This window comes from bacterium (assembly GCA_040755755.1).
GTDB lineage: Bacteria > SZUA-182 > SZUA-182 > DTGQ01 > DTGQ01 > DTGQ01.
The window spans coordinates 57,672-115,342 of record JBFLZW010000072.1; the positions used below are offsets into that span (position 1 = coordinate 57,672).

Consider the following 57,671-nt stretch of genomic DNA (forward strand, 5'->3'; position numbering starts at 1 on the left):
ATTGGATTAACCAAAGCCACCTGCCCGGCTGCCGCTCTGGCCGCATGCGCGGCATCGGCAATTTCCGGCGGTCCTGCCCACTGCCAGGTGGCAGGTCCAAGCCGGACATCCGCCGAGGCGATGAAGAACAGGTAGACCGAAGTTTCGATCACATTCATCCCGATCAGTTTCTTGATCAGATTGGGTTTTACGATCAGCGCATACAGCCCGATGCAAAACAGGATGACGGTAACAATGTAATCGATTCTACTCAATACCGGTTCGATCCACATCCGACCATCTCCTCGTGTACGGCAGTTCCCGGTGATTTTTCCGATAGGCTTCATCCCGCCTCTCTTCCAGGAATGCGAAAAATAACCCGGTGAAGATACTGGCCACAGCCAGACCGACACCGATATTAATCCAAAAAAGAGTCCCTCCGCTGAGAAGCTCTCCCGGCATACCGGACGGATAGATACCAGCCGCCTTATTGGCCAGAAAACGATATCCCAGGAACATACCGGCCAATCCTGCGCCGATATACAGGAATATCCCCGCACTGACCCCCCACATCAATGAAGAAGCGGGGACCATCTTGCGGCCCTTTTTTCTCTGAAAAGCCAGAGTGAAGAGAATGCATGCGGCACTGATAATCACCCCGCCCTGAAATCCCCCTCCCGGAGTCAAATGCCCGTGAGTGATCAGGTAGATGCCGAACATGATAACAAAGGGGCACATTATCCGGCTGACCTGCTGAATGACAATGCCTGTATGGTATTCCTGTCGATCTTTCCTTCCCTGGTCATTCATGGGGGTTGTCACTCTCTCTCGTGCCGATGATGGAAAGTACGCCAATCAGGGCTGCAAATAAAACAGTTGTTTCAAAAAGGGTATCATACCCCCGGTAATCGAAAATAATGGCCGCGATAATATCCAGCGCACCCGTCTCCGCGCAGGCATGACGATTGTAGTGCAGGGCAACGGAATCGGCCTTTTCAACCACCTGAGCTTTGGTCAGGGAAGGATCAACGAAATCTGCATATCCGGGCAGATGAGGATCCCCGATGGGGTTAAACCTCATGATAACCAGTACCATGCTGAAGGCAAAAACCGTAAACAGTATGGCCGGAAGAAATTTCCTCACTTAATCCTCCCTCCTCTTTGTCCTGCAGAGGGCGGCGACGAACAAAATGCTGGAAATTCCAGCTCCCACGGCAGCTTCGGTCATGGCCACATCCACTGCCCTCAATATGCTGTAGGTTACGGTAATAGTAAAGCTGTAAGCACTGTAAATAATGACCGATTCCAGAAGGTCCCTGGACATGATGGCCGCAAGAGCAGTCGCCACCAGAAAGATCAGGATAATCACATGAGCCAGGATTACAGGATCCATATTTTTTTCTCTTTCCTTACTCAACCTTTCCGGTCCTTCAAAAGATTCACGGTGGTTCCCTTCACCCACGGCACCCCGGTCTTGTAGCAGAACCGCAGAATGGCATGCACCGCTATCGGGTTGGAAAACAACATGAAAACAAGAATCAGCAGGATTTTTAAACTCTCCAGGGGGTTGATGGTCAACCAATAGAGCCATACGCCGGTCAGGGAGAGGAGAAACCCCGGGCCATCACCCTTTCCGGCTGCATGGGCCCGGTTATACGGGTCAGGCATCCGGATGATACCGACCGTGGCTGCAACGAAAAAAAATACACCGCCGGTAATAAAGATTCCGGCTACAATCTGCAGCAATACCGTCACGTAGATCATCACTCACCCAGGTCCCGATGTTCCAGATATTTGATAAAAGCGATTGTGGTCACATAGATCAGCATGGCATAGAGCATGGCGATATCGAGGAACGAGCTTTTTTGAAAAATGGCCGCCAGAAAAACGAACGCCACTACGGCCTTGGTCCCCACTACATTGATGCCAATAATCCGGTCGGCAGTGGTCGGACCCAGCACAGCCCGGTAGAGGCAGAAAAAAATCGTGCAGGACAGGACCAAAATAGCCAGTTTCAATAAAAAGTCGAGCTCAATCACCTTTGTTTCCTCCGATAAATAGAGCGGATTTTCTCCACAAATCCCCCGCTCTCCAGTATCCCCTTCACTGCTTCCTGACTGATACAATGAACCCAGAAAATACTTCCTTTATCCGTTTTTTCCGCCTCAATAGTAATCGTACCGGGCGTAAGAGTAATCGAGTTGGCGTTCAGGGTAATCTCCCCATCCGTGTGCAGAGGAGTTTCAACCTGGACAATGCCCGGAGAGATCATCAATTGTCTGCGCAATACTCTCCTGGCCACATCGATTCCGGCCAGGAAAATATCGATCATCAGACGATTGCCGTACATGACCAGCCGAAACAGCGTTCCAAGGTCACGGTGCTTCGAGATTTGCCGGGAACTGAAAATACATTCCGGGTACAGGGAAACGATGAGCAGGGAAATGATCAATCCGACGATACTGTGTTCGAAAAGATTTATCAGACCTAATTTTGACCAGATGCCGTCATGGAGAGAAATAACCATCCAGAACAAAAAAAGACAGACTGCCGCCACCCCAAATTCATCCCTCTTTTTTCCCCTCAATAACCTTCTCAAAGCTTACTTACCACCACAGCACTTGTGTTAAAGCCACCACCATCCGTGAGGTGGCCATACTGTATCCCAACCCGCCACCTCGACTTTCAAAACAATCAGCACGTTAAAAATTTACCATACCGGCACTGGCTTTGTCAAAATTATTTTTAGTGAATTATCTCTGTCTTAAGTCTAAAAAATACAAGCCATTAATACCCTGTGGCTGGGAAAAACCCAGAATGAAAAACTCTCCTTACGCACCATTCATACATCATTCTTCGATACAAAATCTACTCAAACCGACTTTTTTTAGGAATAAAACTTGCATGCCCCCCAAAAGCCAGCATTCAACCGCTCATGATAAACTTGCTGCTCAAGGCATTATGAGCCGGGTAAGCCAAAAGCCCTGAAAAAGGCAAATGCAGCCCGGAACCGGTCAAATAACCATTAATGATCCTTTGCGGAGCGGCCTTGATAAACCACTCGTTCTGCTCGTAGACGACCGTATGCCGCCCGCCGGGAGAGAAGATATCGAACTCGCTCCCATTCAGTGGCGTGCGGAACAATACCGCCGCCGCCGATACGGAGCCGGTACCGCAGGAAAAGGTTTGCCGCTGAGATCCTCGCTCATAGGTCCTGATAAGGGCATTCCTGTCCTTTACCTCAAACACCATGGTGATATTCACTCCGCCTTTAATGCCGGTAATATCCCGCAAGGGACGACAGTAGTCCTCGAAATCCTTCTGGTTCATACGAACCCCGTTGAATGAAGCCGGAGTATCTATAACCAAATGGGGCTCCCCGGCCCGCACGAGGCCGAATACCGGTTTGCCCTGAAGCAGGAATCCGGGAATTTTTGTCAATTCCTGGGTGAGGAGAACTGCCGGGCCAATTTCCACCTTCCATTCCCCGTTAAGTTTAACGGCCATCTTCACCCCGCTTGCACTTTCAACCTTAATCCTGTTGCTGCTCATCTCCTCGCCAACCTTGGCAGCCGCATAAATCATGCCGTTTCCGCAAAAATCGGCCTCATGACCATCTCCACCCAGGACCCGCAGACGCACGTCAGCTATGGGGGAATCCTGGAGTACGAGCAGATCGTCAGCCAAGGGAGTTGTACAGAGGATTCTTGCCAGCCAGAAGAGATACTCCATCGGAAGACCTTCCATTCCTCGACAGTCGAGCAATACAAAGTGGTTCAGAAGCGTATGTCCCAGCTCCACCGGTATTTTCCCTGAGTTTAGCGATCGCCTCATCATAGTTTACCCTTCTCCGTTATTATATTTAACCAAATATATAATCAGCCTGTTCGGGATGCTGCTATCATCCCCGGCCTTCTCTCTCCCTCACCCCCAATCGGCATGTTCATTCTCCGGAAGCTACCAGATGGGGGAGGGGCGAGGATGGAACAAGTGTGCAGGGACTTGACGTGCCTTTACCGAATATTCTTAGAAATAAGGACAACGATGCATGGCCGACATTGATCTCTCAAAACTCAAGCTGGATAGATCCCCGGTAGCCGAACCTTCGGCCAAAGCCGCACGGCGTGGGTATCGTCGGCTTCTCGCCGTATTTATCCTTTTGGGTGCTGCTGCATTCGTTTTCAGAAAAGTGCTGGTCCCAACTCACCAGGTAGAAGTCACCACGGTTTCCCAGATATACCCCGCTCAAACCCTTACTGTTTTAAACGCCAGCGGCTATGTGGTTGCGCAGCGCAAAGCTGCTGTATCATCCAAGATCACTGGCCGGCTGGTATCACTGTCGGTTGAAGAGGGAAGCAGGGTCAGGGAGGGGCAGGTGATTGCCCGGCTTGAGGAAGCTGATGCTGTCTCGGCCCGGAATCAGGCAAAAGCCAATCTGAGGGCGGCGCGGTATAATCTCGAGCAGGCCAGGGCTGAACTTCGAGAAGCTGAACTGGTGTTAAACCGAAGCAGGCAGATGCTGAGCCGCGGCTTCCTGTCACAGGCAGACTACGATAGTGTCGAAGCCCGCTACCAGAAAACCTCGGCCGCGGTTACCGCAGCCGAGGCAGCGGTGGATGCTCAGGCAGCAGCCCTTGAGGGAGCCAGCATATCGGTTGACCACACCTTTATCCGGGCCCCCTTCGATGCTGTGGTGCTGACCAAAAACGCCGATGTCGGCGATGTCGTTACCCCTTTGGGGGCTGCGGCCAACATCAAGGCTGCCGTAGTCACCATCGCTGATATGAATTCCCTCCAGGTTGAGGTGGATATTTCCGAATCCAATCTGGAAAAGGTGAAAATAGGCCAGCCATGTGAGATCCAGCTCGACGCTCTGCCCCAGTTCCGTTTCAGCGGGGTCGTTCATATGATCGTACCGACCGTGGACCGGACCAAAGCGGCCATCATGGTCAAGGTACGGTTTTTGGATAAAGACAGCCGCATCCTGCCTGAGATGAGCGCCAGGGTTGCTTTCCTCTCACGTCCGCTGAGAAACGACGAGAAAACCCTGCGGCAGGTCGTAAGCTCGACCGCCATCGTGACCCGGCAGGGGAAAAGGGTGGTCTTTATGGTCAAAGGAGACCGGGTGATTGAAACCCCGGTTACGAGCGGCGACAGGTTCGGCGATATGGTTGAAGTGGTAGGCGGGGTGAAGGTTGGGGACAGGCTCGTGGTAAAGCCGCCGGACGAATTGCGGCACAGGGCCAGGGTAAGGGTTAATGAAACCTGAGCAGCCGATTGTCGAAATACGGAATCTGTCCAAATCATATCGCCGGGACAGCCAGAGGGTGTCGGTCCTTGAGGGCATAACGCTCGACATCGAGGCAGGGGAATTCCTCGCTCTGATGGGGCCTTCCGGCTCCGGGAAAAGCACCCTCCTGAACCTGGTCGCCGGCATCGATAAGCCGGACAGCGGAACTATCAGAGTGGGCGGTATTGATATATCGCTCCTTTCCGAAGCTCAACTGGCCCGGTGGCGGGCCGCTCATGTGGGTTTCATTTTTCAGTTTTACAACCTGATCCCTGTGCTCACGGCCTTTGAGAATATCGAATTGCCCCTGCTTCTGACCAGCCTTTCCCGGCAGGAACGGCGGGAGCATGTCGATGTGGCCCTTCATCTGGTCAATCTCCAGGACCGGCAGGATCACTACCCCGGCCAGCTCTCCGGAGGCGAGCAGCAGCGGGTGGCCATTGCCCGGGCCATTATCACCGATCCGACCATCGTGGTGGCGGATGAGCCGACAGGCGATCTGGACCGTATCTCTGCCGGGGATGTTCTCGACCTTATGGACCGTCTCAACCGGGAGCTGGGCAAAACCATCATCATGGTGACCCATGACCCGCGGGCAGCCGAAAAGGCCCGGATTATCAGGCACCTGGAAAAAGGGGTCCTGCAATGATGCTTCAACTCAAGCTGCTGTTCAAAAATGCCTTCCGCCATAAGGTCCGCACGTTTTTAACCATTCTCAGCATCACCATTGCCCTTCTGGCCTTCGGGCTCCTGCAAACGTTCATCAATGCCTGGTATGCCGGGCCGGAAACCTCTTCCGCCTGCCGGATGGTGACCAGAAACGCCATTTCCCTCACCTTTCCCCTTCCCCTTTCCTATAAAGATAAAATCCGCCAGATCGAGGGAGTGCGGGAATTGACCTACGGGAACTGGTTTGGCGGCATCTATATCGAAGAAAAAAACTTCTTTGCCAACTTCGCCATCGAGCCGCTGGGGTATCTTAAACTCTACGACTACGCGATACCGGACGGGCAAAGGGAAAAATTTCTGCGTGACCGCCGGGCGGCCCTCGCCGGGCGGGCGATCGTGGAGAGATTCGGCTGGAAGATCGGCGATATTATTACCCTGAAAGGAACGATCTATCCCGGCACCTGGGAATTTATGCTGGCCGGTGTCTATCGCCGGGGGAGTGTCGATATCGATGAATCCCAGTTTTTCTTCCATTGGGATTACCTCAATGAAGCGCTCAAGAAGTCCATGCCCCATCGGGCGGATCAGGTCGATTTCTATATTATTGGCGTGAGCAGGCCGGAAATGACCACAGAAGTGGCTCTGGCAGTGGATAAAACCTTCAAAAACTCTCTGGCCGAGACCCTGACCGAAACCGAACGGTCCTTCCAGCTCAGTTTTATCACCATGAGCGAGGCGATCATCAAGGCCATACAGCTTATCTCTTTTGTGGTAATCGGCATCATCATGGCTGTGGCTGTCAACACCATGACCATGTCGGTCAGGGAAAGGATCGGTGAGTATGCGGTCTTTAAAACTCTGGGTTTCGGTGGCCGCCAGATCGTCGCCTTGATCGTCGGAGAGTCTCTGATTATCACCATGACAGGCTGCATTATCGCTATTTTCCTTACCTTTCCGATGGTAAAAACCCTGGGCCGGACCCTTCGCAATTACCTGCCGATATTCAGGGTGGATCGAGAGGTCTTTTATTACTACCTGGCAGCCTCTTTTGTGGTCGGGATCGTGGCGGCCATTATCCCGGCATGGCGGGCGCTCAGGGTTCCCGTCGCCGAAGCTTTGCGGAGGATCGCCTAGATGGCCGGCATTCCCTTTTCCTACAGCGTTCGAAACCTCTGGACCCGCAGGCTGACTACCTTTCTTACTGCCCTTGGCATGGCGCTGGTGGTATTTGTTCTGGCTTCGAGTCGGATGCTGGCCGAGGGGCTGAAAAAAACCCTGGTCCAGACCGGATCCGCGGACAATGTGGTGGTTATCCGCAAGGGAGCGCCTACCGAGGTCCTCAGCGGTATTGCCCGTGAGCAGGCAGCCATAGTCGAGTCACAGCCCGAGATCGCGCTCGGCCCCCGGGGACAGCCCTTGCTGGCCAGGGAAGTGGTGGTCCTGATCAACCTTCAAAGGCGGGAGAGCGACAGACAGGCGAATGTAGTGATCAGGGGCATCGGCGAGCGCTCGATGCTCCTTCGGCCCAAGGTGAAACTGGCGCAAGGACGCCTGCCAAGGCCGGGGACATCGGATATTATCGTCGGACGGAATATCGCCAGAAGATTTCAGGGAAGCGGCATCGGGGAAACTCTCCGCTTCGGCCTGCGGGAGTGGACGGTAGTGGGTATATTCGATGCCGGAAATACCGGCTTTGGCTCGGAAATATGGGGTGATGTCGATCAGCTCATGCAGGCTTTCCGCCGTCCGGTCTATTCTTCGATCATCTTCAGGCTGAACAGAATTTCGCATTTTCAGCAACTGAAGGCAAATATCGAAACCAACCCGCGCCTGAGACTGGAGGTCAGGCGGGAAATCGAATATTATGCAGAGCAATCGAAATGGATGGCTAAATTCCTGCGTGTTCTGGGAACGACATTGACCGTGATCTTCTCGCTGGGAGCCGTTATCGGGGCCATAATCACCATGTATGCCGCCGTGGCCACCAGAACCCGCGAAATCGGGACCTTACGCGCTCTCGGCTTCCGGCGCACAGACATCCTCTCGGCCTTTCTCTTCGAGTCCCTGCTCCTCGGCTTTCTGGGCGGTGTGGCAGGCCTGTTTTTTGCCTCCTTCCTGCAATTTTTAACCATCTCGACCACGAACTTTCAAACCTTCTCGGAGCTGACCTTTTCCTTCTCCCTTTCCCCCAGGATAGCTTACCAGGCCCTGGCTTTCTCACTGATCATGGGCCTCGTGGGTGGAGTGCTCCCGGCCTTCAAGGCTTCACGCATGAATATCGTCGAGGCGCTTCGGGCAGGTTGAAAGGTAAATCGGTTAGTATTTGACATTATTTTAATGAACTAGTATATTATATAAAAAGCTATATTTCATTCCTGCTTTCGATTATGAAAGAAAGCCTCTCTAGCTACCACAAAGAAAAAGGAGAAAATGAGTGATACCAGGAAAAGTTATCAGAACAATGTCTGTTGTGTCACTGTTTCTTGCTGTGGTTTTGCTTGCCGTTATGGCTGACGGAATGGCCGGGGCCACGAATATCGTGGTTAATCCCGGCTTCGAGGACAGAACCCAGTGGGAGGATTGGCCAAGACCCTGGTGGGCTGAAAATGAAGGGAGAAACTGGTCACGTGAGAATACGGTATCTCATTCCGGCACATGGAGCTTCAAGGTCACCTATCCAACCGCACAGCCGCACAACCTGGCTGGTCAGGGGATCACGGTAACGGGGGGTGAGTTTTATCAGGTCGGTGCCTGGATCAAGACTCAGAACGTAACCGGCGATGGAGCTACCATACGGATTGAATGGCTTCGCCAGGATGGAGGATATTTAGGTGGAGAGTATGGGTTCCCACGGGTCAGCGGGACCAGGGACTGGCAATTCATCAGCCTTTCCCAGGTGCAGGCTCCGGCCACAGCCACACGGGCTATCATCTACCTTGAGCTGACTGATGGATCGGCCGGAACGGCCTGGTATGATGACGCTATTGTCGAAAAATGTATCAGGGCTGCTTTAAGCTCATTTATTCTGCGCCCCAACTATGCATACAAGATCCTGCCGGATGCTCCTTCTCCGGAAATCGAAGCCGAAGTTACTGTAAGCCTCGAAGACGGCGATTCATCCCTGGACCAGGTAAAAATCGTGGCCACCCTGAAGGATCAAAACGGGAGTACGGTCGTCCACAAGAATGTCGATCCTCTCCCTTCGAGTACCTTTACCGTCAGCCTGGATATGCCTGCAGGCGCACCGGCGGGAAATTATGATCTGGACATTGCGCTCTTTGCCAAAAGCGGCGGCCAATTGGCCCAAAATGCCTACTCGATGGATAAACTCTCCCAGGTCCAATTTGCCAGCCTCACCTCCTATATCGACAGTCATAACCGCTTCATCCTCAATGGAGAGCCCTTCTTCCCGATCGGCATCTATCTGGGAGTTGAGCCCCAGTGGGGGTATTCCCAGGCTGATGAAATAGCTGACAGCCCCTTCGACACCATCATAAATTACGCGATCAATGCCGGCAATACCAGTCAAATCACCGGCTACCTGGATTACCTGCACTCGAAGGGTCTCAAGCTCATTTACTCCCTCAAGGACGAGACTGACCTCACTATCATATCCCAGAAGGTGACTGCCTTCAAGGGTCATCCGGCAATCATAAGCTGGTATATGAATGATGAGAGGGGCCTGGAGTTTCTTCCTGAATTGGAAGCCGGCTACCAGAAGGTGCGGGAGCTTGACGAAAATCATCCGATCTGGTCAGTCCATTGGCAACAAACCTCTCTGGTCGGGGAAGCCCATACAACGGATATCCTGGGAGTTGATCCCTACCCCATACCTGCCAGCCCCATCACCCTGGTTTCAGATATGGCAGATTGGGCCAAAGATGCGGGCCGGGGATACCGCCCCCTCTGGCTGGTTCCGCAAATATTCGATCAGAGCAATTACGACCGCCCCGGAAGGCTCCCCACCCCGGAAGAGATGCGGGCCATGACGTATCTGGCCACCAATCATGGTGCCAGGGGGCTTGTCTATTATTCGTATTTCGACATCCGCTCCAAGCCCTACTATCAGACCCACTGGGCAGCGGTAAAAAAAATCGCCAGTGAGATCAAATCCCTGCGGCCGGTATTTCTCTCTCTTGAAAAGACCGGCGAAAACGATATTGTCTGCAGCAATACCAGCATTGACTGCAAGCTGATGAAAAATGGGAACAGCTATTATCTTTTTGCCGTCAATACCCTGCAACAGGATATCACCAGCGCCTCGTTCCAGATCAACCTGGCCTATAGACCGGCGATAATCAACACTGAATTCGAAGACGGCCGTCAGATCGAGGCCACAAACGGCAGGTTCACCGATGACTTTTCGCCGTATGAGGTCCATATCTATCAATTCGACAGGCCAACCCTGATCGAGCTGGGCAAATTCACTGCCACCCCTCAGTCGGACCGGATTATTATCACCTTCAGCACCCTGAGCGAAACCAATACCGCAGGGTTTAACCTCCTGCGCAGTGAGGAAGAAAACGGAGAATACGTTAGAATCAATCCCCACATCATCGAAGCACGGGGCGGAGTTACTCAAGGGTCGGATTACTCTTATGCCGATACCGCAGTCAGTCGCGGGATCACCTACTACTATAAACTGGAGGAAAAAGATACGGGAGGCGGGAGCGCCCTTTACGGCCCGGTTTCGGCTGCGCTCCCCGCAGACAGACCTTCCGGCGGGAGCTCTGGCTCGTGCTTTGTTCTGCTGCCCTATTTCTGGCCCCGACCACCGGCAGCATGGCCGTTTTCCTGGTTATCACCGCGCTCCTTCCCGCACCACCCGCACCCGCTCTGGTGGGGGAAACCCAGCGAGCACTGAAACGTTACGGAGTCCTCTTGAGATACCTTTCCCTCACCTGAGTCTCTAATACTACAACGAGACATGGAAGAATGATCCTCCCGCAGAGGCGCAGAGGCGCAGAGAATGACCAAAAATAATATCCTCTGCGCCTTCGCGTCTCTGCGGGAGAAATACCAACCCTTTTATTTTCTCACTTGCCACCTTTTTTTAACCTGGGGAACATCTGGGCCCTGGGTATATAGTTTGACAGAAATGTAATTATCCTCTATAATATAGAAATCTATCAAAGTGACAATTCTTTAAGGAGAGGATATCAATTATTTTCTATGGACTTCGCATCACTGAAAATACCAGAAGCGGTTCTGAAAGGGATTGAAGCTGTCGGCTTTACCGAATGCACTTCGATCCAGGAAGCAACGATTCCCCTGGCCCTGGAGGGAAGGGATATTGCCGGTCAGGCACAGACAGGGACCGGAAAAACCGCAGCCTTTTTGATTGTCCTGTTTACCCGCCTCCTGGAAGACCCGCCACCTCCTGACGGGTCCCCAAAGCATGCCCGCGCGCTCATCATTGCTCCCAGCCGGGAGCTGGTAGTCCAGATTCATAAAGACGCTATGGCCATAGGTCAATATACCGGACTGACCATGGCTCCCATCTTCGGAGGAATTGATTACCAGAAACAGGCGCAAACCCTTCGAAACGGTGTGGATATCATTATCGGTACTCCGGGCCGGTTGATCGACTACTACAATCAGAAAATGTTCAGCCTCAAACACATCAAGATCCTGGTCGTAGATGAGGCGGACCGGATGTTTGACATGGGATTTATCCGGGACATCCGGCATATTATGCGCAGGCTCCCCCCCTATGACCAGCGGCAGAGTATGCTGTTTTCAGCAACGCTGTCCACCAGGGTCATGGAATTGACTTATGAACATATGAACATGCCGGAAAAAATCGTGATCAATCCGGAGCAGATGACCGTAGACCGGGTCGAGCAATCCCTCTATCACGTGGGCAAAAACGAGCGCTTCAGCCTTCTGATGGGCATCCTGAAAACGGACGGCTGTGACCGGACCATGATCTTTTCCAATACGCGTCGCGAAGCCCAACAGATTACCGATTACCTGCGGGCCAATAATTACCAGGCCCAGGCAATCACCGGCGATCTTCCGCAAAAAAAACGGCTGCGCATCCTGGAGAGTTTCAAGCAGGGCCGCCTTCCCATTCTGGTAGCCACGGATGTCGCTTCCCGCGGAATCCATATTGACGATGTCACCCACGTCATTAACTACTGCATTCCGCAGGATCGGGAGGATTATGTCCACCGCATCGGACGCACAGCCAGGGCCGGAGCGGCCGGAAAGGCTATCAGCCTGGTCTGTGAGGACTGTGCCCTGTACCTGGAAAACATCGAGGAATTTATCAAGGGGAAAATTCCCGTGTACTGGGCCGAGGATGAGCTTTTGTTGAAATACCAGCGCCCGGCCAGGAAGAGAAGCCCATCACCCCAAAAAGGAGAGGGGCAAAGGCGCAGCGGCGACAGCAGGAAACACCATCCCAGAAAAAAAAGAGCATTTGCAGGCAGGTCAGGTTCAGGAAATGCTCAACTTGCCAGGGCTGCGGAGAATAAACCGGCAGAGGAAGAAAAGGCGGCGCATTCCAGCGCGGTTCCCGGCCAGAAGATTTCTAGCGGAGAGGTTCCGGCAAAAAAGAAGCGGCGACGCCGACGCCGAAAACGAACCCGAAGTGATCAGGCCCACAAGAAGCCGGAGGCAGGATCTTCTGAGGCCGAAGCCCCACAGGCACAGTCCCAGGAGACAGGCGGTTGAGAGTGGTCAGTGATCAGTGGTCAGTAGAAAAAGCATACTGAAGATCGATCCCTGACAACTTCAGACTGATAGCTTTTTTCTCAAAGAGCTGGCTACCTCGCAGGCACGGCTGGCCAGCTCCGGGCTGATCAGCCCCAGGGCCACAGCCCTGTCCAGTTTTTCCCGATCGACAATCTGGGGTACCAGCCCCGGCTTTTGAACTACATCGATATGCAGATCCAGGTAGCGGATGTGATCAGGATAGAACTCGATGGGGGTGTTGATATTCCAGTAGGTTCCCTTCAATGAGCCATCCTGAGCATAGTAGGAGTGCTGTAAAAACCAGGCGTTTTCCGTAACTTCCGTAATTCCATAATCCCCCTGTTCGATGGGAAGTCCAAGGCCATCATAGCAACCGTGAGCTTCGGAAAATTCTCTCCGCATGACCAGATGGCTGTTTTCCAGGGAGATGATTTTCCCTCCCCGAAGTGAAATTTCCTGCCCTTCCGGATGGACATGAATCAGGCCGATCAGCCCTTTCTGGCGGCTCAAGGGGCTGAGAACGATGGTTTCCCGCAGCCCTTCCTCCAGCTTCGCCTTGAGGAGAGGCATAGAGCGGATCGCCTCTTCCGCCAGTTCGACCCATAGCGAGGAAACAATTTTCAGCAGATGATGGTTCCGTACGGTTGGCGTTACCCGGTCCCGGAGGGTATCAAGGGCTGCTTTCGATGCTCCGGGAAATTCTATTTCCATTTCGAGCTCAGCCTCGATCGGACATTCCCCTGCCCGCTGCCCGAATCCGGCAGGCCGCACAGCCATATCGAGGAAGTGGCTTCTGAACAGCGAGATCAATTGCACAACCAGTTCCCTGTCTCCTGAAAGCAGCACGCCCTGGTGATCTTCGCGGTCACGGATCTTGATATCCCCGGGGGATTTTACTCCCGAAAATCCAAAGCGCTCCTGGATCTGCCGGGATGGCCGGGCGATTTTATACCCGTGGTCAAGGAGAAACCGGGTCAGGGCGGTGGAATAGAAGCCGCGGATTTTGACTGACGGTGCAGGCATTTTTTCTCCGTATCACCGGCTGATATAAGGGTTATGGCCAGAAGCCGACCCCTTCGATCCGGATCATGCCGCTCTCCTCCGCAGTCTTGGCTCCAAGGATTGTATTGACCAGCCACAGATTGGTTTCGATATGCGGGGTCATTTGAGGAATACGGTATTCGGTGGTCCCTTTGGCCAGTCCGGCAAAGAGGATCAACTGATCAGCCAGGTGCCGGTCCACCGAAGCTCCGGACCGAAGGTCCGCAAGGAGCATGCGGGCCACCTGGTCTGCGATCCACTCCGACCTTCTGCCGGGCTTGCCTGCCAGATCCGCCCCAAGAAGGCAGCCGGCCCGGGTGGATGCAGCCACAAAGAGGGCGGCTCCCTTCTGGACTGCCGAGGTGTCATCGATTATCTCGAACCGGGCTTCAAGACCGTTTTTGTGCAATATCTTCTGACAGGTTTCAGCCATGCGCTGGCTGACCTTCTGCTCCGCAAGGTGAGAGGAGAGGGAAATGCCCTGCACCTGCCGGATATCTCCCTGGACAGGCAGAGAAATACCCGAAAGGGACTGATCACAGGGAGCGGTGATAAGCTCGATCTTTCCCTGCCCCTGCGGTACATAGCCGGGTTGAAGGATTTTCAGCTCCGCCTTCAATCCCATGGTGGCCAGAAGGGGCAGGAGGGCATGCTGCATATGGTAGGCGCTGGGAGCGAAATCCTGAAACAGCCCGCCGGTGATCGTAAAGCTGTGGGGCTGGCGGGAGAAGACAGCCAGGGGCAGGATGCCGAAGGCCAGCATGGTGGTTGATCCGGCAGTGCCGATATCCCAGGAAAAGTCCCGGCGAAGGACTTTGGCCGGGCCGGGACGATAGAAAATTTCACCTGAGCCGACCTGTGCTCCCTCCACCCTGCCTCCCGTCATCTCGCAGCAGGCAAGAAGGGCCGTAAGATGCTGCGGGCGAAGCCCGGGTTTGTCCCTCCTGGCCCGGATATTGACCAGATGAAGGTCTTCTCCCAGCAGGGAGGCAAGGCTCACTGCAGAGCGCAGGATCGTTCCGCTTCCTGATTTTGTGGCCCCATCAAGTTCGATCATAGGTAATCTTTTCTCTCCGGCTAGCAGCTTTTCCTCAAGAGATCATTTTACCGTACCAGTATGCCGATCGACTCCCTCCTCAAGAAGTTCTACCCGCTCATAGAGTGTCTTACGGGAGTCAGGTTTACAAACCAGAATAACATTAAAGCCTATAGCTAACAATGCGTTACATATAGACTGCTTACAGTACAGATCATCCCCTCATATAGTTGCCCCCATATCGCTATATTTCCCACCACGATTTTGAATCCAGCGCTTGGCTGCCGCCTTCTCACAATCCTGTTTCTCACTCCCATCCGGGGGTAAAATGAACTCAGGAGCAAGCGCGCAATGCTGTCAAGGGGACGGCTTCGAGCGGGGATGTGTCCGAATGGCTGAAGACCGCCAGGGAGAAGCTGCGGCAGGGTTGCTGCAGGGGGGCGGTTCTTTTATTGATTATTCTTTCTGCTTTGTCATGAGGAATTGAAGGATAGTATGATTGAGCTGAGAGATTTCCTGCCTGACTTGTCCGATCTGTGTATCAAGTTTCTGTCCAACCTGTCCGATCTGTGCATCAAGTTTCTGTCCAAGATTATCTATTCTTTGATTTATTGCTCCGATTTCCTGCCGTAATTCTCCCCCCTGATTGTCAATTTTCTGGTTCATTTGATCTATCCGTTGAATCAATAAAGTGCTTACGGTATCAATTCGCTGGTTTAATTGATTACTTAAAGAGTCAATCTTGTTATTGAAGAATCTGGAATCCTCTTCCTGACGATGTTTAACTTCATCCATAATGGTATAAATATCATCCAGTACCGTTCTTTTTAATGCCTTTGCTGTGGTTTTTGCTGTTGCGGCGAATGGTTCTTTCATTTTGGATTCCCTTGACACTTGATTGGTTTTTCTCTTTGAGAGTCTATCCACCGTTGAATTTCCTCTTCCTCTATCGTGAATCTTAATATCTTGAATCTTAATGGCCTTCCGATCCTCTATGACGGCATCTCGTCGGTTTTGATCCTTCTTTTTATCCATAGAGGACTAACCATCAGTAATTCAGCCAGTTCCTTTGTCGTGTAAGACTCTTTTTCCATTACAATCTTACCTTATCGTTAGGCAGCAAATCTATTTTTTTCAAGTATTCTAATTGTATACTTAAATATCAAGAATGGTCAATGCTAAAAAATACTCGCTCATAGGTGATAGCCATTACCTCATGGTGATAGCACAAAGCAACAGTAGGGTGGGGCTCAAATGCCTCATTGCTGCTATGAGGGAAAAAGCAATCCTGGCATGATCGGGTATGCTCATCTCGATGCCTTCGAATGACATCGGCTGGGGTCCGCAGGTGATCATCCTGCTTCAGGGTCAGTCTCCACTGAACACAGGCCCAACCCAAGTGTACCACTGCACACCACGTGTCAGTGACTTCGTAAGACTGGACACGAAAGTCTCCCAGGCCCAAACGAGTCTTCAGGTAAAAGTTGTCGGTCTCACAGCCCCAACGTTTGGCATGCCACTGGAGCGGTTGAGAAAGCCCCAGGGACAGATCCGTACAGACAAAGTACGCCGGGTGTCGATCCCGGTAATGCCTCTTTGATACCTTGCCGATGAATATACTTTAAGGAGCGAGCAGATGCATACCAGATGTCAAATAGAACATAGACTGAAAAATCCTTGGGTAACAGTGACCTTAGCTCCCTGAGGATTTGACGAAGCAGACTGTTCTTGTTGACAAAGTGCAAATGATGCGCGGACGCACGGGTTCGGTTGAGACGGCGGATAGTTTCCTCTCGTAAGTAAAGCCGAATGGTGTACGTGAAAGCAAGTCCACCGATCCACAGGTTGCAGTCCAGATAGACAAAGCCGTTTTTGTACCGTGGCTTACCCTTGCCACTCTCAGTATGGTCATCGTGCCAATCCACAACCTCCAATTACTGGTATTGAAGATATTGCCTGGCAAAAACAAGAAGACATCTGATATTTTCTCCAGGCAACTCTCCCTAAAATGAAGCAATCAGCCGCGCGATGAGGGAAGCTCCCTGGTAATCGCGGTCGTTGTTCTTCAGGAGAAAGCCCTTGAGCATCGCGTCGGCATCGAGCCGGGAAGTAATCTGCCAGCCTGCTCCGGCTCCCAGTGAAAGTTTTTGCTTCTTTCCGAGATACAGGGGATCGGTCCGGAGATAATCGTTCTCATCGGCCCAGAGAAATTCCATTTGGGATTTCAGAGATGTCTGGTCGTTCAGGGAATACCGCCCGGAGATACCGGCTATCCATTCATCACCGTGCCGGTTTTTGTCTTCGGTTGTAAAGGCGGGTGCAGGCTCTTCCTCGATCGATTTGCTTTTTCCCCGCAGGATGCTTTGCAGGCTGGCCTGCGCATCCCAGCGGGTCTGGCTGTAATTCAGTCCAAACCCCAGCCGGAGGAAGTTCCCCTCCTGAAAAGAATCCTTTCCTCGTTTGGTATCTTTGGTGAAATAAGCATAATCAGCGAAGAGACGCGCCTGGTAACTGGTGAGGAAATTATAGTTCACCTGGGTGGTGAGATTAACGATATCCCCCGGATCATAGTCTCTGACCGTTTCGCAATAGTCGTACTTTCCCCGAAAGACGTAACCGAGCCCAAGCCCGGCTGCCCAGCTTGTCCACTCCTTAGCCAGGGAAACAGTCGGGTTGATGTTCAGACCCTCTCCAAAATTCGTGATTGAGACAATATCCGGGTTGCCGATGAAAACCAGTTCCTTTTCCTTCAGATCGGTCCGGCCGGTGGGGAGATTCAAATCCAGGCCGAGAAGAATATCGACGGGCAATTGGTCGGTGATGGGGTAGGCGAGGTTGAGCCTGGTATCGAGGGTATTGGTCATGTATATTTTTTCTCCCTGTGCGAGGTTGAATTGGGTCCTGGCGGCTCCGGCCAGGATACCGGCGGAAAATTTCTGAAAGTCAAGCTCGATCTTGACCGGGATAGAGAATTGATACCCTTTGGTCGCCTCTGCTGCCCGCTGCCAAGCATGGCTGTGGCCGCTGCCGGTAAACCAGTCGAAGAAAAAGCCCGACCGGGCTTTTATTTCGGCTGCCGAGCTCATCCCGGCACTTATGCTCAGGACAGCAGCCGTCAGCAATGTCGCTGACACTATGATTACTCGGTATCTGTTCACGGCTCATCGTCCTCCTTTGCCATGATATAGTCTAGGGGAATTCGGTGGGTGGAAATTCAACAGAAGCGGGGTGACCGGCTTGGCCGCCAATCTCACGCACTGTGTCACCTGATGGTCTTCCTTCCCGTTTTATCGCATCTTCCGGAGTCAATTGGTCGGTGAGTGAAGTCTGATCCTTGATTGAGTGCAGGAAAGAATCCCTGCTCCGCGAATTCGGAACCAGGCCAAGATCCTGCAACTCTCCAAGCGCCTCCCGTGCATGAGCGATCGAAGGATCTTCCCGTAATGCCCGCTGATAGAACCCGGCTGCTTTCCGGTAATCCCCTTCGTCACTGGCTGCAATCCCCGCGAACAGGTTGAGGGCGGCTTTTATACTCGTGGTCAATGGCTTTTGTAATCTTTTTTTCTCCTCCGGTGTAGGTTCAATCTTCAAATAACCGAGGATTTCAGAAACAAGCTCTTTCTCCAGATCGAATAATCTGGCTAAATCACCTTCGGTCACCGGCTGTTTCAGAACTTCAGCGGTCGGCACATCCAGCAAAAGGGCCTTGATCTGCAATGGATGAAGCTGGCCATTCTGAAGATCACCACCGATCAGGCGCTGCGCGCCGAGTAATTTTCCAACCCGGGGTGCTTCATCCATATTCACCAAGCCGGACTTCCCAAGCTCCATTTCGTCCACAAGCGCCTGGAGCTTGACCCTTTCCACGACCTGAAGGCTCTTGATTTGAGAAAGGTCAGTGATGAGCATCAGGGCCATTCCCTTTTGCACGGGGTCCAGTTCCGGTTTTCCGGTCTTGTTCTGAAAAGGGAAAATGGCAAGGGTATTCGGCGCACCCGGTGCTCCAAGCCCCTTTTCTTTTGCCAGGACCTGCCTGGCCCAGAGTCTGTCTTCCTGCGTAATCACCTGCCCGGCCCACAAGGATGAAGCAAAAACAGCCAAAAACAGGATACAGCATAAGCAGATGGTTAACCATATATCCATTTTGGTGGTTTCGTTCATTTCGACAGCCTCGCACTGAGATGCCAACAGCCTTGCACCGAACCGATGAAACATCCGCTCCAGGGAGAGCTCTTTTCATCTCGAGAATTGCCATTTTTGAACGAAACAGAACTTAGCGGTGGATCATAATCAGCTATGGGAGCTCCGCTCCCAAGGGCATAAACCGAACCATCGCTGCTGCCGACATAGATCAGCCCATTCCCTATGGCCGCAGAGGAAGAAATCCAGTCCCCGATTTTGGCCTTCCACAGCAGACTGCCGTCATACCTGATGGCATAGATATATCCGTCATTACTCCCCACGTAGATTGTGCCGTCGGCTCCTATGGTCGGGGAGGACCAGACCTTGCCTCCGGTTGGAAAGGGAGATCTCCATTTCAGGCTGCCATCAGGGTTGAGGGCATAAACCTTGCCATCATCGCTTCCCACATAGACGGTGCCATCAGCCCCTATGGCTGGTGATGAATCGACATCGCCGTTCGTCCGATAGCTCCACTTCACCCTGCTATTGGCGGCATCGGCGGGGTCGAGCGCATAGATCGTATTATTGCTGCTTCCGATATAGACCGTGCCATCAGTGCCAACTGCCGGGGAAGAATAAAATCCGCCCTCAGCCGCAAATTTCCATCTCAACCGGGTTTCGGGGCTATAGTCGATGCCTGATCTCAGCGCGTAGACTGCGCCGCCGGTACTTCCGACATAGATAGTGCTGCCGTCAGCCGAGATGGCCGGTGAAGAATAAATCTCGCCTGCTGCCTGATAGCTCCATCTCACACTGCCGTTCGAATCGAGGGCATATATCCAGCCCGATTCACCACCAATATAGATCACACCATCCGTGCCTATGGCCGGGGAGGAGAATACATCATCCATCGGCGGCATCTCCAGATCATCTGCCGGCGGAAAGGCCCATCGCCTGCTGCCATCTGGATATAAGGCATAGATCCTGCCGTCAAGGCTGCCCACGTAAATGGTGCCGTCTACCCCTATGGCCGGGGCGGAGCAGACCTCGCCTCCGGTTTGAAAACTCCACTTCAGGCTGCCATTCGAATTGATAGCATACACATTCTTATCATCGCTGCCGATATAGATCGTTCCGTCAGCACCGATGGCTGCTGAGGACTCAACCGCGCCTCCTGTTTTAAACAGCCATTTCAGGGTATTGGTTTGCGCTCCAACAAGAAAACCCTGCCCGGTGTGCTGGGCGTCAAACCCCCTGCATGGCCAGAGGGGGGGGGCAATATAGCCAAATGCATACAGTTTCCCCTCGCCTAGGATATAAACTGTTCCATCTTCGGCAATAGCCGGTGAGGAAACAGTATATCCTTCATTAACAAAGTCTGCGACTCGATAGCTCCATTTCAGGCTGCCATTGGGATCGAGGGCATAGATTTTGCCATCCCTGCCGCTTCCCAAATAGATCATGCCGTCAGCACCTATGGCTGGAGAGGAATTAGATTTGCCAGCCGGGTAGCTCCATTTCAGGCTGCCGTTGGGATCGATAGCGTAGAAATTATTGCCACCTCCGACATAGACTGTCCCGTTGGATGCAATAGCTGGTGAGTAGTAACTGTAGTCCTCTGTTTGAAAACTCCATTTCAGACTTCCATCAGCATTAAAGGCATCTACTTCGTAACTGCTGCTGACATAAATAGTACCGTCAGCACCAATAGCAGGCGAAGAATAATCGGAATTCTCGCCACTTGGCCGATCATTCCACCATATCAATATGGCTTCAGGGTCGAGGACACCGGGATTGAGAGCATAGATATAACCATCGGAGCTTTCGAGATAGAGATTGCCATTAACTCCAATGGCCGGAGAAGAAGTAAATCCTGTTTCCTGAAAGTTCTGGAAATACCAATCCAAGGTGTTGCCAGCCGGACTGATAGCCCGGACATAACCATCTTCACTGGCAACATAGATTGTACCATCAGAAGCTATAGCCGGAGTGGACAAGACAGTATACACCGCTACCTGATTGTTCCATTTTACTCTGCTCTCAGGGGTAGCGGCATATGGATCGAGAGCATAAAGCACACCTTCTTCAAATACCATATTTCCCTCGTTTATGATACCAATGCCAGTCACATATACCGTGCCGTCAGCCCCTATTGTTGGGGAGGAATAGATATAGCCATCGATCTGATGCATCCACTTCAGACCGCCGCAGGGCGTAATGGCATATATCTTGTTGATGTCCACAACATATACCGTGCCATCAGCCCCGATGACCGGAGAAGAACAGATACCTATGCTCTGGAGCTGATAGGTCCATTTCAGGGTATCGGTTTGTGCACCGCGGTATGGGCTTTGACCGGTGTGCTGTGCATCGTGTCCCACGCATGGCCAGGCACTGTCGGCTAATCCACTGCCCTGCACGTCAGAGCTTACCGCTACCAGTACCCCCAGAAAAAGCAAGCTTACCGAGTATACAAGACCCCTGCGACGTAACCAAGAAACCTTCTTCATGACAGCATCCTCATCAGAATTGACCTGTTGTTCCCAGGCACTGGTTAATCCAAAAAGCACCTGGAGTACAAGCCCTCTTCTCGTTCGTAGGTTCCCCTCATCCCTGCCAGAGATAAAGGGAAATAGTTCATCAGCTCATACCCACAAATAATAACGGAACATTATCTGAAGAATGAAACGAAGGCCTTCCCTAGAGTGGTTTTTATGATCGACGAATGGTAAGAGATAATCTCGTCGATCTGCATCAGCAGCTTTAACCTTTTAGATAACAATTTGAAAAGCCATCGATTACTTCCTGTATTTCGCACCCCGGATGCAGTATTCCAGACTTTGTTGATGCGTTAAAATAATGCATTAATTTAATAAAAAGTACAGAATATCGAATATTATATATTACCGATATTACTATCCCGGCGGTAACTTGTCAAGCATGAATACAATCATTTCTGTGGCGGTGCCTTGATTGTTTCCTTTTTGATCAGGCTCAACTTTCCGTTTTTAAGCTGGAAGATACTCTTTTGATACACACCTTCCTGATCAGTTGCCACTTGTTTTTCCGACTCGACGAGTTTCAAGACGCCGTTGACGAAATTATAATGATTTGCCTGGTAAATCATCCCCCCGTGTCCGCCCCGCTCGTAGGTGGAGAGACGATGTTTGCCTGAGTCAACAGTGAAAACCGGATAATTGCCGAGATAATCAAACTCCTGCTTTGAAGGGACATAAAGCCAATAGTCTGCGTAGGTATTGGCGGTACCGAGGCTGGTAGCAAAGAGGAGATCGTTATAACCGTCGAAGTTGATATCAGCGGTGCCGATAAAGACTTCGTCGTTCTTCCCTACAGGAGTCATATCATGAACTGCCAGAACCTGTGTCCAGCCAGGTTTATCGTCCCTGGATACCTGGAGTGACTCGACCACTCGCCGGTCATCCGGCAAATTTTTGAGTTTGAAGCGAACAGCAAAGGGATCCAGCCTCTGTGCGATCTTGAACCTGCAAGGGTCGCAGCTTACAGTCAGCAGGTTTTCAGAGGGCGGGGCAACAGTGTTTTTTTCCCCACAGGCTTGAAAGGAACCGATACAAAGCAGGAAGCATATCAGAGCGCACAGCGGTTTACCTACTGCCTGACTGATGCGCATCATCATGGGGCTACCTCACTGAGAAAGAATTTGGCCCTGGCAAGTTTCGCCTTACGGTCCTCCAAACCAATATAACCACCGTTGACTGCTTTTGTCACTGCCATAATATCATCTCTATCCGCCAGTGAATTCAGATTATTTTTCACCCAGAACCAGCAGGAAACGTCCACGGCGGTATAGGGATCTGCGGCAAGCAGCTTGGCGTTGTCATCCGTTGTGTAATCAATACCCCTTGCGTCGCCATACTTTTTATAATTGAAACGACCCGTGAGCTGGATCAGTCCGCGGCCTTTAAACCGCTTTCCATCTCCCGGCTGAGTGTTCCCGAGGTCAAGCCGGCCTTCGTAAGCTTCACCGCTTGCGACTTCCTCACTATATCTGAGGTCCCCGCTTTCATGTGCGATCTGTGCAAGAAAGTGCGCCCTGCGCAATGGTGTGGTAATTTGGCTTTCAATCATTTTCAGGTTCAGCGCATTGTAATATCTGGCGATATTAACAGAGGTTGCACGAATCACGATCCCTCTGAGCTTCGCTTCGGAAAAATGAGACGGCATGCCTTTCCGCAGATGCCGCAGCGTCGTACCGTCTGGCTCTATGCGTCCATCTGGCTTGGCCATGCGTACAACGCGGCGCTGAAACTCTTCAATCGCATTAATCGTGTGGCTGCCGATCAGCCCATCCTCGACAAGGGGACGTAAGGGGATAAGTTTATCGATATTCAGATTAAGAATAATCTGAACTGTCTTGACGTCGTCTTTATTGTTGACGCCATTTCGTCCGACTGATTTGGATATGCACATGATCACTCCTTTCGAACCTCATGTAGTTCATGACCTGAGCGGATACCCTGCATAAATCAAGGTATTCCCTTCTCCTGGAAATTATACCTGATTAGTGCTTTCACTACAAGGATATATCTTGCTTATTTGTCATCTTCATTACTCGACCAGCCATGCAGCCCGTGAACCAACGGCGTGTTTATCGCCTGCCTGCCCTGAAACTAACGCTTATGGTGATGGTTGAGAAAGGAGGCAGGTTTGATTGCAAAACCCACACCTGCGATTTTTCCCCTGCCGTGTCGAACGAAACCTCGACTGCCAGAAGGTGCCTGTCTGCTTGTGTGCACTTGCCGTCAAATCCGGCAGGGCTGGCCATGATTTCATAGGATTCCAACCCATCGGGAAAGAAGAAGATCAGGATACCGCTCTGGTGATGAGCAAGGGGGTTCAGAAGCACCGTGAGCCTTTCATCCGCTCTCAATCCATGCATGGTACGATCATACCTCAGCCCGGCTAGTTCGATGGCCCCTTGAGTAAAATGGATATGACTTGCAAGGAGAAAGGGAGTTTTTCGGTCCTTTCGGATGCCAAGGAGCCTGCAACCATGAGGAGGGATGGTCGGAAGACTCAATCCCTGCTCGAACCGGCCACGGTAGGTTTCCTGCCAGAAGTCGCAGGCATGGTAGAGATGACCGGGGCCGGTTGCCAGTCCCAGATGGCCAAGGTCAAGCTCCAGTGTCTCCTCCGTTTCTTTCCAGTTGAACAGGCCGACCACGTGCCAGCAATCGAAGCCGGTTTTCACCGCAAGGTCAAGCAGCCGGGGCGGTCTCAGCGGTCCGCTGTGCGGTCCGAAGAGATCGCGGGGCAGTGCAGCCTGTCCGTACGGAGGGATAAGCCGGGAGAGGATATTCCGCCTGCCCTCATCGGTGATAATATCAGCCATCCTGTCTCCCAGTGACAGCAGCCCGCCTGACAGAGCAGCGGCAGTGCATAAGGACAGCACCTCATCAGAAGTCAGATGCGGATCATTGACGCGCATGATCAGAGAATCAGGGTCATTGATCCACAATCCCCGGAAGATAAAGGAGCGGATCATACTGTTTCGGATTGCATTCCCGGCTGCCGGTGCGCTTCGCTCCGGGTTTTCCCAGCCGGTACTCACGTCCGGGCCGATGCGCATGGCCTCGACCAGACCGGCTGATGGTGCAAGCGGCGCACCGCAGGCGATAATGAAAGTATCATCACCCGCTGCCCGGCGGATGATTGAAAGGCCCTGGCGAAAAGCCCCGGCCCTGGTTGCCGTGGGATCGGAAAACCGGCCAGGCAGGGCAGCGCTGGAGAGAAAGTCCAGCTTGAGCAGGCGAAAGCCAAAGTCGCGCGTCACGGTTTCGATCAGGCTGCAGAGCCAGTCCCGCACTTGCGGGTGCGTGGGATCGAGGCCATAGAGCTGGTCATCCCAATTGCGGCCAGCCGAAACTGGGCAGCCATTCCGGTCGCGGATCAGCCAGTGCGGGTGCTGGCGAAAAAGGTCCGATTTTTCCTGCACCAGAAAAGGGGCCAGCCACAGGCCGGGCCACAGGCCCGCCTCGCGAATCTTTCCGGCCAGATATTTCAATCCGCCGGGGAATTTTTCCTCATCCGCCTCCCAATCGCCAATCGCCCGCTGGTAGCCATCGTCAATCTGGAAGTAGTCGAGGGGAAAACTTTTGCGGTGTCCGGCCAGATAAGCCAGATTTTCAAGGATAATCCGCTCGCTGATGTCCCGAAAGCAGCAGGACCACGAGCACCAGCCCACCGGCACCCGCCTGCCGGGTGAAAGCTTCCGGCAGACCCGGCTGCCACGACCGATCCGGCTGATGCCCGTCTCCCGCCGGGCCATTTTTGCCCAGGCATCCAGCCCGTCCAGAGGATTGCCGTGGCAGCCGACCATCAGCTTCTCGGACCGGAGAGTTTTTCCCGGCTCGAGCAGGATGCCGTCAGCCATTGACCGGGTCAGGAAAAAGCGCGGATTGCTCCGCTCGCCAAAGGCGCACTCGATATGGGCCAGTTGATCTTTGCCGGTTACAAACCCGACAGTCAGTGCCTGCCCGCTTTCTGCATCGACCACCGCACTGAGCCACTCGCTGATGAAGTGGCCAGGCAGCCGGGGCAGATACTCCATCGGCCAGGCATGATTGTAGCCGAGCAGCAATTGATTGCTGTTGACTGGCCGGATGGCTTCATCATGCATGCCAAGCACATAGGCCGGGCTCCAGGACTGAAAGCCATTGCACAGGCAGCGCCAGTTTCGGACCGGAATTTCGGGCAGCAGCTCTCCTCCCCGGTCACTGGAAAGGGCCAGGGGCGAAAACCAATCCACTGGCATTGGCCTGTCGGTGTGGTTGATCAGAGAAAGCTGCAGAGTGATGAGCGGATGATCGAGGTAGCGGGTGATCTGCCAGTGAAGAACCAGACCTGCATCGTCAAGGGCCAGGGTAGTCCGCATGCCCCGGCCGCCGAGGTCGTAGACCTCTGCCTGGCTTTCCAGGCAGATCCTGGAGCCGCCAGCGGTCGTGAGAATCTGTCCCTGCCCTCCCCGGCTGAAGGCTGCCGCGCCAAAGATGCCTTTCATCAGGAGCATGGTTTGGCCCTGCCCCTGGCCGCAGGCAGTAAGGTTAACCATACCGGCCTGAAGGTCCATGCCGAGAGACAGAGAAGTACCCTTGAGACTAATGGGGCTTTGTCCTCTCCTCATATTCCTCCAAGACATGCCTGAGAACATCTCTATTCAGTGCAGGTTCTTAAGCTCTTTTTCGGATATGCCGGTAGAATTCTTGATAAAATATCTCTCTTGGGCATTGACTTTGAAAATGTTTTCTGATAAGGTTTGCTCCATCTTATAGGTGACTTATATTTTCAGATAACGAAAACGGTGCCAGAATCCATGACCAGAGAACAGAAGCAAAAGAGCAATGCCACACACCATGAAATAAGTCATATCTTCTTCCTTTTTATCCTATTTTTCCACCTGTTCCTCTCATTACCTGCCGTTCAGTCCCAGGATGACCCCAATACTTCAGCTCCCGGCCAGGAACCGGCAGTCCAGACTCAGGAAGACCCGAACGCTCTTGCTCCTAACCGGGAAGTGGAGCTGGTGGGCAGGATCTATGGCTTTTCCCGGCAAGATGCACATTCTGGCAGAGACATTCAGGATACCGCGCAGGCAGGCGGCACTCCGGTCTTCATAGCCCAAAATTCAAAGGGGAACCTGTACGTGACCTACACCGGCCAGAAGCAGGAGGTTCAGGTCTTTGACCAGGCTGGCAAGTTTCTGTTCAGGTTCGGGGAGCGGGGGGATACGGAACAGAAGTTTTCCTCGTATATTTGCGGCCTGGCCATTAACAGCCGGGATGAAGTCTATGTATGTGATGTCTTGAAAAGAAAAATCCTGGTCTTTGATGCTCAGGGCAAATTTCTCTTCTCGTTCTCTTCAGTCCAGGGGCTTGCCAAAGAGGATAAGAACCAGGATACCACCCCTTCGCATATTGCCATTGATGCCAGGGACAGGGTTTACATCAGTGATACGGCCAATGGCCATGTCTGGGTCCACGATGCACGGGGCAAATACCTTTTCCCGCTCGGTGGACCTGAACAGGACCGGTTCCCTACTGCCGCTCATATCCGCTTCGATAAGCAGGGACGCATCTATATCCTCGAAGGACTGGCAAACAGGATTCAGGTCTGTGATCCAAAGGGCAATTCCCTCTTCACCATCGGGAAAACCGGCTCGCGGGCAGGGCAGTTCCTCCGGATTTCCGGGCTGGCCATCGACAGCCAGACCAGAATCTATGTCACCGATATCGTTCTATCAGCAGTTCAGGTATTTGATTCGAAAGGAGAATTCCTGGGGGTAATCAAGCAGATACCTGACAGGGAGGAGAGTCAAAAGCATTTTCATGGCCTGGCTCATATCCTCATCGGTCAAAAGGACCTGATTTATCTTATCGAGCTTCCCTTCCATCGGCTGACGGTCATACGGGATAAGCAATAAGCAGCTCCTGCTGTTGCGCCGCACACCATCCTCACCCGGCCTCACCCGGCTCTGATCCCTGGCAAAGATTTTACTTGTCTGCAATTTGTTGCATATATTGGATATATCAGGGAATAGAACAGCCGGAAAATTCAGGGAATCCGATCGCCTTTATCCTGAAATCATTGTTGGGCACCCTATGGTATGTTTTTTGCATATTTCTCAATAAGCCAGGGAAAAAAACAATCTAACGGGGGGACCCCCGGGACCGGGAGTGTAGAGGGAATGCGCAGGACAATGAAAACTATGCTCATGAAAAAGAACATTGAACACATTGGATATATGATCACTATCCTCACGACCGCTATCCTCAGCCTGATCAGCCTGGCTGTTTTTCCGGCTCTCGATGCTCTGGCTCAACCCCCCCCGGCTACATCCGCTGATACAGTTGCCGTTGGCCGGAAGGTGCGATGTCTTGGCACCATTTACAGTGTCGATGAGCAGGGGAAGCCGAATCTCAAAGATGGTCTTCCAAAGGGAATCGCTCTTGACGAGGCCGGAAAGCTCTTTGCTGTCTTTCTGGACAGGACCGAAGTTCAGGTCTTTAATGCCCAGGGAAAATTCCTCTACCGGTTCGGAAAGAAGGGAACAGGGCCGGGTGCTTTTGTGCTTCCCATGAGTATCGAAGTTGCCGGCAATGGGACGGTTCTGGTATTGGACCCGGAGTTAAAAAAAGTGCTGGCTTTCTCAAACAAGGGAGAGTTTCAATCCGAATTCAGCTTTGCCGAAAGCAAAGGGCCGCATGACAAAGAGCCGGTGCGCTGTACCAAGATGGGCCTGGACCGGCGGAATGATGTGCTCTATCTTTCGGACAGTGCCAATGCCAATATCAAACTCTTTAACCTTAAAGGAGATTTTCTCGGTCTTTTCCCTCTGGACAGGGCAAAAGCGGTAGCTGCCCCTGGCAAAACTTCATTTGATTCACAGGGGCGCATCTATATCATCGATTCCATCAATGGCTGGGTTCAAGTCTACAGCAGCCAGAAAAAATTACTGCTCTCTTTCGGAGAACTGGGAGCCCGGCTGGGCAACCTGGCCAGGCCCGTTGCCGTCTCGGTGAACAGCCAGGGAAATATTTATGTCCTCGACCGGCTGCTTTCAGTTATCCAGATTTTCGACCCCAGTGGCCGGGTTATTGACCTGATTAAAGATACGGATGTTCCCGACGGCCTGAATTCGGCGGAACCGTTCGATATGGTCATGGACGCCCAGGGAACAATTTATGTATCGCTTCAGGGCCCGCACTGCATCAAGGTATTGAAGGATTCAGGAGAAAGACGCAGATGAAAGGAAGGGTTTGTCATCTTTGGGCTTTGTTCGGCATCTTGGCTGTATCCATCCTCTTCAGCTTTTCGGTTCTGCTGACTGGCCAGCCGGGAATTGCCCGCGGTCAGGCCGAAACCGGAGCCGAAGATGACTACCTGGAATCAAGCGGAGCGGAGGAAGGAAACGATACCTTCTCCCAGGCCACAGTTCTTGGCCCCGGCTTGTATGAAGGGCTTCGCTGCCTTGATGTGGACTGGTATAAGATTACCATTCCCGAAGAACAGGCCCTGCGGATAACCCTGATGTTTTCAGACAGCAATAATGGCAACCTGGACCTTGTTCTGTACCGGGGTGAAAATGATCCCTCCTGGAAACCGGGATATGGCAACTGGGTTGCTTCGTCCTTCTCCCAGACGGATAACGAGGAAATTCTCATCCAGGCCCAGGCCGGTACCTATTATTGCCAGGTTTTCTCTTCGACTCCGGACGCCGATAATCAGTATGCACTGAAGATCGAGGGATTTTTGTATACTCCGACCGTTTATTTTTACCAGTGGATCGATGTCCCCCCGGCGGCTGCTCCGCTGTTCTTCCTCAACTCGGATGACAGCTTTGAAGAAGTGGATATCGGCTTTCCCTTTTTCTTTTTCGGTGAAGAAGTCACCAGCCTTCTTGTTTCCTCCAACGGCTATCTGACCTTCGGTGAGAATTGTGCTACCGAAGCCGAGAATAACGCCTTGCAAACCATGGTTCAGCCCCTGATTGTTATCGCTCCCTTCTGGGATGATTTAAATCCTGAAGCAGGCGGAGAGGTTTATGCCTGGCTCGATGAAGAAAGCTCTCCCCGGCGGTTTATTATTCAATGGAACGAGATGTGCTCCTACTATGCTGCACAGGGAACTGCCATCACCTTTGAGGTGATACTTTCCGAGGGGAGCAATGCGATCACTTTTCAATACAAGGATCTGCTTTTCAGGTCCCCCCAGGATGGGTACAGTTACGGCCAGTCAGCTACCGTAGGGCTCAAGTACTCCCGCTCCAATCAATTGCTGTCGCGGCTCTACTCCTATAATGGACAAAGAGCCAATGCCTACCTTGCCGATGGCCTGGCTATTTCCTTTGCTCCATCCAAGATTCAGCCCTCTCCCTTTGTTATCAGTTATGTTCCTGACTCCAGGGATCCTGATTCGCTCTCTTTCCCCAGAGACAGGGCCATTGCCATTAATTTCAGCAAGCCGATGAATCCTGACCTGACATCCTCCGCTCTGGCCATTCAGCCCCCTGTTCACGGTCAGGTCAGGTGGCTGAACAATAATCAGACGCTCTGGTTTCATCCTGATGAATACTGGGCCGGAGCACAAGCCTATACCGTATCGGTCAGCCAGACGGCGCAAGACCTCGACGGCCTTGTGCTGGCCACCGCTTTCCAGTTCACGTTTATCACCGACGAGAATCTGCCTCCCCCGCCTGTTGAAGTCGATACGCTCCCCCCGCAGGTGACACTATACCTGGATAGTAACAGAACCGATGCTGTGCCGGTATCGGCAAAAGTTTACCTTGCCTTCACCGAACCGATGGTTCCCCAGTCAGTCGAAAAGGCCCTGTCCTTCTCCCGGACCGGCGGCGGAGAGGTGGCCTATACACTCACTGCCCAGGACCAGGACCATACGCTCTGGACTATCTCTCCCGGCCAGAATCTGGCCTATGACTCGGCTTATACCGTAGAGGTCCGGCCATCGGCCCTGGATGAAGCCGGAAATGCCCTTGGCACTCCAGTCAGTTTATCATTTAGAACCCAAAAGCCGCCGGGTTCGGGGCCAGGGGATTCTTTGAGCTGGAATACTGGAACCTGGGGTGCCGGAACCTGGAGTACTGGAACCTGGAATGCCGGGTCCTGGAATTTCACTTCGAATTGGCAGGGAGGATGGTCAGGCGGATCATCACTGTTTTCCTCTTCCTCCTCCTTTATCATGCCATCGATGCCATCAACCAGCCCCTTCACGACGACCGGAAGCTGGAGCGGCAATTACCAGTTCACCGGAACCGGACTGTCAGGCGTCACCTCCCCAGCATGGAATCTGCCAGATAATACAGCCCTCTTTTCGGGCCTGGACCTGACAACTTCCAATTCCTGGTCAAGCCCTTCCTTCTTCTCCCCCTTCGCAGGGAGCTTCAATGCAGCGGGAGCAGCTTTCTCCGGATCAGGGGGTGCATCCTTCCCCGACAGATCTTTCACTCTGGGCGGCAGCTTGATGTATCCGGCCGGTAACATCTTTTATGATACCCTGAGCTATGGCCGTACCAGCAGCCTCTTTTTTCCCAACATTTTTCAGCAATACTGAAGAGAAATCTGAAAATAATTATTGCAAAATATAACAATGGCAGGTGATATGAAAAAATTACCCTATACGCGGATTTTCGGTGCGGTTTTCCTGATTATTTTCCTGAGTGTCCGGATACCGGGAATCTCGGGGTCTGCCCAGGCAGCCCCGGTTATTACCAGTATCTCCCCCGATCATGGGCCAAGAGGGATGAATACGGATCTGACTATCAGGGGAGCGGGATTCTCGCCGGGGATGAAAGTCTCGATCTGGGGAGGAGGAGTTTATATCAAAGGCTCACATTCTACCGCCGGATCAGCCAACAGCCTGTATTGCTCCGGTTCTTACGTATATCTGGCCTGCGGCCGGAAGGGAGGCGCAAGCGGAAGTAGTGGAGTCTATATCTTCCCTATCGAAAATCCCGCAAGCCCGCAGCCGCTGAGCTTCCTGTCCCTGCCCGGTCAGGCCAGCGATATTCTGGTCTTTGACAACTATGCCTATGTGGCGGCTGAGGAAGCTGGCTTTCAGATTCTGGATGTCCGGGACCCGGCAGCTCCTTCCTGTGTCTCTTCCCTTCCCCTGAACGGAAGGGCTCTCAAGGTTTCTCTCTATGGCCATCACGCATACCTGGCCGCGGATTACGGCGGATTGCAGATCGTGGATATCAGGAATCCCCGCCAGCCTGCTCCGGCAGGCTCGTTGGTACCCTCACCAGACAGTTGTATCCTCGATGTCGTCACCGAAGGAGGCTACGCCTATCTGGCAGCCGGATGGGCGGGAGTAAAGATCGCTGATATCGGCCATCCGGAAAATCCCGCAATCGCCGCCGACTTTCCCTGTCCCGGCCGCTTTGTCATGGGAGTATTCAAGTATCAGAATTACCTGTATCTTTCCGAAATGGAAAACGGGGTGGAGATTCTGGACATCAGCGATCCCCTCTCCCCGAAAGCAGCGGCTCACCTGGCCACGCCAGGGCTTGCTCACCAGGTTTCCATCAGGGGAAACTACCTTTATGTGGCAGATGACTACCGGGGGGTTGAGATTTTTCGCCACGACCTTACCCAGGGGTGCAGCCTGGTGGGATTTCAGGAGACTCCCGGCTGGGCTGTGGACCTGCAGGTGGTCGATAACCATGTTTTTGTCGCTGACAGCCAGGGGGGATTGCAGATTCTGGATGCTGAAAATCCCCGCAATCCTTCTCTGGTCAGCATGGTCGATCTTTTGGATGGCTCAGCGGGAGTTGAAGTCAGCGGCCTCAAGGTGCAGGGTGATTATGCCTATGTTTTCAGCAGGGCGAATTCCTTTTCCGATGAAAACTGGCTGAAGATCCTGGATGTTTCCAACCCCAAAAACCCTCATGTTTGCGGGAAGACCCGGAATATCGGCCCCTGGCCTGAAGATCTGGCGATCAGTCAGGAATATGCCTATCTGGTGGATGATTATACCGGGCTTGAAGTTTTCAATGTTACCTATAAGCAGTCTCCGCAGCGGGTATCGTTTTACGACCGCGATACCTCCGGGGGGAGGGGAATTTTTATCAAGGATAACACCCTTCTTCTGGCCGACTCTCTGGCCAGCGGTACGGCAGGCATCAAAATCTTCACTCAGGATGCGAAAATGCTGCCCCTGAGGTTAGGAACTGCTGGGCTCGCCGATGCGAAGGCCAGTGCAGAGGCTATCTACGCTGCGGGAGATTATGCTTTTCTGGCTGCCGGTGAGGCCGGGGTGAGTATTTTTAACCTTCGGGATCCGAGTCAGCCTGCGCTGATCAGCACCCTTCCCCTTGCCGGTTTCATCGGCGATCTCCTGGTCGCAGGGCCATATGTCTATCTGGCCAACAGGAAGGGACTTATCCAGGTGATAGATATTAAACTGCCTTCAAACCCGCACCTGCTCGGCTCCTGCAAAACCGCGGGAGAGCCCGGGTCCATGGCTCTTTCCGGTAATTACCTCTATGGAGCGGAAGGAGAGGCTGGCTTGCAGGTCATTGACATCACTCAGCCGGAAAAGCCCCTGGCCGTGGTTTCCCTCGCCACCCTGACTCCTGCTGAAGAGGTGGTGGCCGATGGGGAATATATCTATGCGGCGGTGCGAAATGGCCTGATGATCATGAGCGCCTTGAAACCCTGCCCGTCGGTATCCTCTGTCGATCCGGCTACCCTGCGGGTTTCCACGCCTGCCGGGCTTGCTCCGGGTACCTATCACCTTACCCTGACCGACCCCAATGGGAGCATGACTGTCCTGCCCAATGGATTTACTGTTGAAGCCAACCGCCCGCCGGTCATGGAGCCAATCGCCGATAACCCGATGATAGCTGTCACCGAAGGGGAAACCCTGACTCTGACCATCAGGGCCATCGATCCTGATGGAGACCCTCTGAGCTACACCGCATCTCTTTCCCGCCTCCCGCAAGGGGCCAGCCTGTCGGGGAATGTTTTCACCTGGCGGCCAAAGTCCGGGGACAGCGGCCTGTACCCCAATATCTGGTTTCAGGTCACAGACGGGGAATTTATCATCGAGCGGACAATCAATCTGGCAGTCATCGATAATGGCAACAATGGCGATAATGGCGGCGATGGCAACAATACCCCGCCTGAGCTTGGCCTGATCCCGTCTCAGACGCAGGGGGAAGAGGGCAAAGCAATCGCTTTTTTGATTGAAGCCTTCGATCCTGATCCGGAAGACCGGGAAAACCTCACCATTACCCTGCTGAATGCTCCAGCCGGGGCGACATGCCAGATGTTGACGGGGGGGCAGGATAATAAGGTTATTGCCCGCTTTCTCTGGACGCCCGATTACGGCCAGGCAGGGACGTATACGATTACTTTGCAAGCTTCAGACCAGCAGTTATCGGACCAAAAGACCCTCACCCTCATGGTCCGGGAAGCAGCCCCTGCTCCCGCCAGATTCGAGCTTAAGGCGGGGGCCAATACCTGGCTGTGCCCGGCAGGAAGAAATCAGGCTCAGTATACTTCCTTCACCTTTCTGCGGGAGATGGGCGAAGATGCTCTTTTCTCCCTCCAGGCTTACGATTGGGATGGAACGCCGCTCAAAAGCTGCTCCTGGCTCTTTGGCAGACCCTGTGGCGATGACTTTCCCATGGACCGGAGCCGGATCTACCGGATTCAGGCCAGGAGGGGCGTTTCGTTCACCTGGCCGAGGGATTAGGGGGGAGGATTATTCGAAAAATTCCCTGATTCTTTTAGGGAAATGTTACCTGTCCTTTTGTTGTTATCGAGGTTTTAGCAGACCATTATAAGCGTACCTTTGCATTATCTAATTGGCCAACAAACTCATAATTACCTGCTCGGCCTTGTTAAGCTCATAGCCGTAATAGACGATATTGCCCTTCTTATCGATGACAATGTTCGTAGGGGTGCCTTTCACCCGGTATCTTCTGGCAACTTCCCCCTTCTGGTCAAGCAGGACATCGAACACGACGCCCTTTTGCCTGGCGAAATTCTGGACTTTTTCCGGTTTTTCACCGATATCGACCGATAGAAACTTTACCTGCTCGGCCAGGGATTTTTCAATCTTGTTAAGGTGGGGAATTTCGGCTACACAATACGGGCACCAGGTTGCCCAAAAATTTATGAGAACGATCTTGTTTCCGAGAAAGTCAGTCAGACTGACCTTTTGATTCCGGATACTGTGCAGGGTAAAATCCAGAGCGGGCATGGCATTGGATGGGCTGCTTTTTGGGGTCTCATTGGTTGGCTGGGCTTTCTGTGCCTCATTCGCCGATGGTTTCGCCTCGCTTTTTTGATTCACTTCGGCCTGTTCCGAGGGCTGTTTTTGCGCCTTACAACTCGTTGCCATGAGAAGAATTCCCATTACCGGGATGATCATAACTTTTCGGAGAATTGCCATCTTCATTGTTTCTTCCTTTCTCAGCTATACATTTCTCAGGTATACATAATAGGTGTATATAATGTGCAGTGGTCCCGGGCTTATAGCCAGAGCCTTCCTGCCTGGATAAGATAATACTCACCCAGAGCAAGCATAAATAACCCAAACGCTGTCTGTGCCCGCTTCATCCACACTCCCGACTTGGGAAGGGCAGTGAGGATTCCGGTGAAGGTTCCGGCCAGAATGAGTAAAAAGCCCATTCCCAGTGCATAGGTAAAAAGAAGGCTGATGCCAAAAACCAGATTCTGCTGCGTGGCAATATACGTCAGCAGCACTCCGAGAACAGCTACGGTACAGGGCGCGGTAATGAGGCCGGAAGCAAGGCCAAGTCCAAAAGCACCGATAACGCCCTGTCGAACCTTGCCGGACCCGGACCGGTTCAGGAAGGACGGCATGGGCAGGGAAAACAGCCCGAGCGTGGAAAGGCTGAAGAAAATGATAATATTGGCAATAATGAGATAAGCGACAGGGTTATTCTGTATCTGGCCGAACAGCATGCCGCTCAAAGCGGCAAAAGCACCGAGGAAGGAATAGGTTATTGCCATACCCAGAACATAGGCAGAGGAAAGAACAAAACCGCTCATTTTGGTCCGGTTGCCCTGGCCGCCGATAAATCCGACAATGACGGGCAGAACAGGGTATACGCAGGGAGTGAAGGAAGTAGCCACGCCAGCCAGAAGAACTACCGGATAGGCAAGAACCGATGTTGATTGAATATAGCTTTGAGCTATCTGAAATAGATTATGAAGCATACTCACTCAATATACTTCTTGATTTTTTGCAGGAATTTTTCTTCAGACATTCCCCCGGAGAATTTTTCCTTCAGGACACCTTTTTGAAGGATGACCACGGTGGGAAGGCTCATCACGCCGTACTGGACAGCCAGAGGCTGATTCCGGGTAATATCCACCCTGCCGAGAAAACAATCGATGCCGGCGGGCAGGGCAAGTTTTTCCATAAACCGCTGCAGCTCTTTACAGGAACCGCACCACGGGCTCTCGAAAAGGACGATTGCCCACTCATGGCCGGTATAGGTTTGATCCCCCGGATTAATGGTCACAAGGTCACTCATGGTATCTGTTTCCCTCCAGTGCAGTAACTTTTCAATATTATCATTTTATTATTCTCAGGTCAACGGACCTTTTCTTTTTTCTCCTCGGCTATCTTCGCTTTTCCCAATTACGGTACGTCTCACGCACAGGTTCGTGAATCGTCGGGTGCTTGCCAAAGGTGTGGGAAGAAGGCTTAACAGCATGGCGCAGGTAGATGTGGATTATCCCGCTGGCAGCAAAAAAGGCTGCTGAAAAAGCGTGGAGAGCATAGCACCAGGCAATCATCTCCCGCTGGTACAGGTGAGAATTCCATAGAATCAGGCCGCTCGATGAGGATAACAGGCCAAAGAGCATGACTCCCAGAAAGTGAATTTTTTGAGCCGTGGTGAATTTCCCTCGTCCCTGAGAGGCTTCATGATGAGCAGGGTAGGTCTTCACTCCATTCAGCCAGTTCGCGGCTGTCTGATAGGGGCCATATTCCCTCAGCCAGGCCCAAAAGGTAAAGACCAGGCCGATGGAGAAAAAAATTCCAGCCCGGCGATGAATAAAGGCTGCTCTCCGAGCATTACCAAAGAGACGCAAGGTTACCTGGAAGGAGGGAAATATCAGCCCCCCATGAGTAAGGAACAGGACCACAAGACTGACTGTCAGCAGCCAGTGTCCAATCAGCTCGATGGGGGAAAGACGGCGCACGCCGGTCAGTCGGCGCTTTGTGCTCATCGGTGTGATTCTCCGGATCCTTCTCGGTTGTGCAGCTTGCTGCAGGTGTAGTGGATGATGGCACTGAGCAGGGCAAGCCCCACACCTCCACCGAACAGCGGCTTGAATACCCGCTTCCACCAAAATACTGCCCCCGGTACTTCAGGACTGGCGGGGAGCCCGTAATTCTGGGGAGGAGCCTGGAGGACAAACATCACGTGCAGTCCCTTGACTTCGTTCTCACCATAGATATTTTTATATCCCGCAGCCTTGGCCTGCTGAAGCAGTACATTCCGGTCTCCGAAGCGGATAGCCCCGGTAGGACAGCCTTGAGCACAGGCTGGCGCAGCGCCCATAGCTATCCGGTCGTGACAGAAATGGCACTTGCTGACCTTCCGGCTGCGCTCATCGAATTGAGGAATTTCAAAGGGGCACAGGTTGACACAATATTTACAGCCGATGCATTTATCCGGGTTCAGGATCACTGCCCCTTCCGGTGTCTTCTCTATGGCTCCCGGTGAAGGACAGACCAGCATGCAGGCAGCATCGGTGCAATGATAGCATTGCCGCTTCAGGAAAAGCCATTGCATTCCATGCTCTGTTTTCATCTCCCGGAAATGAATCTGGGTGTAGGTATTGAATGAAAGCCCGGGAGGGTTCTCATAGGAGCCCAGGTTGGTGGTCGATTCAGCCGGCAGTTGGTTCCACTGCTTGCAGGCAACCTGACAGGCGCGGCAGGCAATGCAGCGCTCCGGATAAATCAAAAAAGCCTTTTCCATGCTCAAACTCTCCTCCTTCTCTCTCTTATCGACCAGCAGTATCTGAATCTCCGGGGAGGAGGGTGAAGGAAGAGGTTGTGGTGGTTGAGAATTGTTCTTAGAATGTCGGTAGCGAGCGGTAAAGAGATAATTTTTCTTTTTCTGATGAACATTATCGTCATCCCCATCTCAAATCGACTACCGTTATCTGAATCTCCGAGAGAGGAGGGCAATGGCAAAACTTGCAGGTTGATGATGCCGTCCGAATTATTTGTTTGACGAACTATAACAGTCGATATAGTATAAAGAATATGCGGATAAGTAGTAATGACCGATGAACTATTAACAGCAGAATAAACTGTAGGGTAGTTGAACCGAATGAGTGTGACAGGTTGTGATTCCTTAAAGATAGAGGTCCCCGTTCATGAGAAAAAATAGATGACCAAACTCCAGGCCATTCGCCAGAAAGTTATTGAGAGAGAATATTACTTATCATCTCATGCTGAAGATGAGATGATAGATGATAATTTGGAGAGAGATGATATTGAAAATGCAATCCTTAAGGGCAAGATTGAGAAGAAACTAACACGGGATATAAGGGGAACAAGATACAGAATTGAGGGGCCATCCAAAGACGGAAGAACCATTCATGTCATTGGTAGGTTTAAAGAGGATGGTAGCCTCATCATAATAACAGTATACGCTTTATCGGAGGGAGCATGATCTGTGAATTTTGTGGGGGCCAGACAGTAAAAAAGAGGGTCAAGAAGCAACATTGGCTTCATGGCAAGCTGTACATAGTTGAGAATGTGGAGGCCGAAGTCTGTCTTGAATGCGGGGAGCGATACTATCATGCTAAGATCCTCGATGAGATAGACCGCTTCCTTGAGGCTGAACACCAAGTAAAAGACCGGATAGACGTTGAAGTGGTTAGTTTATAAATGCTTGTTATCGGCCTCTGTCCTTGGCTGTATATGGGGGATCACAGCAAAGGGCCCCTGTGGCAGGGGCGCCGCCCCTACAAGTGGTTGGGGAATTTTCGTGCCGTGTAGTTAGTGGCGGGACATTCCTGCCCCGCCCATAAGCTGCTATTGATACTCAACATCGATGACCGCCTTCATCACCTTATGGCCCACCAGGATTTCGGCGATCTGGACGGCATTCAGGGCAGCGCCTTTGCGGAGGTTATCGGCAACCACCCACAGGTTCAGACCGTTCTCTATGGATTCATCCTCTCTGATCCGGCCAACGAAAACTTCGTCCTTGCCCGCGGCATCCATAGCCAGAGGATACTGGTTCTTGGCCGGATCGTCGACCACAATCACGCCGGGGGCTTTCCGAAGAAGTTCCCGGCACTCGGCAGCCGTAATTTTCTTCTCCGTCTCGATGTTCACCGCTTCCGAATGTCCGATGAAGACCGGCACCCTCACGGTCGTGGCGGTCACCCGGATCGAAGGATCTCCCATGATTTTCTTGGTTTCAAAAACCATCTTCATTTCTTCCTTGGTGTAGCCGTTTTCCTGAAACACGTCGATGTGCGGCAGGCAGTTGAAGGCGATCGGATGAGGGTAAACTTTCGGCTTGATATCTTCTTTCTTAAAATTCAGCATCATCTGTGCCTGGTGAAACAGCTCATCCATTCCCTTTTTCCCGGTGCCGGATACCGATTGATAGGTGCTGACGACAATACGTTTGATTTTAGCCCGGTCATGGATCGGTTTTAAAGCCACCACCATCTGAATCGTGGAACAGTTGGGATTGGCGATAATTCCCTTATGGGTAAAAATGGCTTCCGGATTCACTTCCGGAACCACCAGCGGGACATTGGGATCCATTCGCCAGGCACTGCTGTTATCGATGACCACGGCTCCGGCCCTGGCAGCCTTGGGAGAAAATTCGAGGCTGACCGACCCGCCGGCTGAAAACAGGGCTACATCAACGCCGGTGAAGGAGTCGTCTTTCAATTCCCTGACGACAAACTCCCTATTGTTAAAGGTGACCTGGCTTCCGGCAGAACGTGAGGAAGCCAGGGGAACCAGCTCCTTGACCGGAAAGCACCGCTCTTCCAGAACAGAAATCATCTCCCGGCCCACAGCTCCCGTAGCACCTGCTACGGCCACAACATATTCTTTTTTCCTGTCCATAGTTTCGTTTGTCCTTTCCAATAGTCAGGGTCGTGAAGCAGCCTGGTTGATATAACCAACGATAATATCCCCTACCTCGGTGGTGCTGACTCCGCTGTTAGCCGAAAGGTCCTTCAGCCTGCCGCTGGCAAGAGCATCGACAATGGCTTTTTCCAGCAGCGACGAGGCACGCTTTTCGCCCAGGCGATCCAGCATCATTTGACCGGCGCAAATCGTGGCCAGGGGATTGATCACGTTTTTCCCCGTGTACTTGGGAGCTGATCCGTGGATGGGCTCGAACATGGATACTCCGTTCGGATTGATATTCCCGGAAGCGGCGACTCCCATTCCGCCCTGAATCGCAGCTCCAAGATCGGTGATAATATCGCCGAACATATTGCAGGTAACAATGACATCGAACCATTCAGGATTTTTCACCATCCACATGCAGGTGGCATCGACATGGGCATGGTCCTTTTCAATGTCCGGATATTCGGCCCCAACCTCTTTGAATACCCGCTGCCACAGGTCGTGGGCATAGGTCAGGACATTCGACTTATCACACAGGGTCAGCTTTTTCCGCAGGTTTCTTGCTCTGGTGTAGTCAAAGGCGTACCGGATGCAGCGCTCGACTCCTTTGCGGGTATTGATCATCTCCTGGGTGGCTACCTCGTCCGGAGTTCCTTTTTTAAAGAATCCTCCGACACCGATATATAACCCTTCGGTATTCTCCCGGACCACGACAAAGTCGATTTCTTTGGGTCCCTTATTCTTGAGCGGGGTCTCCACTCCAGGATAAAGCTTTATCGGCCGCAAGTTAATGTAGAGATCAAGCTCAAAGCGAAGCCGCAGCAGGACACCTTTTTCCAGGATGCCCGTTTTGACTCCCGGATGCCCGACAGCGCCAAGGTATATGGCATCCATTTGCCGCAATTCCGAAATGGCCGAATCCGGGACAAGCTCTCCCGTGCGCAGGTAGCGCTCCCCACTGAAGTCATAATCCACCTTTTCATACGAAAAATCCGAGACCCTGGAAACTGCATCCAGGCATTTCAATCCTTCACGCATTACTTCCGGGCCGATTCCATCTCCCGGGATGACAGCAATTTTCTTGTGAGCCATGAGCTGATAACCTTTCTTCCTGCACTGAGGTTGTATTTTTTCTGAATGGTTGTACGTATCTCTTATCTGCGGCTGGTCTTGATATAGTTAATCAATCCACCGGCAGAAATCAATTTCTGCATGAATTGCGGATAAGCAGAGATCTTATACTCTTTCTGCTGGCTGCGGTTGATAATTTTACCGGAATCGACATCCACTTCGATGACATCGCCTTCCCGGATTTCCTCGGCAGCCTCCCGGCATTCGACGATCGGCAGTCCGATATTGATGGCATTCCGGAAAAATATCCGGGCAAAGGTTTTGGCGATCACGCAGGATATCCCTGCCTCTTTGATGGCCCAGGGAGCATGCTCCCTGGATGAGCCGCAGCCAAAGTTTTGTCCGGCTACGATCAGATCACCGGGGGAAATCCTGCTGACAAAATCCTCGTCGATTCCGGCCATGCAATGCTGAGCCAGTTCTTTGGGGTCAGAAGTATTCAAATACTTTGCCGGAATGATTTCATCAGTATTAATGTTATCTTGATATTTCCATGCCTTGCCAACAATCGCCTTCATACTTCGTGCCTTCCTGTTTCTTGTGAATGGTAAGATTCTCTCCCACAGAGGTGTTCACTCTCGCGCGTTCCTGCTCTCCCACTCCTTTACTCCCTGTATATCCCTGTATATCCCTGTATATCTCTGTGTGCCTCTGTGTCTCTGTGGTTTCCTTTGCCTTTGTCTTTCCTCAGTCGGAAACGACTTCCCTGGGGTGGCTGATCTTGCCGGTGATGGCTGAAGCAGCAGCCACGGCGGGATTTGACAGGTAGACTTCGCTGTGGAGGTGCCCCATCCGTCCGATAAAATTCCGGTTGGTGGTAGCCAGGGCCCGCTCTCCGGCAGCCAGAACGCCCATATATCCTCCCAGGCAGGGTCCGCAGGTCGGTGTGCTGATCGCTGCTCCGGCATCCAGGAAGATGCTGAAAAGTCCTTCCTCCATAGCCTGCCGGTAAATGCTCTGCGTTGCGGGAATAACAATCAGGCGCACTCTGGGGTCTGCTTTTTGTCCTTTGAGTATCTCTGCCGCCTGGCGAAGGTCGGATATCCGGCCATTGGTGCAGGAGCCGATTACCACCTGATCGATCGGAATATCCCCGATCTCGTCAACAGGCCGGCTGTTTTCCGGCAACGGCGGCAGGGCGACCTGCGGCTGGATATCCTCGGCCCGGAATTGCAGGGTCTGGCAGTAGCGGGCACCGGGGTCGCTGGCAAAAATCGAGAATTCGCGTTTCGCTCTCTCCCGGGCATACTGGAGTGTGGTCTCGTCGGGAGCGATGATCCCGTTTTTGGCCCCGGCCTCGATGGCCATGTTGCAGATGCTGAGGCGGCTGTCCATGTCAAGGGCAGTTATGGTTGATCCGGTAAATTCCATAGCCATATACAGCGCTCCGTCAACCGTGATCCGGCCAATGGTATACAGGATAAGATCCTTGCCGTACACCCATCGGTTGAGCGGCCCGTCAATGGTTATTTTGATCGATTCCGGCACCCTGAGCCAGATTTTGCCGGTAATCATGACCGCGGCCAGATCAGTGCTGCCCACGCCGGTGGAAAAGGCCCCCAGGGCTCCGTAGGTGCAGGTGTGAGAGTCGGCCCCGATGATCAGATCACCGGGCAGAACCAGTCCCTGTTCGGGCAAAAGAGCGTGTTCGACCCCCATCTGCCCGACTTCGAAGTAATTGGTAATCTGGTGCCTGCGGGCAAAATCCCGCATGATTTTACACTGCTCGGCAGACTTTATGTCCTTATTGGGAGCGTAATGGTCAGGGACCAGAACCAGCCGGTTTCGGTCAAAGACCTGGCTGGCCCCAAAGGATTCAAACTCCCGGATAGCTATCGGTGCGGTAACATCATTGCCCAGGGCAATATCGACCCCGGCTTCGATAAATTCACCCGGCACTACCTGATCCTGCCCCGCATGAGCGGCCAGGATCTTTTCGGTGATGGTCATTGGCATACTGCTTCATCCTTCTCTTTTTCTTGTATCTTCTCTCGTTCGTTCATGTGCATGGCCTTATTGATCGCATTCAGATAGGCATTGGCACTGGCAATAATAATATCCGATGAGGAGCTTCGACCGGTAATAATTTTGCCATCAAACTGGACCTGAATATGTACATTGCCCAGGGCATCCTTGCCGACCGTGGCCGATTGAATGGAATAGCTCAACAATTTGCCGGACATGCCGGTAATCTGATCGATGCATTTATAGGTGGCATCCACCGGGCCGTCTCCGTACGATGCCTCCAGAAAGACCTCCCCATCCGCCCGGCGAAGCCCTACCGTAGAGGTCGGGATAGTTTTATCCCCGCTGCTGATCTGGATATATTCAAGGGTGTAGGTTTCGGGAATCTGCTGAATCCCTTCCTCGACCAGAAGCCGCAGGTCCTCATCAAAGATGTCCTTTTTCTTGTCAGCCAGTTCCTTGAACCGGAGAAAGGTTTTATCCAGTTCTTCAGAAGTCAGTTGATATCCCATCTCTTTCAGTTTCTCGGAAAAGGCATGCCTTCCGGAGTGCTTTCCCAGGACGAGCTTGCTTTCCTTGAGGCCGACCGACTCAGGGGTCATGATCTCGTAAGTAGATTTTTCTTTTAAAAACCCATCCTGATGGATGCCCGATTCGTGGGCAAAGGCATTTTCACCGACAATAGCTTTATTCTTCTGGACAATCAGTCCGGTGAGGTTGCTGACCAGGCGGCTGGTCTTCATGATCTCTTCGGTTTTAATCGCGGTATTGATTCCAAACAGGGCCCTGCGGGTCGCCAGGGCCATGACTACCTCTTCGAGGGAGGCATTTCCTGCCCGCTCGCCCAGTCCATTGATCGTGCACTCGACCTGCCTGGCCCCGTTCTGGACCGCGGCCAGGGAATTGGCTACCGCCAGGCCAAGATCATTGTGGCAGTGGACGCTGATTACTGCCTCGGCGATGTTTGGCACGTGCTCAAAAAGGTAAGCGATCAGGGCCCCGAATTCCGAAGGGATGGCATAGCCAACCGTATCGGGAATATTGACGGTCCCGGCCCCGGCTTTAATGACCTCGGTGACTACCTGGCACAGATAGTCACGGTCCGAGCGGAAAGCGTCTTCGGCGGAAAATTCGACATCGGGCAGGTATTTCCTGGCATGCCGCACGGCATCGACAGCCTGCTGTAAAACCTCTTGCCGGCTTTTTTTGAGCTTATACTTCAGATGGATATCCGAAGTGGCAATAAACAGATGGATGCGGGGCTTTTGCGCATACTGGACCGCCTCCCAGGCCCGGTCGATGTCCTTCTGAACTGCACGGGCAAGACCGGCTATGGTCGGGCCGGAGATTTTTTTCGCAATTTCCCGTACTGCCAGGAAATCTCCTTCCGAGGATATGGGAAAGCCGGCTTCGATCACATCAACCTGGAGTCTGGCCAGCTGCTCTGCAATAATCAGCTTTTCATCATGGTTGAGACTGGCTCCGGGTGATTGTTCTCCATCACGCAGGGTAGTATCGAAAATTATGACCTGACTCATCCTTTTCTCCTTCCATGAAAGTAGGGCAGACCGGCAAGATGCTTTCTTTTTTCCGGGGCGGTTTCCATTCCGTGAAAAAAGACCTTTTCAACGATACCGGAAAGCACATACCCGGAAACCAGGGTAAAAATCATAACCTGAGGCTGAGCTAAGATTACCAGCAGTAACAGGGAAATCAAGACCAGAAGATTAAAGGGCTTTCGCTCCCGCAGTTTAAATTGCTTGAAATTCCGGTACTTGATGTTGCTTACCATCAGGAAGGCCAGAAGGTATGCCAGAGCAGCGATCAGGATCGGTTTGCTCCCTTCCTCGCCGAAGAGAAACTGGTGCAGCAGGACAAAGGAGGCAACGGTGACGGCAGCAGCAGGAATGGGAAGCCCGGTAAAATGCCTGCTCTCGGAGGAATACACCTGGACATTAAACCGCGCGAGGCGCAGTGCCCCGCAGATGACAAACAGAAAAGCAGCCAGCCAGCCGATCCGCTGATATGGCTGAAGTGCCCAGATATAGATCAGAAGCGCCGGTGCCATGCCAAAGGAGAGTAAGTCCGCCAGCGAGTCAAATTCCACTCCGAACCGGCTGCAGGTCCCCGTAAGCCGGGCGATTCTCCCGTCAAGCCCATCGAAAAGTCCGGCCACGAAAATAGCCACAGCCGCATGCTGAAACTGGCCATTAATGGTTGAAATAATTGAATAGAACCCGCACAGCATATTTCCGAGTGTAAATAAATTAGGTAATATGTAGATACCTTTCTTCATGGGGAATTCCCTCCTTCCCTCTTCCAGCCACGGTATACCGTGAGCACAGAAGAAACGATTGGCTCATCTTTCAGCTATTAAGGGTTAAGTTTAATTATAGTGTCGTCAGGTCGAAATTGCAAGAAAATACCAGCGATTCAGAGAGTGCCAATTGAGCAACGGTCGCCTTTTTTATTAGGAAGCACCTAATCCTTTGGAATTTAGACTCAAGTCTCTTAAGTCTAAACCTGAGTAATTATCTCAAATCTTGATTGACCTGGAACAGGAAAATATGTTATAAAAATGACTATACAAGCGGAATCAGGGAAGTATCTTCAATTATTGTGAAATAAAAGATATTTTACGCATTTTATCCGGGGCAGGCAGAAAAATGGTATCACTCTCCTCTTCCTCCCCATTACCTCTTTTGCTGTGAAGGGTCTTGATAGAATGGAAGATACGGTGAATGGATTGTCGTTACGTCCTTATCTTGAGATCCGAAAAGCACCCTTTTCCCTTCAGCTCTCCTTGATCAGCGAGGACCCGCTGGTCCTGGAGAAAGCCCCTTTCCCATTCCGGGTTATCAGTGATGAAGCTCCTTTCACCCGCCTGGTTGATGCCCGGCTGGTAACCGATGCCGGGAGTGAAATCAGGAGAGTATTTCTCCTGGTTCAAAAAGATAGCTACCCCCTGACCGCAGATGCACTGCGGTCGCTGAACAACCGGGGCATCGACGATGCCTGGCAGAGGGCTTTTGCCGGTGCAGGACGTGGAGAGAACAACAGTTCTTCTGTCATTCTCCTGAATCAGATTGATAACCAGGAAGGCAAAAAACGCCTGGTGCCCTTTCAGCCGCTCTTTTTCTGTAAAAAACAGAAGCTTTTTTTCGACCCGCCATGCCCAGAATGCGGGCTCCCTCTCCGGCAGTGCCAGGACGACGACCTTCTGATCAGATCAGGGCTTCAACCCTATTCGACCTCCCTGAGACGGCATCTCTATTGCCCTGCCTGTGCTGCCTCACCCGAGGGGGCCGAATTTTACACCTTGGCTTTGGAAAGCATGGATCCACCGGGGCTTCTGGACCGGAGGGATTTGATAAGAAACTTTGGCCGCCTGCTCGAAGGCCGGGGTAATGCCGGGCCGCTCCCCTGCGGTGATTGTGCCGAAAAGCAGGAGTGCTACGGAAGGTCTAACCGCTGTCTTTCCCGGATAGCGTCCTTTGCCTTTTATCCATTCTTCATGGTTATTTTTGAGGCCATGTCGCTTCAAGCTCCTGATTTCCTGGCCCTTGTCTCAGGGGCATCGTTCGAGGAACTTGAAGCGGGTCTTGCCGCCAGCCGTGAATCGGGGAGGGCGGACTGTCTGAAGGCTATCCGCCGGAAACATCCTGGCGGGGTGTTTACCTTTTTCAATCAGGGAGAAAACTCGTTCGGAGAAAGATATTTTGCCGAGGTTTTATACCTCAAGCTTTCCTTTCTCGGAGAATTCCTGCAAGCGGCTTTTTCAGGGCTTGCCCTCGATCATGATCAGCAGCATGACCCCGGCTTTTCCCTTGACCGGACATGGGTCAGACTGGCCAGACAATCCGGACTGCTCCCGCTTTTCTGGAGCTTTTCGCTCAGGACCCCGGATCTGAAAATCCTTCCTTGCCAGGCCTCGCTCAACTCCCGGATTCCTCCGGTTTCAAGCCTCTATTCTCTCGGCCTGGTCTGGTTCCATACCCTCCTGGTCAATCAAAAGCAGGATATCGGCAGGGTGTATCAGGCACTGGAAGAAAGGATGAGCATGGCAGGCTCCGATAATGAGGCACCAGGCCCCGGTCATGTCCCTGATCCGACCCAGAGGAGCCAGGCTTTCTCCCCGGAAAACATCTTCTGGCAACCCGATCGCGGAGCGGTTTCAGAAAGCGGCCGCAGATGCTGGGAAAAATGTCTTGATCTGGGGTGGTCCCTGATCCGGGCAGGATATCATGCCCCATCCCAATGGTCACCGGAGGAATTCCGGAGACAGTTTGAAGCTTTACGGGAAGAAGTGAAAAAGATGCTCTTTCAGGGAGATCAGGATCAGGGGAGACCGGATCATGAAGGCCGCCATCGTGAAGCCCTCCCTGAACAACATCCGCCTGAAGGCTGCCTGCCCGAAAGCACTCCGGAGGAAAGCCGCAGTGATCCGCAGGAAGATAAAGCTATCCATGATATCCTCGTAAGTATCGTGAATGCATGGCGGGCAGAGACTGATGTGAAGCAGGAGATATCGGCTGAGCTTACGCAAACCATTGTGCTTTCATCCGCCCATCGGGAGACTGTGGAGCCAGCATCTACCATCGAAGAAACTGTGATGCTTTCATCCGACCAGGTCAGGGAGGATCATATAAGTAAGGCAAGTGAAGACCCTACCCTTGAGACGGTTATCATCTCACCTGTGGCACAGGGGGCACCCGCTGCGCCTGCAGGTTTTGAGGAACCTGAACCGGCACAGGAGACCTGTAAGCCTGAGTCTGCGCCTGACGATTTTCTGGCTGAAACACTTATCCTGAGCCCGAGGCCGTCAGCGGCCAGTCAAAAGGTTCGGGACCGCACGAAAAAGAAGGGCCCATGACAAGTACAAAGCAGGTTTCTTTGCCGGAATTGGTCACAGATATTCGGAACATCTACCGCTCCGATCCCGGCCGGTCTGAAATGTTGGTCCGGCAGTACCTGGAGGAGCGATTGAGGGAATGCCCGACTGCTGAAAGACTGGCTCTTGGGGAAGAGCTCATCAGGAGCCTGGAAAGCCCCGGCCGGCAAACCGGAACGGAACCGGCATTGCCCAGCGGGCGACCGTGGCCTCATGAATTACCGGAGTCCGGTGAGCTTTCGCGGCTGCTTTCGCAACTTTTGGGAATACCGGTGGCCAGGGAGGACCTGTCCTCCAGTGAGCTTCTGGTAAAATTGACCCCCTCCCTCACCACCATCTTTGATACGCTGAATCAAATTGTCGGCGTTATTGATGACAAGTTTCTTGGCCGAAAAGCTGAACTGGAAACGATCAGGCGGATTATCGGCTCCACCATTAATGAAGATGACCTGGAGGATTGCCAGGCTTCCCTGAAGAGTTATCTTGAGCGGATCAAACATGCCTTTTACGCTGCGTATCAGGCCTTTCAACAGGCTGCCAGGACCAAGATAGAGGAAATCCTGATCGAGCTGAGTCCCGACCGGCTCGAAGCGTTATCAGGCGGAGGCCGGATGGCGCATGGATTTAAATTCGGGCCGCTTCGCAAGGCCGAGCTCTTTGAATCCTATCGGGAAAAGTATCAGAACTGTCAGCACTGGTTTGAATCAGGCCGTCTGATGGAAGAACTCTTACGGGAATTTGAAAAGGCTTGTCAAAAAATCTATCATGAACAAAGGGGGTAAGATGGAAAAACTTTGCAAGACGCTGTTCCTTGGAGCTGTTACCCTTGTGCTGTGCACCTGCTGTGCCCGAAAACCGAAGGTCAAGGGCCCGGTTCAACCCAAACCGCAGCTTGAAAAAAAAGAGATTATACCGCTCAGCCCTCCCGCACCAGCGGAGTGGCTTTACGAAAAGGGAGCCATTCGGCTCCATCTGAAGGCTGATCCACAGTTGAATCTCTATCAGGGGACTGCCTATACTCTGTCCCTGTGTATCTACCAGCTCTCCAGCCCGAACGCTTTTCAGGAGCTTATGGAAAATGAAGAGGGACTGGGCAGGCTGCTCGAGTGCAGCCGCTTCGATGCCAGCGTGGCCAGTTACCGGAATATCGTCATTCAGCCAAAGCAGGAGTTGACCGAATCGCTGGACCGGGCCGAAGGGGCCAGATACGTGGCCGTGGTGGCTGGCTACTATATGCTGCGCAAAGAGCAGGTAACCTGTCTTCTGCCGGTTCCCGTGGTTGAAGAGACCGTGGATGCATCGGGCGCGAAGAGGTTAAAGCCCGGACCTTTGTCGGTTGATCTTTTTCTTGGCCCTCACGGGATTCAGGAAACTGGAGGAAAGTAGTGGACATTCAAAGACCTCTTTTCTGGCATCAGGGCCTTTTTCTGCAACCCCAGCATTTTCAGCTCCAGGAGGCTGCCTTTCAGTCCCTCCTGACCCCCTTTTATCATTTTCTTACCCCATATTTCTGGGGTGCAGGGGAAATAGAGATCCAAAAAGCCGCACTGGGGAACCGGTCGCTCAACCTGCTGAAGGGGCAGTTTCTCTTTCCTGATGGAACCTACGTGGTTTTGCCGGGAAATGCCCTGATCGAGGCCCGCTCCTTCGATCAGGCATGGACGGAAGGGGGGAAACCCTTTTCTGTTTTTGTCGGTCTGAAAAAATGGGATCAGCAGGGAGAGAATGTGACGGTTCTTCCCGCACTTGACAACCTTGCATCCGTGACCACCCGGTATGTTAGCACGGATGATCCCCAGGAGGTAAAAGACCTGCACCACGGCGGCCCGCCCGCTCAGGTAAAGAGGCTCTCCCATGTTCTGAAGATATTCTGGGAAATCGAGAAGGACCAGTTGGGCGATTACCTCCTTCTTCCCCTGACCCAGATCGAGAGGGTGGGGGAGGAAATCAGGCTTTCAGAACGGTTCATTCCGCCTTCTCTGACTGTTTCGAGCTCGGAGCCGCTCTTCAGGATAGTCAGGGAGATACGGGATCAGGTGAGCGCCCGCGGACGCCAGCTCGAAGAGTATAAGCGCCAGAAAGGGATCCACACCGCCGAGTTCGGGGCCAGGGACATGGTTTACCTGCTGGCCCTGCGGACAATCAACCGGTATGTGCCCGCTCTTTTCCAGATTACCCAGACCCGGAATGTGCACCCCTGGATGGTCTATGGCCTGCTGCGGCAAATGATCGGAGAGCTTTCCTCCTTTTCGGAGAAAATCAGAGTACTGGGTGAGACCGAAGAGGGGATAAGCCTCCTGCCCGCATACGACCACCGCAATCTCTGGGCCTGTTTCTCGGCGGCCCAGGGGCTGATTACTCGACTGCTCGATGAAATCACTGCCGGGCCTGAATATGTGGTCCGGCTTCACTATGACGGCACCTATTATACGGCGGACCTGGCTCCCGGCCTCTTCGATGGAGGAAACCGCTTTTACCTGGTTCTCAAAACCGAAGCCGCCCCCGGACCTGCCCTGCAATCCCTGAAGACCGTGGCCAAGCTCAACTGCCGGGAGTCCTTGCCCATTCTGATCGCCCGCTCCCTGCCCGGCATCCGGATGGAGCATCTTTCCACTCCGCCCCAGGAGCTGCCGCGCCGAAGCAACTGCCTCTACTTCCAGATCGACCACCACGCTGAAAACTGGGCCCCGGTCGAAAAGAACCGCAATCTTGCCCTGTACTGGGACGATGCTCCCGAAGATCTGGAAGTTGAACTCATGGTAGTAGGGAGGTCATCATAATGCGCCTGATCGATTGCTTTGTCGAACCTCTTGTCTATACTGCCTACTTCCTCAAATCAGTAGAAAAAAAACAGCCGCTCTTCGATCATGTCAGGATGGATATTCAGCGGGCTCTGGCCAAGGGAGAGGAGTGCCTGAAGAAAAATTCTTTCTCCCGGCAGGATTTCGATCTGGCCCGCTTTGCCGTCTGTGCCTGGATCGATGAGGCGATTCTGAATTCCGCCTGGAAAGAGAAAGCTCGCTGGCAAAAAGAGCAGCTCCAGCGCATCTATTATAACACCGCCGATGCCGGAGAGGAATTTTTCGAGCGGCTGAATGCCATCGGGCTTCATCAGAGAGATGTCAGGGAAGTCTATTATCTTTGCCTGGCGCTGGGCTTTACAGGCCGCTACTGTCACGAAGGAGATCAATACCTCCTTGAGCAGCTCAAGACTTCGAATCTCAGGCTGCTGTGCGGCAGCTCGGTCGGGCTTCCCACCCTGGATAAGATGGAGCTTTTTCCGGCAGCCTATCCGTCTGAATCGGCCAGGGCCGCTCCTTACCAGAGGAAAGGCCGCCTCTCACTCCTTACCCTGGCCGGTTTTGTGGGGCCGGTCATGCTTTTCGGCCTGTTATGGGTAATTTACCGCTTTGTTCTGACCGGCCTGGGTAAAAACCTTCTCGATATGGTGCCCTGACTATGAAGCAGCTATTTTTGAAATTAATAAAGGTTTTTCTCTTCATTGCCCTGGCTGTGCTGATTATTCTCCTTATCCTGGGAATTGTTTTCCGGCTTGACTGGCCCTGGTGGATGGGGATTGTTCTGGCAGCGGGTCTGGCAGGTTGTGGAGCCGGAGGACTTTTCATCCGCAAAATCTGGCTCAGGCGGCGGGAGCAGCGCTTCGTTCAGCAAATTGTCGAGCAGGATACGGCCTCACTCCAGAAACTTTCAGCCAGGGAGCAGGCGCAATTGCAGGATCTTCAGGAAAAATGGAAAGAAGCTATTGCCGCCCTGAAACGCTCTCACCTGAAAAAACAGGGGAACCCCCTCTATGTACTTCCCTGGTATATGGTCATCGGTGAAAGCGGTTCGGGGAAAACCACTGCCCTGCAAAGCGCCCGCCTTTCCTCACCCTTTGTCGAAGTCAACCGGACGTCGGGAATTTCCGGCACCAGAAGCTGCGACTGGTGGTTTTTCGAGCAGGCCATTGTCATCGATACCGCGGGCAGGTACTCCATCCCGGTTGACGAGGGCCGGGATAAGGAGGAGTGGCAGAAATTCCTCAATCTCCTGGCCAAATACCGCAGGCGCGAACCCCTCAACGGCCTTCTGATAACCATAGCCGCCGATAAACTGCTCGATGCCCGGCCTGAAATCCTTGAGGATGACGGCACGGCCATTCGCCGGCGCATCGATGAGCTGATCAGGGTGCTTGGGGTAACCTTTCCACTCTATGTTCTGGTGACCAAGTGCGACCTGATCCAGGGAATGACTCAGGTGTGCGATCATCTCCCGGAAAAAAGCCTTGATCAGGCCATGGGATTCATCAACCAGGACCTTTCGAAGGATGTGGCCGCCGTTCAGGACCGGGCTTTTGCTTCAATCGGAGATCGCCTCAGAGAGCACCGGCTTCTCCTTATCCATCAGCTCGATCCAAAAGCCCAGGACCCTGCACTCCTCATCTTCCCTGAAGAGCTTGAGCGGCTGCGACCGGGCCTTGATATCTTCCTGAAGCGGATCTTTCAGGCCAATCCCTACCAGGAAACGCCTGTTTTACGGGGCCTGTTCCTGAGCAGTGGACGGCAGGAGGGAACCCCGTTTTCCCATTTCCTCCAGGGACTGGGCCTCATGGCCGAGCGGGAAGTGCTTCCCGGAACGAGCAGGGGCCTTTTCCTGCACGACCTTTTTGCCCGCATCCTGCCGAAGGACCGGGGCCTTTTCGCCCCCACCCAGCGGTCAGTCGAATGGAGCCGGATGACCAGAAACCTTGGCCTGATCTCATGGGTGGCCCTGATGACAGCCCTGTGCGGCCTGTTGAGCTTTTCCTTTGTCATGAACATGAAAACCCTGCGGCAGGTTTCCCGTGAATTTTCACGGCCTGCTGAACAGGGAGCCCCTGTGGATGGAGACCCAACCGGCCTTTCGGCTCTCGATCGCTTCCGCCAGACGATCCTGGACGTCGAAGCCCTGAACCGCAACTGGTGGGTCCCTACCTTCGGCCTTTCGGAGAGCAGGGGGCTCGAAGCCGGGCTGAAAGATAAATACTGCCAGCGGTTTCAGAAGGCGTATCTGACCCCCTTTGACGAGAAGCTGGCTGCCGAAATCGGCGCTCCGCCCGATGGCACTGCTTCAGATCAGGCTGTCAGGGGAAAGGTGAGCTACCTGGTCAAGCGCATCAATCTTCTCAAGGCCCGCCTCGACGGGGAAGAGCTCGATGCCCTCAAGGCCAGACCTCAGCCCTCAACTGCCTGGACGCAGGGATCCGCCGGGAAGGGGGGGGAATCCCCCGAAGCCCGGAATATCATCGATACCCTCTATCTCTATTATCTGGTCTGGAACAGCGACTCCGGCCAGATCGAGCAGGAGCTGCGCAGTCAGCAGGAGCGGTTGCAGGCCGTTCTGACCGGTGAGGGATCAAACCTCCGGTGGCTGGTCAACTGGGCCGATGCCACACTCCCCGCAGTGAACCGTGCGGATTTCTGGGGAGGCGGCAAGGCCCCCGCACCTGATGCAGATGATCATGCTTCGGTTGCCCCGGCCTTTACGGTCAAGGGGAAGGAGCAGATCGATTCCTTTCTCAGGGAGATCGAAGCAGCCCTTCCGGACCCCATGATCATGGCTGAGAAAAAGTCAGCCTTTGAAGGCTGGTATCATCAGGCCTATATGCAGGCCTGGTACGATTTTGGTTTGAGCTTTCCTCACGGGGCAGCCAGCCTCATGACGCGGGAGGAACGGCGGCAGGTGGCCACCAGGATGGCTGCCGGTACAGGCCCTTATCAGGCGCTCCTGGATACTATGGCCAGGGAGCTTGAACCTCTATCCGCCACCGAACAGGCGACACCCCCCTGGCTCCTCCTGATTTACCAATATCAGACCATCAGGGAGCAGGCTGTCAGACAAGACCCTGCCCGGCAAAAGGGAATCCTGGACAAGGTGGCTGACCAGGGAAAGAAACTGATGGGCAGCAGCCTCGAAAAGCTGCAGAAGCTGGAAAAAAAGGTCGGCAGCCTGCGCGAAATGACCCAGGAGGCACGATCGGCGGCTGCCCGGGGGTATCTGGAATACGCCAATGCCCTGGCTGAAGTTTCTCCGGCCCTGACGTCAGCCAGTCTGTCCTGTCAGGTATCTGCTCAGGTCTATACTGAAGAGCCTGCGCTGGGCAAGAATCCCTTCTTTTCCGCCCAGCGGGCCCTGACCAAAATCAGGGCCTCTGCTCCAGGGAGCGATCCGGCAAGCGAGATGGTCTGGAAGCTGATTAGCGGGCCGGTCGATTACCTGTGGGCTTTCGTGGACTCTGAAACCGCCTGTTACCTCCAGAAACAATGGGAAGAGGAAGTGTTGACTGAAATCGAAGGTATCTGCGGATGGAAAAAGGTCCAGCAGCTTATCCTGGGGCCGGATGGTTTTGTGCAGAAGTTTGTCAAAGGGAAGCTCGAACCCTTTATCATCCGCAGCCAGGGAAGGGGATATTGCGCCAGGAAGGTTCTGGACCGGCAAATACCCTTTGCCGATTCGTTTTTCTCCTTCCTCAACAAAGGGACAGCGGTAGTGAAAACCGTGGAAGGGAATTATGCGGTCTCGATCAGGGGTCTGCCCACGGATGCCAACCCTGAAGCCAAAATAAAACCCCATGCCACCCGGCTTGAGCTCTTCTGTGAATCCGGGTTACAAAGCATAGTCAACCTCAACTATCCAATAGCCAAAACCTTCAACTGGTCACCGGAAAGTTGCGGGGAGGTCACCTTCCAGATCGATGTGGCTGATTTCACGCTTACCAGAAAGTATACGGGGGATCATGCTTTTGCCAGATTTCTCCAGGATTTCCGGGGAGGAGAGCGCACCTTTTCAGCCAGGGAATTCCCGGAACAAAAGGCCATGCTGGACCGCCTCGGTATCAAATATATCAGGGCCCGCTACCAGTTCAGCGGACAATATCAATCAATTATGGCCCTGCAGCAGAATGTTCCGACTCAGGTGCCGCAGACAATCGTCAGGTGCGGGGAGCAGTGAGCTTGAAAGAGCCTTCATGGCAGTGGTCAGTCCGGGGCAAGCATCCTGCGGCCAATGATTATATTCATCTTGGTCAGGGTTTCCCCCTGGCTGCTGTTTTTGCTGATTGGGTGAAAAACGGCTATCACCTGGCAGCTCCTTCGGGGGCTCATCCCTCCCGGCTGTGCTCATGGCGGTTTTGGACCAGGGGCGCGGGATCGGATGTCCTGGTCTTCGGCCTGGTCAGGGACAGCAGCGACCGGCTTGGCCGTCCGTATCCCCTGCTGGTTATGGGCACAGGGCCGCTGCCGGGCTGGGAAGAGCGGTGGGATCTGGTATCCCTGGCCTGTGAAAATGCCTGGTGCCGGATGGAGCACCAGGCAGCCGCCAGCATGGGGAGGCAGTCCGCCCCGCTGGCGGATGTGCGGCGTCTGGAGGCTGAGATCCTGGCAATCAAGCCGCCAATGGCTGACTGGACCGGGCTTCTGAAGGAACGGGAAAGCTGGCCGGGGGCGTTCGGGGCTCCTGCCAGCATGTCGGGGATAGTCGAGGATGTTATGGAGAAGGAGGAGGTTTTTATCGACCTCAATCAAGGAAGACCGGAGCATGGTCATCTCCCCCTGGTGGTCAGTTCCTGGCACCGTTTCCTGAAAGCTCACCTGGGGGACATGCCAAAGGTGGTTTTTATGGGTGGAACAGCAGATAAAACCTTTCTGGCTGTTTTCCTGCGGCCACTTAAACCTGCTGATTTTGTGCGGCTTTGGTCCTTGTGAGGAAAATTGGAGGCCATAGGCTATGGATGTAAAAGAATTAATCAGATTGGGAAGGCTTTCCGAAGCCCGATCGCAGCTCATCGAGAAAGTCAAAGCATCACCCGGTGATGTGAGTATAAGAACCCTCCTCTTTCAGGTGCTTGCCCTGTGCGGTGAGTGGGACAAGGCGGATCGTCACCTGGAGGCGATTGCTGTTCAGGATTCATCCGTCGAGACAGGCGTGCAGGTCTACCGGAACCTGGTCCATGCGGAAAAAGAACGGATCGAGGTCAGCAAGCGCAGCCGCCTGCCGTCGTTTCTGCCCAAAGCTCCGCCATATCTTGAGCTGTATTTTGCAGCCTGGGATAAGCTTGCTGCCGGCAATATTGAAGAGGCCCGCAGGCTGTACGAACAACTGGAAACGATCTCCCCTCTTTTGTCAGGCACACGGGATGGCAGGGTTTTCAGCGGCTTCAGGGATATGGACACCTTCCTGTCGCTTTTCCTCGAAGTGATTGTCCATGAGCAGTATGGATGGATCCCCCTGGAATCGCTGCGGGAGCTTTCCATAGCCCCGCCCAAGACCCTGTTCGATCTTCTGTGGGCAACCGCCCGGATAACCACCTGGGAAGGGCTCACCCTGAACTGCTGTCTGCCGGTTCTCTATCCCGGCTCCTTCCTCCATGAGGATGAGCGGGTCAAGCTTGGCCGGATGACTGACTGGATCCCGCTGGGAGGACCATTTTACCGAGGCAGAGGGCAGCATACTTTTCAGGTCGGAGAAGAGGATGTGGCCATCCTGGAAATGCGGGAGGTCATATTTGAATTGCCGGCAGCGAGGAAATAGCCGATGAAAAGAGCCATTGATCAAAACGCACTGCTGGCCCCGATTCCGGGTGATAATCCGTGCGGGAGCGACCTTCGCTACAGTCCCGTCTACGATGCAATCAAGGAAGCCAGGAGGTCTGAGGACCCGTTTGCCCAGGGAGACTGGAAGCACGAGGTAAAAACCTCTGACTGGGATAAGGTGATTACCCTTGCCACTCGTGCGCTGAGCCGTGAAACCAAGGACCTGCAGATTGCCGCCTGGCTCACCGAAGCCCTGATCATGACCGAAGGTTTTGACGGTCTTTCAGCGGGGATGAAGATACTGATCGGTCTTTTAAACAACTACTGGGAGAACGTTTATCCCCTGATAGAAGATGGAGACCTCGAATTCCGGGCTGCACCCCTGGAGTTCATGAACGAAAAGCTTCCATCGTGTATTCAGCAGGTCCCGTTGACAGACAAGGGCGCAACTCCGGGGTATTCTTACCTGAGGTGGAAGGAATCCCGCGAAGTGGGCTCTGAGTCTGACATCCGGAACCAATATGGCGATATTGACGAGGATAAAAAGAAAAAGCGTGATGAGCTGCTGGCTGATGGGAAATTGTCTGCGGAAGAATTCGACAAAGCCGTAACTCTCTCTTCAACGGCCTTCTATGCATCGTTGGCACAAATTATCACTGCCTGCCTTGAGGACTTTCAGAAACTCGACGAGACCGTGGACCGGAATTTCGGCTCCGACGCACCCAGGCTGGCCGAGCTTCGGAGTGCGATTGAGGAGTGCAGCAGGCTGATCATGAAGATATATAAAGAAAGAAAGGGACCCGAACCGGTCGTGGAGTCTGCCCCGGCGGGGGAACAGAGCATGGCTGCCGCTGCCGAAGGCCACGGAGAAGCGCTCGATATCCGGGACCCTGGACGGGCGACGACACCAGCGGCAGGAGTTTTATCAGCCCCGGCCGGGAGATTGGCAGAAGATGCGGGCGCTCCTGAACAGGATCTCTGGGCACAGGCCCTCCAGATGATGCAGACCGGCGGCCTGAAGCAGGCCCTGGACCATCTTCTGGCCGCCTCGTTATGCGCTCCGTCGATCAGAGAACGAAACCGATGCCGCCTCCTGGTAGCCAGACTCTGCCTGAAGGCAAACCGGACGGACCTTGCCCGGCCCATCATAGAGGAGTTGCACGGCCTGATCGAAGAGCTGCATCTTGAGCGCTGGGAATCTCCCGTCTGGATCGCGGAAGTGCTTGACACGCTGTATCAGTGCCTGACTCAAGGCGAGCACCCCTCGGACGATGACCTTGACCGGGCCAGGGGGCTTTTCCGGCGGCTCTGTACTATGGATGTAACCAGGGCATTTTCGTATAGAAAATAAATTTCTCAGAAGAAAGGAGAAAGTATGCCATCGCAGGAAAGTTTACAGCACAAGCTCGATAGAGTTCGGTCTCCCCGCGTTCAGATCACCTATGATGTTGAGATCGGTGATTCCATCCAGATGAAGGAGATCCCTTTTGTCGTGGGAATATTGGCTGATTTATCCGGCAAACCCGATGAGCCGCTTCCGAAGCTGAAGGACAGAAAATTCATCGAAATCGACCGGGACAACTTTAACAATGTGCTTGAGGCGACCAGGCCGAGACTGGCTTT

The 57,671-nt window shown here is 53.1% G+C and carries 50 protein-coding genes (2 of these 50 cut by a window edge); 22 read left to right on the forward strand and 28 right to left on the reverse strand.

Translation table 11 applies throughout. The features are described from left to right. The 8 genes from AB1611_19915 to AB1611_19950 form a co-directional block, all read right to left on the reverse strand. On the reverse strand, positions 1–272 hold the 5' portion of the coding sequence (locus AB1611_19915) for a cation:proton antiporter subunit C (GenBank protein MEW6381848.1). It extends 133 nt beyond the left edge of the window; the window shows 272 of its 405 coding nt (coding positions 1–272); its start codon is at positions 270–272; the stop codon falls past the left edge of the window. Continuing rightward, positions 247–789, reverse strand: a complete 543-nt coding sequence (locus AB1611_19920; protein MEW6381849.1) for an MnhB domain-containing protein — start codon at positions 787–789, stop codon at positions 247–249. The genes AB1611_19915 and AB1611_19920 overlap by 26 nt, the downstream gene beginning before the upstream one ends. Further along, on the reverse strand, positions 782–1,123 hold the full coding sequence (gene mbhE / locus AB1611_19925; GenBank protein MEW6381850.1) for a hydrogen gas-evolving membrane-bound hydrogenase subunit E: 342 nt from the start codon (positions 1,121–1,123) through the stop codon (positions 782–784). The genes AB1611_19920 and mbhE overlap by 8 nt, the downstream gene beginning before the upstream one ends. Beyond that, positions 1,124–1,372: a hydrogenase subunit MbhD domain-containing protein gene (locus AB1611_19930; protein ID MEW6381851.1), complete on the reverse strand. Its 249-nt coding sequence runs from the start codon at positions 1,370–1,372 to the stop codon at positions 1,124–1,126. Positions 1,373–1,392: 20 nt separating this feature from the next. Further along, the gene (gene mnhG / locus AB1611_19935; protein ID MEW6381852.1) at positions 1,393–1,743 is read right to left on the reverse strand and encodes a monovalent cation/H(+) antiporter subunit G; all 351 of its coding nucleotides are present in this window, start codon (positions 1,741–1,743) and stop codon (positions 1,393–1,395) included. Next, a complete protein-coding gene (locus tag AB1611_19940) occupies positions 1,743–2,018 on the reverse strand; it encodes a monovalent cation/H+ antiporter complex subunit F (GenBank protein ID MEW6381853.1) in 276 nt (91 codons plus the stop codon). Before AB1611_19940 ends, mnhG begins: the two co-directional genes overlap by 1 nt. Further along, positions 2,015–2,578 (reverse strand): Na+/H+ antiporter subunit E, encoded by a 564-nt coding sequence (locus tag AB1611_19945; protein MEW6381854.1) that lies wholly within the window; start codon positions 2,576–2,578, stop codon positions 2,015–2,017. Before AB1611_19945 ends, AB1611_19940 begins: the two co-directional genes overlap by 4 nt. Before the next feature lie 326 nt (positions 2,579–2,904). After that, positions 2,905–3,816: a hypothetical protein gene (locus tag AB1611_19950; GenBank protein MEW6381855.1), complete on the reverse strand. Its 912-nt coding sequence runs from the start codon at positions 3,814–3,816 to the stop codon at positions 2,905–2,907. Positions 3,817–4,027: 211 nt separating this feature from the next. Here AB1611_19950 and AB1611_19955 point away from each other — a divergent pair, with 211 nt between their 5' ends. The 6 genes from AB1611_19955 to AB1611_19980 all read left to right on the forward strand — a co-directional run bounded on the left by AB1611_19955 (position 4,028) and on the right by AB1611_19980 (position 12,616). Beyond that, positions 4,028–5,248, forward strand: coding sequence for an efflux RND transporter periplasmic adaptor subunit (locus tag AB1611_19955; GenBank protein MEW6381856.1), 1,221 nt, complete (start codon positions 4,028–4,030; stop codon positions 5,246–5,248). Beyond that, entirely contained in the window at positions 5,238–5,918 is a 681-nt protein-coding gene (locus AB1611_19960) for an ABC transporter ATP-binding protein (GenBank protein ID MEW6381857.1), read from the forward strand. The genes AB1611_19955 and AB1611_19960 overlap by 11 nt, the downstream gene beginning before the upstream one ends. Then, positions 5,918–7,072, forward strand: coding sequence for an FtsX-like permease family protein (locus AB1611_19965; GenBank protein MEW6381858.1), 1,155 nt, complete (start codon positions 5,918–5,920; stop codon positions 7,070–7,072). The genes AB1611_19960 and AB1611_19965 overlap by 1 nt, the downstream gene beginning before the upstream one ends. Continuing rightward, on the forward strand, positions 7,073–8,242 hold the full coding sequence (locus AB1611_19970; protein MEW6381859.1) for an ABC transporter permease: 1,170 nt from the start codon (positions 7,073–7,075) through the stop codon (positions 8,240–8,242). A 166-nt stretch (positions 8,243–8,408) separates the two neighbouring features. Then, a complete protein-coding gene (locus AB1611_19975; GenBank protein ID MEW6381860.1) occupies positions 8,409–10,802 on the forward strand; it encodes a hypothetical protein in 2,394 nt (797 codons plus the stop codon). Between the two features lie 308 nt (positions 10,803–11,110). Beyond that, positions 11,111–12,616 (forward strand): DEAD/DEAH box helicase, encoded by a 1,506-nt coding sequence (locus AB1611_19980; protein MEW6381861.1) that lies wholly within the window; start codon positions 11,111–11,113, stop codon positions 12,614–12,616. Between the two features lie 60 nt (positions 12,617–12,676). On the opposite strand, the gene AB1611_19985 is transcribed toward AB1611_19980, so the two are convergent. The 9 genes from AB1611_19985 to AB1611_20025 all read right to left on the reverse strand — a co-directional run bounded on the left by AB1611_19985 (position 12,677) and on the right by AB1611_20025 (position 25,998). Further along, complete coding sequence (locus AB1611_19985) at positions 12,677–13,660, reverse strand: DUF402 domain-containing protein (GenBank protein ID MEW6381862.1); 984 nt, start codon at positions 13,658–13,660, stop codon at positions 12,677–12,679. 31 nt (positions 13,661–13,691) lie between these two features. Then, entirely contained in the window at positions 13,692–14,735 is a 1,044-nt protein-coding gene (gene rtcA, locus AB1611_19990; GenBank protein ID MEW6381863.1) for an RNA 3'-terminal phosphate cyclase, read from the reverse strand. A 435-nt stretch (positions 14,736–15,170) separates the two neighbouring features. Then, positions 15,171–15,749, reverse strand: a complete 579-nt coding sequence (locus tag AB1611_19995; GenBank protein MEW6381864.1) for a hypothetical protein — start codon at positions 15,747–15,749, stop codon at positions 15,171–15,173. Positions 15,750–16,717: 968 nt separating this feature from the next. Beyond that, complete coding sequence (locus AB1611_20000; GenBank protein ID MEW6381865.1) at positions 16,718–17,872, reverse strand: transporter; 1,155 nt, start codon at positions 17,870–17,872, stop codon at positions 16,718–16,720. Positions 17,873–17,903: 31 nt separating this feature from the next. Further along, the gene (locus AB1611_20005; GenBank protein ID MEW6381866.1) at positions 17,904–18,857 is read right to left on the reverse strand and encodes a CsgG/HfaB family protein; all 954 of its coding nucleotides are present in this window, start codon (positions 18,855–18,857) and stop codon (positions 17,904–17,906) included. Between the two features lie 14 nt (positions 18,858–18,871). Continuing rightward, the gene (locus tag AB1611_20010) at positions 18,872–21,346 is read right to left on the reverse strand and encodes a PQQ-binding-like beta-propeller repeat protein (GenBank protein MEW6381867.1); all 2,475 of its coding nucleotides are present in this window, start codon (positions 21,344–21,346) and stop codon (positions 18,872–18,874) included. Between the two features lie 440 nt (positions 21,347–21,786). Next, complete coding sequence (locus AB1611_20015) at positions 21,787–22,491, reverse strand: hypothetical protein (GenBank protein ID MEW6381868.1); 705 nt, start codon at positions 22,489–22,491, stop codon at positions 21,787–21,789. Next, positions 22,488–23,285 (reverse strand): glycoside hydrolase family 19 protein, encoded by a 798-nt coding sequence (locus AB1611_20020; protein MEW6381869.1) that lies wholly within the window; start codon positions 23,283–23,285, stop codon positions 22,488–22,490. Before AB1611_20020 ends, AB1611_20015 begins: the two co-directional genes overlap by 4 nt. Positions 23,286–23,463: 178 nt before the next feature. Continuing rightward, positions 23,464–25,998: an alpha-galactosidase gene (locus tag AB1611_20025; protein ID MEW6381870.1), complete on the reverse strand. Its 2,535-nt coding sequence runs from the start codon at positions 25,996–25,998 to the stop codon at positions 23,464–23,466. A gap of 189 nt (positions 25,999–26,187) precedes the next feature. Here AB1611_20025 and AB1611_20030 point away from each other — a divergent pair, with 189 nt between their 5' ends. The 4 genes from AB1611_20030 (at position 26,188) to AB1611_20045 (ending at position 34,088) form a co-directional block, all read left to right on the forward strand. Then, on the forward strand, positions 26,188–27,294 hold the full coding sequence (locus AB1611_20030; protein ID MEW6381871.1) for an NHL repeat-containing protein: 1,107 nt from the start codon (positions 26,188–26,190) through the stop codon (positions 27,292–27,294). A gap of 291 nt (positions 27,295–27,585) precedes the next feature. Beyond that, positions 27,586–28,620, forward strand: coding sequence for an NHL repeat-containing protein (locus AB1611_20035; protein ID MEW6381872.1), 1,035 nt, complete (start codon positions 27,586–27,588; stop codon positions 28,618–28,620). Further along, a complete protein-coding gene (locus tag AB1611_20040) occupies positions 28,617–30,941 on the forward strand; it encodes an Ig-like domain-containing protein (GenBank protein MEW6381873.1) in 2,325 nt (774 codons plus the stop codon). Before AB1611_20035 ends, AB1611_20040 begins: the two co-directional genes overlap by 4 nt. 48 nt (positions 30,942–30,989) lie before the next feature. After that, complete coding sequence (locus AB1611_20045; protein ID MEW6381874.1) at positions 30,990–34,088, forward strand: Ig-like domain-containing protein; 3,099 nt, start codon at positions 30,990–30,992, stop codon at positions 34,086–34,088. 108 nt (positions 34,089–34,196) lie between these two features. Here AB1611_20045 and AB1611_20050 read toward each other — a convergent pair whose 3' ends face one another. From AB1611_20050 to AB1611_20070, 5 genes are all read right to left on the reverse strand, one after another. Continuing rightward, the gene (locus AB1611_20050) at positions 34,197–34,796 is read right to left on the reverse strand and encodes a TlpA disulfide reductase family protein (GenBank protein ID MEW6381875.1); all 600 of its coding nucleotides are present in this window, start codon (positions 34,794–34,796) and stop codon (positions 34,197–34,199) included. Between the two features lie 74 nt (positions 34,797–34,870). Beyond that, positions 34,871–35,581 carry a cytochrome c biogenesis protein CcdA gene (locus AB1611_20055; protein MEW6381876.1) on the reverse strand — a complete coding sequence of 237 codons (711 nt, stop codon included), beginning with the start codon at positions 35,579–35,581 and terminating at the stop codon, positions 34,871–34,873. Positions 35,582–35,583: 2 nt separating this feature from the next. After that, entirely contained in the window at positions 35,584–35,901 is a 318-nt protein-coding gene (locus AB1611_20060) for a thioredoxin family protein (GenBank protein ID MEW6381877.1), read from the reverse strand. 88 nt (positions 35,902–35,989) lie between these two features. After that, complete coding sequence (locus AB1611_20065) at positions 35,990–36,601, reverse strand: cytochrome b/b6 domain-containing protein (GenBank protein ID MEW6381878.1); 612 nt, start codon at positions 36,599–36,601, stop codon at positions 35,990–35,992. Then, positions 36,598–37,359: a 4Fe-4S dicluster domain-containing protein gene (locus AB1611_20070; protein ID MEW6381879.1), complete on the reverse strand. Its 762-nt coding sequence runs from the start codon at positions 37,357–37,359 to the stop codon at positions 36,598–36,600. The genes AB1611_20065 and AB1611_20070 overlap by 4 nt, the downstream gene beginning before the upstream one ends. 417 nt (positions 37,360–37,776) lie before the next feature. Here AB1611_20070 and AB1611_20075 point away from each other — a divergent pair, with 417 nt between their 5' ends. Further along, complete coding sequence (locus tag AB1611_20075) at positions 37,777–38,061, forward strand: DUF4258 domain-containing protein (GenBank protein MEW6381880.1); 285 nt, start codon at positions 37,777–37,779, stop codon at positions 38,059–38,061. Continuing rightward, a complete protein-coding gene (locus AB1611_20080; protein MEW6381881.1) occupies positions 38,058–38,279 on the forward strand; it encodes a YgiT-type zinc finger protein in 222 nt (73 codons plus the stop codon). Before AB1611_20075 ends, AB1611_20080 begins: the two co-directional genes overlap by 4 nt. Positions 38,280–38,426: 147 nt before the next feature. Here AB1611_20080 and AB1611_20085 read toward each other — a convergent pair whose 3' ends face one another. From AB1611_20085 to pssA, 6 genes are all read right to left on the reverse strand, one after another. Continuing rightward, positions 38,427–39,482, reverse strand: coding sequence for an aspartate-semialdehyde dehydrogenase (locus AB1611_20085; GenBank protein MEW6381882.1), 1,056 nt, complete (start codon positions 39,480–39,482; stop codon positions 38,427–38,429). A gap of 24 nt (positions 39,483–39,506) precedes the next feature. Further along, positions 39,507–40,583, reverse strand: coding sequence for a 3-isopropylmalate dehydrogenase (locus AB1611_20090; GenBank protein ID MEW6381883.1), 1,077 nt, complete (start codon positions 40,581–40,583; stop codon positions 39,507–39,509). A 62-nt stretch (positions 40,584–40,645) separates the two neighbouring features. Further along, positions 40,646–41,140, reverse strand: coding sequence for a 3-isopropylmalate dehydratase small subunit (gene leuD / locus AB1611_20095; GenBank protein MEW6381884.1), 495 nt, complete (start codon positions 41,138–41,140; stop codon positions 40,646–40,648). Between the two features lie 169 nt (positions 41,141–41,309). Then, positions 41,310–42,578, reverse strand: coding sequence for a 3-isopropylmalate dehydratase large subunit (gene leuC / locus AB1611_20100; protein MEW6381885.1), 1,269 nt, complete (start codon positions 42,576–42,578; stop codon positions 41,310–41,312). Next, complete coding sequence (locus tag AB1611_20105) at positions 42,569–44,125, reverse strand: 2-isopropylmalate synthase (GenBank protein MEW6381886.1); 1,557 nt, start codon at positions 44,123–44,125, stop codon at positions 42,569–42,571. Before AB1611_20105 ends, leuC begins: the two co-directional genes overlap by 10 nt. Next, entirely contained in the window at positions 44,122–44,883 is a 762-nt protein-coding gene (pssA, locus tag AB1611_20110) for a CDP-diacylglycerol--serine O-phosphatidyltransferase (protein ID MEW6381887.1), read from the reverse strand. The genes AB1611_20105 and pssA overlap by 4 nt, the downstream gene beginning before the upstream one ends. A 429-nt stretch (positions 44,884–45,312) precedes the next feature. On the opposite strand from pssA, the gene AB1611_20115 reads away from it, so the two are divergent. The 10 genes in view from AB1611_20115 to tssB are tightly spaced (at most 24 nt apart) and all read left to right on the forward strand, a layout consistent with a single transcriptional unit that may run on beyond the window. Then, positions 45,313–47,460, forward strand: coding sequence for a hypothetical protein (locus AB1611_20115; GenBank protein ID MEW6381888.1), 2,148 nt, complete (start codon positions 45,313–45,315; stop codon positions 47,458–47,460). Next, positions 47,457–48,260, forward strand: coding sequence for a hypothetical protein (locus AB1611_20120; GenBank protein MEW6381889.1), 804 nt, complete (start codon positions 47,457–47,459; stop codon positions 48,258–48,260). The genes AB1611_20115 and AB1611_20120 overlap by 4 nt, the downstream gene beginning before the upstream one ends. Before the next feature lies 1 nt (position 48,261). Beyond that, positions 48,262–48,864, forward strand: a complete 603-nt coding sequence (gene tssJ, locus AB1611_20125; protein MEW6381890.1) for a type VI secretion system lipoprotein TssJ — start codon at positions 48,262–48,264, stop codon at positions 48,862–48,864. Further along, entirely contained in the window at positions 48,864–50,258 is a 1,395-nt protein-coding gene (tssK, locus tag AB1611_20130) for a type VI secretion system baseplate subunit TssK (protein MEW6381891.1), read from the forward strand. Before tssJ ends, tssK begins: the two co-directional genes overlap by 1 nt. After that, the gene (gene icmH / locus AB1611_20135; protein MEW6381892.1) at positions 50,258–50,935 is read left to right on the forward strand and encodes a type IVB secretion system protein IcmH/DotU; all 678 of its coding nucleotides are present in this window, start codon (positions 50,258–50,260) and stop codon (positions 50,933–50,935) included. Before tssK ends, icmH begins: the two co-directional genes overlap by 1 nt. Positions 50,936–50,937: 2 nt before the next feature. Continuing rightward, complete coding sequence (locus AB1611_20140; protein MEW6381893.1) at positions 50,938–54,468, forward strand: type VI secretion protein IcmF/TssM N-terminal domain-containing protein; 3,531 nt, start codon at positions 50,938–50,940, stop codon at positions 54,466–54,468. Positions 54,469–54,470: 2 nt separating this feature from the next. After that, positions 54,471–55,220, forward strand: a complete 750-nt coding sequence (locus AB1611_20145) for a TagF domain-containing protein (protein MEW6381894.1) — start codon at positions 54,471–54,473, stop codon at positions 55,218–55,220. A 22-nt stretch (positions 55,221–55,242) separates the two neighbouring features. Continuing rightward, positions 55,243–56,046 carry a type VI secretion system accessory protein TagJ gene (locus AB1611_20150; GenBank protein ID MEW6381895.1) on the forward strand — a complete coding sequence of 268 codons (804 nt, stop codon included), beginning with the start codon at positions 55,243–55,245 and terminating at the stop codon, positions 56,044–56,046. Between the two features lie 3 nt (positions 56,047–56,049). Then, positions 56,050–57,399: a type VI secretion system protein TssA gene (gene tssA, locus AB1611_20155; protein ID MEW6381896.1), complete on the forward strand. Its 1,350-nt coding sequence runs from the start codon at positions 56,050–56,052 to the stop codon at positions 57,397–57,399. Positions 57,400–57,423: 24 nt separating this feature from the next. Continuing rightward, positions 57,424–57,671, forward strand: partial view of a type VI secretion system contractile sheath small subunit gene (gene tssB, locus AB1611_20160; GenBank protein MEW6381897.1) — the 5' portion only. It continues 283 nt past the right edge of the window; the window shows 248 of its 531 coding nt (coding positions 1–248); the start codon lies at positions 57,424–57,426; the stop codon falls past the right edge of the window.

Bases quoted from the DNA above. Each gene is read 5' to 3' on its own strand.
- AB1611_20045 (MEW6381874.1), top strand. From the start codon at position 30,990: ATGAAAAAATTACCCTATACGCGGATTTTCGGTGCGGTTTTCCTGATT.
- tssA (MEW6381896.1), top strand. From the start codon at position 56,050: ATGAAAAGAGCCATTGATCAAAACGCACTGCTGGCCCCGATTCCGGGT.
- AB1611_19950 (MEW6381855.1), bottom strand. From the start codon at position 3,816: ATGATGAGGCGATCGCTAAACTCAGGGAAAATACCGGTGGAGCTGGGA.
- AB1611_20035 (MEW6381872.1), top strand. From the start codon at position 27,586: ATGAAAAAGAACATTGAACACATTGGATATATGATCACTATCCTCACG.
- AB1611_20070 (MEW6381879.1), bottom strand. From the start codon at position 37,359: ATGGAAAAGGCTTTTTTGATTTATCCGGAGCGCTGCATTGCCTGCCGC.
- AB1611_19995 (MEW6381864.1), bottom strand. From the start codon at position 15,749: ATGGATAAAAAGAAGGATCAAAACCGACGAGATGCCGTCATAGAGGAT.
- AB1611_20115 (MEW6381888.1), top strand. From the start codon at position 45,313: ATGGAAGATACGGTGAATGGATTGTCGTTACGTCCTTATCTTGAGATC.
- AB1611_19980 (MEW6381861.1), top strand. From the start codon at position 11,111: ATGGACTTCGCATCACTGAAAATACCAGAAGCGGTTCTGAAAGGGATT.
- AB1611_19920 (MEW6381849.1), bottom strand. From the start codon at position 789: ATGAATGACCAGGGAAGGAAAGATCGACAGGAATACCATACAGGCATT.
- tssJ (MEW6381890.1), top strand. From the start codon at position 48,262: ATGGAAAAACTTTGCAAGACGCTGTTCCTTGGAGCTGTTACCCTTGTG.
- AB1611_20080 (MEW6381881.1), top strand. From the start codon at position 38,058: ATGATCTGTGAATTTTGTGGGGGCCAGACAGTAAAAAAGAGGGTCAAG.
- AB1611_19955 (MEW6381856.1), top strand. From the start codon at position 4,028: ATGGCCGACATTGATCTCTCAAAACTCAAGCTGGATAGATCCCCGGTA.
- AB1611_20025 (MEW6381870.1), bottom strand. From the start codon at position 25,998: ATGAGGAGAGGACAAAGCCCCATTAGTCTCAAGGGTACTTCTCTGTCT.
- pssA (MEW6381887.1), bottom strand. From the start codon at position 44,883: ATGAAGAAAGGTATCTACATATTACCTAATTTATTTACACTCGGAAAT.
- AB1611_20065 (MEW6381878.1), bottom strand. From the start codon at position 36,601: ATGAGCACAAAGCGCCGACTGACCGGCGTGCGCCGTCTTTCCCCCATC.
- AB1611_20075 (MEW6381880.1), top strand. From the start codon at position 37,777: ATGACCAAACTCCAGGCCATTCGCCAGAAAGTTATTGAGAGAGAATAT.
- AB1611_20140 (MEW6381893.1), top strand. From the start codon at position 50,938: ATGAAGCAGCTATTTTTGAAATTAATAAAGGTTTTTCTCTTCATTGCC.
- AB1611_20090 (MEW6381883.1), bottom strand. From the start codon at position 40,583: ATGGCTCACAAGAAAATTGCTGTCATCCCGGGAGATGGAATCGGCCCG.
- AB1611_20020 (MEW6381869.1), bottom strand. From the start codon at position 23,285: ATGTGCATATCCAAATCAGTCGGACGAAATGGCGTCAACAATAAAGAC.
- leuC (MEW6381885.1), bottom strand. From the start codon at position 42,578: ATGCCAATGACCATCACCGAAAAGATCCTGGCCGCTCATGCGGGGCAG.
- AB1611_19960 (MEW6381857.1), top strand. From the start codon at position 5,238: ATGAAACCTGAGCAGCCGATTGTCGAAATACGGAATCTGTCCAAATCA.
- AB1611_19985 (MEW6381862.1), bottom strand. From the start codon at position 13,660: ATGCCTGCACCGTCAGTCAAAATCCGCGGCTTCTATTCCACCGCCCTG.
- AB1611_20015 (MEW6381868.1), bottom strand. From the start codon at position 22,491: ATGATGATGCGCATCAGTCAGGCAGTAGGTAAACCGCTGTGCGCTCTG.
- AB1611_20150 (MEW6381895.1), top strand. From the start codon at position 55,243: ATGGATGTAAAAGAATTAATCAGATTGGGAAGGCTTTCCGAAGCCCGA.
- AB1611_20040 (MEW6381873.1), top strand. From the start codon at position 28,617: ATGAAAGGAAGGGTTTGTCATCTTTGGGCTTTGTTCGGCATCTTGGCT.
- leuD (MEW6381884.1), bottom strand. From the start codon at position 41,140: ATGAAGGCGATTGTTGGCAAGGCATGGAAATATCAAGATAACATTAAT.
- AB1611_20005 (MEW6381866.1), bottom strand. From the start codon at position 18,857: ATGGATATATGGTTAACCATCTGCTTATGCTGTATCCTGTTTTTGGCT.
- AB1611_20010 (MEW6381867.1), bottom strand. From the start codon at position 21,346: ATGAAGAAGGTTTCTTGGTTACGTCGCAGGGGTCTTGTATACTCGGTA.
- AB1611_19965 (MEW6381858.1), top strand. From the start codon at position 5,918: ATGCTTCAACTCAAGCTGCTGTTCAAAAATGCCTTCCGCCATAAGGTC.
- AB1611_20055 (MEW6381876.1), bottom strand. From the start codon at position 35,581: ATGCTTCATAATCTATTTCAGATAGCTCAAAGCTATATTCAATCAACA.
- AB1611_20060 (MEW6381877.1), bottom strand. From the start codon at position 35,901: ATGAGTGACCTTGTGACCATTAATCCGGGGGATCAAACCTATACCGGC.
- AB1611_20085 (MEW6381882.1), bottom strand. From the start codon at position 39,482: ATGGACAGGAAAAAAGAATATGTTGTGGCCGTAGCAGGTGCTACGGGA.
- AB1611_19970 (MEW6381859.1), top strand. From the start codon at position 7,073: ATGGCCGGCATTCCCTTTTCCTACAGCGTTCGAAACCTCTGGACCCGC.
- rtcA (MEW6381863.1), bottom strand. From the start codon at position 14,735: ATGATCGAACTTGATGGGGCCACAAAATCAGGAAGCGGAACGATCCTG.
- icmH (MEW6381892.1), top strand. From the start codon at position 50,258: ATGCGCCTGATCGATTGCTTTGTCGAACCTCTTGTCTATACTGCCTAC.
- AB1611_19930 (MEW6381851.1), bottom strand. From the start codon at position 1,372: ATGGATCCTGTAATCCTGGCTCATGTGATTATCCTGATCTTTCTGGTG.
- mnhG (MEW6381852.1), bottom strand. From the start codon at position 1,743: ATGATCTACGTGACGGTATTGCTGCAGATTGTAGCCGGAATCTTTATT.
- AB1611_20120 (MEW6381889.1), top strand. From the start codon at position 47,457: ATGACAAGTACAAAGCAGGTTTCTTTGCCGGAATTGGTCACAGATATT.
- AB1611_20050 (MEW6381875.1), bottom strand. From the start codon at position 34,796: ATGAAGATGGCAATTCTCCGAAAAGTTATGATCATCCCGGTAATGGGA.
- AB1611_20030 (MEW6381871.1), top strand. From the start codon at position 26,188: ATGACCAGAGAACAGAAGCAAAAGAGCAATGCCACACACCATGAAATA.
- AB1611_20105 (MEW6381886.1), bottom strand. From the start codon at position 44,125: ATGAGTCAGGTCATAATTTTCGATACTACCCTGCGTGATGGAGAACAA.